The organism is Cypionkella sp., from assembly GCF_034376685.1.
In the GTDB taxonomy this organism is placed as follows: domain Bacteria; phylum Pseudomonadota; class Alphaproteobacteria; order Rhodobacterales; family Rhodobacteraceae; genus Cypionkella.
In genome coordinates this window covers 1-45298 of record NZ_JAXMJJ010000046.1, presented here as the reverse complement: position 1 = coordinate 45298, position 45298 = coordinate 1, and the positions used below count along the sequence as shown (strand labels likewise).

Here is a 45298-nt window from a genome sequence, read left to right as displayed (position 1 = left end):
TTCGTCTTTGCAAATCTCCCCGGTGGAGCAGGTCGCGTTCCTGACGCGGATGATTGAAGGCAAGTTGCCAGTGTCCGTCTCGGCTGTCGAACAGACGAAAATCTTGATGGACAACGGGGAACAGTCACGCGGCTGGCACATCTACGGAAAGACGGGTGCCGGAATGCCATTCGGCGCAGATGGTAAGCTGCTGAAAGGCCAGCCTTTCGGCTGGTATGTCGGCTGGGCGGAGAATAAAGGCCGCAAGATCGTCTTTGCCCGGCTGATCCGCTTTTCAGAACGCCCTGAAGGTGCGCCAGGGCAGATCGCACATGCAGGCGTGATCAAGATTCTGTTTGCGCCAGGTGGCATTCTGAACTGAAGTCCCCTTGACGGGGCATCCCTCGTGGATGCCCCTGCGTTGGGTTAATGAACGGCGGGTTAATGAACATCGAGCAGTTGCGGGACTTCCTGCGTATCGCGGAGTCGCTTAACCTGACGCTGGCTGCGGAGCAGCGGAACACAAGTCAATCGAACCTGAGCAAACGGCTGCGGGCGCTGGAAGATTACCTTGGCCGCATCCTGATCGACCGGCGCAGCCGTCCGATCTCCCTGACTTCGGCGGGAGAGGATTTCGTGCCGAAGGCACGGCAAATCCTTTCTGAGATCGACATGTTCAAGGGTGTATCGGTGCCCTGGAGTCTGAGTGAAGGTGGAATATCCATCGTCATGCCACATAGCGTGCTGATGGCCGTATTTCCACAGTTCAAGGAATGGCTTTCGCGTGAAATTCCTGGCATTTACTTTGCCCCCCGGATTGCCAATCACGATATGGCGGCGCGGATGCTGGCCCGATCTGAAACAGATCTCGCCATTGTCACACGCCATTCACGGGTGCCAATTGATGAAGATTTCGCGGTGTTCCTACCTGCCGACATTGCGACCGACAGGTTGGTTATCGTGGAGCCGCCCGAGGCAAGGGACGCAGTTCTGCCGCTGCATGTCTCGCACCCCCTGACTTACATCGGCCAAATATGGCAAACCTGTCGCCTCGATCTGCCCGTGACCGAGGAGGTGCCTCATGGCATGGCGGCTGATATCCGGGCACATTGCCTCGCAGGGCGGGGGCGCGGCGTTCTGCCTCAGTCGCTGGTCGAGGCGGATGTTGAGGCGGGACGGCTGGCGATGAGGCCGACAACCGGAGGGTTGGATTATACCATTTCCCTGTTCTGCGCTCCGCACGCGTCCCGCCGGGCGAAGCGGGTCTGGTCGCTCGCGGCAGAAAGGATATCCAGAAGAAACGAAGCCTGAATCCTGCGCATGCTGTCCCAAATGAATGTGGCAAGCGGTCTCAATTCGGCATATTAGAACGCTACTCTGTCATCACCCTCAGCTATGATGTCCAATGGCAGTCAAGGCCTCAAAGCAACGCTCTAGCTTGCCGCGTGAAGGCAATTTCTGCCACTGATGAGTCAGCCCCCTCCCGCAAACTCCGAGCGAGTGCCAGCACGCCGGTGATCTATCCCTGCAAAGGCGCGGAACCCGGCCGGCATAGGTGAAGGCAGTCAATGCAGTGACACCGTCACGATCAAACAACACCCATCCCGAAAAGCCCCGCGCTTCATTCGCTGAATAGCGCTTCCGACAGGCCGTAGGCGTCAAGCCAGCCAAGCCAGTAGACATCCGTCGGCCCCATGATGTGGTCGACCACCTGCCACCCTGCAGAGGTGTTTTGCAACAGAACCATGACGACGTCGCTCATCACACCCTTTTCCATTTCCGCAGCGAAGCGGGTCTTGGACCATCTGATGGGGCTGCCGTCAGGGTTTCGCGGTTTGGCTTGTAGATAGGCCCAAGCGCCATCGGTTCTCAGCACCGAGACGACGAAGATCACCTCCATGCCCAGATCGGCCTCGATCGGAATGCGCGCCGCGTCCATCAAGGCCGCCCGCAGGTCGGTATTGCGCGCGGGGGTGGTGATCTTTGCGGGTTGCGGATTTGGCACCAAAGGCGGCGCAAGCTTAGCCGCGGCCAGAGGGCCAAAGGTTTGCGCCATATGGGTCACGACCGCATCAAAGGCGGATTTTTGCGCGGCAGGATAGTGGATTTCAAACGCGTGGATGATGCCGTCGGGGGCCAGAATCACCTTGCGGTAAAAGATGGTGTCCCCGGTAAGACCCGACAGCACATACCAGTTTTTGCCCGATTTTTCATAGCTGACGCCTTGATAGGCTTGCTGAGTTTTGTCCTGTTGCATCATTTCGTCTTGCGGCAGGCCAAAGGCATCGTGCTGACCGAAAACCAGGAAATATGACTGACCATCGGCCGATGAAAACCGCCGACCGTCCCCGTTTTCCGGCGATTGCTCGGTGTTGAAATACGCGCTGGGGTAAGAGATCGTGGTCCCGAAACGGGCGTTCTGGTATAGCGCATAGCCACCGCCCTGATCGGTAAAACTGTCGGGTTCAATCTCGGCGGCCGGGGGCGGCGGCGGGGCTGCTGGCGGCTTTGGCGCAGGGGCCGTCGCGCGCTTGGGGTCAACTGTCGTTGGGTCGGGGGAATATGTGGGCGTCTCGGCAACGCCACTCCCCGCCAAACCACCCGTTGCAGGGTTTCCGACCCCGGCATTTTCCAGACTGCACGCCTCGATGTCTGCGGGCCAGTTGAACACCAGATTGTTCTTGATCTGTGTCAGGGCATTGCCGCCGGTGAACCGGCTGATACCGCCGAACATCATGGCCACCGGGATTTGCCCGGCCAGGCAACTGCGGGCGAAGTGAACCATATGCCACCCACCCACCGGCGCACCGTTGTCCAGAAACTCTGGCTGCGTGGTGGGCCAGCCATAGGCCGACCACTCCATCGAAAATCCCGCCTCAAAACTGCCAAGGCGGCCTGCCGGAACAAGTGCTGCAAAGCCGTCGGGTGCCAATACCGCAGCACCTTTGGCGATGGTCAGATAGCCACGGCCATCTTCGGCCAGATAGGTCAGACTGTCTGGCGTTGTCATGGTGACAAATCCTTCAGCCGGCAGATAGCCGATCAATCCGTCCAGTGCGGCAAGCGGCCCGGAGTCTGCTGTGGCTGCGTCTGCTGTGTGTGGGGGTGCGGCTTCGGCACCGCCGATGCCCTGGCTTTGCCAAGTATCTGGCGCCGCAACATGATCCAGATGGGTGGTAAGACCGCTGTTCACGCGGGGTTCGGCCAAGCTGGCCCCCGCTGGCATGCCAACAGGCAAGGCGCTGGCTGGGCAAGGGGCGGCATCTGGGCCAAGGCGCAGCTCCACCCGGTCCAAAAGGCCGGTAACCTGCGGGTCCGTGTAAAATGACGGCAGGCCGGTCAGTTCAACCGAGGCCACGTCGCCATTGGCCAGACAGGTTTCAAAGATGTAAAGCCGCGTCGTCTCGTCGCTGTCCGCAGCATCATGGTATTTCTTCGACCGCTTGGACCATTCGTAGACCACTGCGTTCTGGCCAAGAAAGCTGACGGGCTGGCCGAGGGTTCCGTCTGGCATATACCAATCACTGCGCATTCCGGGGTCATAGGCGGCGGTGTGGCGCATCAACTTGAACGCGCCTTGAACGGCGCGGTTTTCAAAGATCAGCACTTCGTTGTCCATGTAGCTGCCGGTTTCCCAACCCTCTGGGACCGGTGCTGCAAAAGCCCCGGCTAGGGCAGGTTCCAGGGGCAACACCCCCGGTGCGGGCAGATCGAGGGTGGACAGGATCTGGTCCAACACGGCGCGGTGGGGGGGCAATGGCTGCCCATAGACGGTTTGCAGGATGATCAGATGATCCTCGCCCAGCACGGGATCGACCGAGATCAGGAATCCGCCTTCGACGGTAATCCCCCCATCGGGCGTTTCAGTGGACTTCAGCACCTCAAAGCGCAGGCCGCCCGCAAACACGGCTTCGCCCAGCGAAACGGTGGTCTCGGGGTTGAACACCTGCGTCGGATTGCGTGCCAGCATCAGCCCAAAGGCCGGGCCGGTTTTGGTCTCCATGTCGCCGCCAAACAGCGTCACCCCGTCGTCTGACCGAGCCACCTCTTGCCAGTTGGGGGGCGTGGCAAAGGCATAGCCCCGAAAATTGCCCTCCACCCAGTCTTGGGGCGGCGCTGAAAAGGCGATCTGCCGCGCCTCTTCGGCCCATAGCGGGTTGATGACAGCACCAATTCCAAGGATCAGCAGAACGGCATTCAGAAAGCGGCTCATGGCTTGGTTCCTTCGGGTTTTGCGGTGGATTTGGCTGCACGTTCAGCCATGGCCGACAAGATGGATTGCGCGGGGTCTTCGGCTCCGCCGACCGCACAGCCCTTCCACAAGGCAGGATCAGACGGTAGCGGATAGCGCATGCAGCCATAGCCCGACACGATGCAAGGATCGCCGGGGGTTTGGCAGCTGTAGCGTTCGTCGTAGGTGCCGACGGTGTCGGGATGATAGTATTGCTGAGTGCCGGACGAGCCGTAATTGCCCGCTTTGCACAGGCAGTTGTAAAATTCGTCGGACGGCGCCACGCCCAAGGTATTCAGCGTGATCAACAGCTTGTCGTGCGGCAAGGCCAGTATTTCACCCAGTATCCCCTCTTGCGGTGTGCGGGCAGCCGGTGCGGTTTCACTTGACGCCAGCAGGCCCTGCTTTTCGATGCCGTCGCATTTTCCCTGCGCAATCGGGCGGGCATATTTGCCAAGCGCTGCATATTGCACCTGTGCTTTTGCGGCGCGCAGCTCTTCGGCGAGAACCGCCGATTCATAGCTTTCCAGCATGGCAAACAGCGCCTTTTCACGCTTTTTCAAAAGCGCGAGCGTTCCCGCGGTGAAGACCAATTCGGCATTGGCCTTCTTTTCCGCGTTGGCCTGCCCGCTGGACGTGCTGTCAGCATCGCGAAACGCCATGTCGCGCTCGGATTCCAGCAGGCTCATCTGGGTTCTGTGATTGTCTTCAACCTCTTGCTCGCGCGCCTCCATCTGGGTGGCAAGGGCGGCAAGTTTGGTGGCAGAGTCATTGGCATAGCCCAGCAGCGTCACCTGGTTGGCCTTGATCTTGGCCTCATCCCATGCCGCGGCCTGACTGGCCTCAAAAATCTCTTGCGTCCAGATCGCCTCGCGCGCAGCGATCGAGCCAATGTTGTGATCATTGATGATGGGCAGGGTTTCGTGAACCTTCAAGAAGCCGTCGACAATGCTCATCCCCGGCACCTTTTGGGCGATAAAACCGGTCGCGCCATCGCCCAGCCCATCTGCGATATAGATCTTGCGCAGCGACTTCTTGAAAAGCTCGGCGGGATTATCAATGGCGTTCAGGGTTTCCAGCCAACTTGTCTCAGCGCGATGCGCATCCAAGAAAAGCGCCATATCGACAGCGGCAGCGCAGCCACTGGCCGATGCCTTTGAACGGCTCAGAGCGGCTGACAGCGTGGCCTCGGAGTAGGACGCCAGATCAAGACTTTCGGGCAATGCGTAACCCGCGCTGCGGAAGGTTTCCAACTGAACGGTCAAGGCGACCATGGTTTTCGCCGATGGGGCGGCACCAAGGCTGGGCGTTTGGCCCGATACCTGCGGCGCGGGCGCGTCGCCCAAACCCCAAAGGTCCGGGCCGGTTTGCGCCAGCGCGGGCAAAGGCAGCAGCAAGGCCGCGATAAGCAGGGGGTGCAGGGTCATGGCAATGCCTCGGTGACTTCAGCGTTCAAAAGATCAAGAAAAGCGTCTGCGTCGAAATCTGCGGTGTCTTGCAGCGTCATGCGCTGCCGCGCCGTCATGCCGGCAGGGGTGACCCAGCCCGCAGTGATGCTGCTAAGTGCCATACGCGTTGGCCCATAGCGGATTGCCGAGGCCGAATGCACAGTCAGGTAGAGTGCCGCGCCTTTGGCCAGCCCGTTAAAGGTGGCACCGCGATGGGACACCACGCCGGGCAAGGTCAGGGTCGCGGTGGACGGGGCCAGATCAAGCCACAGCCTGCCATCCCAAGCCGCCATGTCTTGCGCCGTCAGCCTGCGGGTCCATGTGTACCAATAGCGCTGCGTCAGGGTCAGAACCCAGTCATCGGGGCGCATCCCCTGCTGATTTCGCAACAGGCTTAGATGCAGCACGCTGCTGTCGCCCCACATGTCGGCTTGCTTGTGGTTGGACAACAGCGCCTCAAAGCCATCGGTCTGGCCGGGATCAAAGGTCAGGGCCAAACGGTAGGGCGTGGACGCCAGCCGGTCATCCAGCCGTGCAACCGGCTTGGCCGACAGTATCCCTGCGCGGGGGCGTTCATATTTTCCGGGTTTTTCAACGATCAAACCGCCCTGTGCATCGAAATGCGCGGTTTCGGCAAAATTCATGCCTGACAGGTCGTAGGGTTCCCAGACGCCGGGAGCAGCGGGGAAAATCTGTGCGACCGGCAACGGCTCCACCCCGATTTGCGGTTCTGGCGGTGCGGCTGGCGCGCCGGGGGTGCGGATCAGGCTGATCCTGCGCAAGGCCAGTGTAACCGGCTGACCGGCCGCATCGCCCTTGGCCGTCACCAAAAGCCGCAAGCCCTGACCATCAACCAACAGCGGCCACGGCAGCAAGTCATCGGGAAACCCCGCTGCCAACACCCGAATGCCCGCCGGGGTCAGGTCCAGTTCAACAACCTTTGGCATGGCAGCAGGCGTGACCTCAACCAGACCAACCTCGGCGTCGATCATATGGCTGGCCCGCAGCGTGCCCTCTTTGGTCTGACGCCAATGCAGCAGATAGCGCGGCTTGCCCGCCTCGGCATCCGGTGCAGCCAAGCCGCCTGACAAGGCAATCTGAAACCCGGTTGTTTGCGCCGGATCGATCTCGACCCGCAAGCGAACCTGAGCCCCATCGGTAAACCGATCCAGCCACACCAAGGCTTCGGGCGCGAATAGGCCGATTTCGCCGGTGTGCTGATCCTTGGGCAAGGACAAAACCAACGCCCCAACGTCAAACCGTGCCATGTCGGCAAAGGTCAGCCGTGTTGAGTTGTAAGGCTCCAGATGCGGCGCCATCGAAGCACCGTCAAACAGCACCACCTGTTGCGGCACATCGCCCAACACTGCCGCCGGATCGCCGCCCCCCACAAAAGGCACCGTGTCAAAGCGCAGAAGGTTCAGAACCAACCCGGTCGCCACGCCTTGGGTCGCCGAGGCCGAGATTTGCACATGAAAGGCGTCGGATTTTGGCACCTCGGCCCGGCGGCCCTCCAACAACACGCGCCCCTGATCGCCCGCCACCAAGATCACCCCATCCGGCCGGACCTGCATTTCCAGGGCGGCCAGATCGGCGGCGGGTGGCAGCGGGATGCGAGCCTGCACCTTTTGCTGAACCGCCAAGGTCAACTCAAACATGCCGACCTGCCGCTCTTCCAACGCCAGCCAGATTTCGTGAACGCCCCAGTCATGCGCCCCCAGATCATGTGGGGCCACCAGCGCGAACACCACGTTTGACGATCGAGCCGGGTCCAACCCGATCCGGATGCGCAGGCTTTCCGCAGCCCCCGGCCGGGGCAAGTGCACAAAGGCGCTGGCCGAACGCAACCCGGTGGTGCGGGTGTTGCGGCCCTCGGGCACGGCAACCACCAAAGCCCCAGCATCGTAGCGCGCCCAAGCGTCGAAATTGCCGCCCTGAACGGCGTAGGGCAGCCATTCCGGGCCCTCCGTCCCGATGAAATCAACGGGCGACGTGGCGGGAACCGCTATTGCGTTGGCCGCCTTCAGGTCATGCAAAGCAACGCTGAACCCCGCAGCGCCATCAGGGGCCAAGGCGATCAGAACGCCATGGGCAAGGTCTATAAGGCCCACGGGTTTGCGACCCGCCGCCAGAAAGGCGCGCACATAGGCCATGCCCGCAAGGCCGCTCTGTCCCGTGGCAGGGTCTTGCGCCAGACGGATCGCCACAAGCGGAACCGCCTGCCCCGGACAAAACGCCGCCGCCTCGACCGCAACACCCAAGGCCGAAAGCGCGGCTGTGGCAGGCTGGCTGGCCGCGTCAACTGTGGCACAATCACCGCCGAAATGCAGCGAAGCCGCAGCAAGGGCTTTGGCAAAATCAAGCGCTGGCTGCTCGGTGGCCGATGTAGCCTTGGCTGTGGTGGGGGCTGCCAACGGCACGCCGACAAAGCGCAGATCCCGCAACAATGGCGTCAAAGTGGTTTCCAGCTCTGCCAGATCCTGGCTTTCGCTTTCCAACAGGAAGATCAGTCGCTCTCCGTCAGCATTCAGCCACTCGAACACCGAACTGACCGTCGCACGCGTCCCTGCCATTTCACGGCGTAGCAAGGCCTGACCCATCGGGAAATCGACAGTTTCACTGGGAGGCGCCCCGTCATAGCCGGTCAGCGGCTCGTCCGGGAACCACCAGTAGATCATCAGGGATTCGCCATGCGGGCCGACCAGATCAACCTCGGCATCGCCGCGCTGATCGGTGATTTCCCAATCCTCCGGCAAGGTAACCAGTGCCTCGCCCAACGGGTAAGGCTCTGGTCCGGCTGCGAAACCTGGCAACGGCAGCATCAGCATCACCGCGATGCCCATGCCTGCCAGCTGGCGCAACAAGAGGATTGATAGCTGTTTCATGCCGCTGTCCCCGCTGTTCAGGAGGTATCTACCCAGTCGGGTTTGTCCGCTGCCGCGCCGCGACAAGGCAATTGGCGCGGCCACTGCAAAGTATGGTCTGATCGGTCGGGTGTTGCGATGACATGGATCATGGCCATGATGCTTCCAATGTGGCAAAATCCGCTGCACGAAACCGAAGGGCGATCAAAGTGGTGGGGATGAATCCCAAGCGCTGCCTGATCTTGCAAAGCCAGACCTTGCGGTGCCCCGATACAGGCCCTCCTCTTTTTTAACTTCCCAAGCGACAGCCACCGTCGCCCGTGCGACTGCGCGTTTGCCCTGCCGTTTCACCAGGCAAATGGCCCAACCCCATTTCAGATCCCGCCTGCGAGGGCTGGACCAAACACAAGACCAGCCCACTCGCATACCGCGATTTAGTGGCTTTTGACGGTGCAGCCGCCAAGCAGCCCCTGCAACACAGGCCCACATACGAGTGCCGATCATTTGCCAACCGTCCCGGATCAAGATGACGTGCGACACGAATGTCGGCACCGCCGCGCTGGGGGCTTTCTGCAGACAGGACGTCCGTTTTGGGTCGCCCGGCGCAGTTCGCGCAGAACCGCAAATCTTCGAGATCGATGCTCTCTGAAAGAGTCAGCGCATCGTCGAGGTCTACCCCAAGCTATCTGACCGTTCTGTCGATCTTGGTATGGCCCAAGCGCAACTGCATCGCCCGCAGATTTCCGGTCTTCTTATAGATTTGGGCCACGTTGGTCCGCCGCCGCATTGAACGCCTCCCCTACAGGAGCCTGCCGCGCATGCGGTGTTGGGTCAGCAATTCTCCGATATGGGCGCGAAACAGGTCTTTGACGGCCCGAGCCGAAAGCGAAAGCTCGGAAAACTCGTGCCAGACAAAGGAAAGCGTGCGCTCGATCACCGGGTTCACGATGCGCGTGGCACTGAGCAGGCCGGCTTCAATCTCGACGGCGAAGGCCGAATAGGGCACCACCGTAAAGGCCGGACCATTCATCACAATGCTGCGGAAAACCGAAAGGGAATCCTGCTCGATCGCTATGTTGATGCGGCTGCCGGTGCGAAGGGCGGTGTTTTCCAACTCGATCCGCAGCTGATTGCGCCGTCCTCCCATCACGAGGGGGAAATTTTTCAGATCAGCAAAATCGATCTCGCTGCCAATGGAATCTGGCCAATGGCGCCCGACAAGATGCAAATCCTGGGCTAGGACCGGTTCAGATGTTGCGCCGACAAGGGTGGAAACATTGGGAAGTAGCCCGAAATCAACCTGCCGCGAGGTGACGAGCGTATCGCTTTCCATCCGCAGAAGGTCAAGAATCGTCAGGCGAATCTGCGGATGCTGTTGAGCGGTTCGCCAATAGAGTTGCCCCGCCAGCATGGCCGCGGCCGAGGCTGCCAGCACAACGCGGACCTCGCCTGTCAGGCTGGTGGCGGCATTGATGGTTTCGTCGCGCACCTGATCGACGTGACGGAACAGCGAAAGCGCGCCGTCATAAAGCCGCTGCCCGGCCTCTGTCAGCAGCACCCCTTTGCGGGATCGTTCAAACAGCTGCACGCCAAGCTCTTGTTCTAAAGTGCGAATATGGGCCGAGAAGGCGGGCTGGGCCAGATTCACCACCCGCGCCGCTGCCGAGATAGAGCCATTTTGGGTGGCGGCGATGAAGTATTTCAGCTGATCAAAGCGCATGGGTTTTCTATCGTAATTTGCGATAGTATGTATCGTGAAGTAATATTTTTCAGATAACAAGCCCGCCGATACAACGAAGTCACAGCCCTGTTACACGAGCGAAAGACTTCGGATGCCTTATAGCGACGCGATCAAAACCGTCTTTGTCGATCGGCTTGGAAAGGGCCCTCTGTTTTCGGTCTGGAGCCACTTTCCCGAGGTGGATATGGAGGCCGAACGACTGGCCGAAGCGAGTGTCGCCTTTCAGCGCGATTTCGATCTGGATTTTCTGAAGACCGCCCCCAATGGCATGTATGCGGTCGAGGATATGGGCGTGCAGGTTGATTTCTCGGAGGTCGCCAGAGGCGGCGTTGCCCGCATCGTCGACACCCCGTTTGAACGCCCTGAAGACTGGGCGCGGCTGCCCCTGGTTGACCCCGAGACTGGGGCGCTGGGGCGCGAGTTGCACGCCTTGCGGCTGATGCGGGCGGCCTTGCCGAAGGTGCCGATCATCTTCACCATCTTCAGCCCGATGACGATTGCATCGAAGCTGAGCCGGGGTTTGGTGCATCGCCAGATTGCCGAAAAGCAGGGACTCGCCGGGCTGCACGAGGCGCTGGAACGGATCGCGGCGAATGTGCGTCTCTATGCCAAGGCGGCGATTGCGGCCGGGGCGGATGGGGTGTTCTTTGCGCATCAGGACAGCGGCCGGAATGTGCTGGGCTATGACGATTTTTGCGAATTTGTAGCGCCCTACGATCTGGAGGCGCTGGTCGGCGCGCAGCAGGGCAAGTTCAACATCCTGCACGCCCACGGTGCGCAGATCCGCTTTCGCGACATCCGCGACTATCCGGTGCATGCGCTGAACTGGCACAATTGGGAGACCCGCCCCAGTGCCGCGGCCGCGATGATCAGCAGCGACAAATGCATCGTCGGTGGGATCGACCGCCGCGCCATGACCGGCAACGACGTAGAGCTGGTCAAGGCGCAGATCATGCAGACTTTGCAGGAAGTGCAGGGGCTTGGCGGCGATCTGATCATCGCGCCGAGCTGTTCGATCCGCGCCGGTTTTTCCCGCGACACCCTGCATGCGGTGCGCGATTTTGTCCGCGCTCTGCCAGAGTTCGCGCCAGATGCCGCCGAGGCGGCGGCTTGAATGGGCAGGGGGATTTCAGGGCAGGTTTTTGCGGGTCGGTGCTGCATGGCACGCCGTGACCCCCCTCACAATGTCCGATACCGTGACAGCAAAGATCACGGAAGGCAGCCTCGGCTGTCTGGCCAAGAGATGATGACGCAAACAACAGAACGAGGATGACATGAAGCTTCCGAAATTTTTGCTGGGTGCTGCGATGGCAGCACTTCTGGGCCAGCCAGCACTGGCCGAATATCCCGATAAACCCATCGAGCTGATCGTGGCCTTTGCGCCCGGCGGTGGCACTGATGTGGCGGCGCGCTCTGTCGCGCTGTTCATGGAGAAACACCTGGGCGATGGCGCCTCGATCGCCGTGATCAACAAGCCGGGCGCTGGGGGTGAGTTGGGCTGGACGGCGCTGTCGCAGGGCAAGCCGGATGGCTATACCATCGGCATGATCAACCCGCCCTCCTTTGTGGCGCTGACCGTCGAAGGCAAGGCCAAGTATAAGCTGCAAGACTTTCAGATGATTGGCAATATCGTGCTGGATCCCGGTATTCTCGTTGTGGGCAAGGACAGCCCCTACAAGACGCTGGACGATCTGATGGCGGCCTCCAAGGCTGCACCGGGGGCGATTGTTGTCGGCACTTCGGGTGCGGCGGGGTCGTCCGAGCATATCGGCATTCTCAACCTGAACCGCTCGGCCGGGTCAAGCTTTACACCAGCGTTCTTTGGCTCGACCGCGCCGGTGCGTCAGGCGCTTTTGGGCGGGCATATTCCGGCGGCGACGATGAACCTTTCAGAGGCGCTGCCTTTGATCCGCAGCGGCGATATCCGGCTGTTGGGCGTGATGTCGCTGGAGCGTTCGACCTATCTGCCCGACGCGCCGACCTTCAAAGAGCAAGGCTATGATCTGGTCGTGACCGCCTCGCGCGGGTTGGCGGCTCCGGCTGGCACCCCGCCCGAGATGGTGGAAAAACTGCAAACCGCGCTGAAGGCGGCGATGGCAGATCCTGAATACCTCAAGACCGCAGAGGCTGCCGAGATTCCGCTGGCCTATCTGGATGCCACCGACTACCGCGCCCTGCTTGAGCGCATGGAAAGCGAATTGGCCGAGACGTGGAAGGTGACGCCGTGGCGGTAAACTCCTCTCTCACGCACAAGCAGGGAGAGATCGGCTTCGCGGCGGTGCTTTTGATCGCCGCGGGCCTCGCTTTCCTCAAGGCTGGCGACTATCCCGGCGCAAGCGGCGTTTATCCAAGGGTAATGGCCCTCGGTCTGGGCATCGGCGCGGTTCTGGTGCTGCTGCGCAGTTGGCTGCAAACCAGACCCGGCGACGATGCCGCCTTCTTCGGCCACCTCGGACGCTTTCTGCTCGGTTTTGCGATGCTGGGACTTTATATTCTGGCAATCGACGCAATCGGCTATGTGATCCCCAGCTTGATCCTTGGCATCGCCCTCCCGGTGGCGCTGCGCTTTGCTGACCTGCGCATGACGGTTCTGGCCAGTCTTGGCACTTTGATCTTCATCCTTGTGGTCTTTGTCGTGATCCTGAAGCGGCCGCTGCCCGCAGATATTCTGGATCCTTTGCTGGGGGTGCTGCGATGATCGATGCTTTGCTGGGCGCCTTGCCGCATGCTTTCGCGCCTTCGAGCCTGCTTGCGGTGCTGATCGGCACGATTGCGGGGCTTTTGGTTGGGGCGTTGCCGGGGCTGACCGTTACGACTGGCCTTGCGGTGCTGATCCCGCTGACCTTTGGCATGGACCCGCTGTTTGCACTGGGCATGATGGCGGGAATGTACAACGGCGGAAGCTATGGGGGGGCCATTCCGGCGATCCTGTTGCGCGTGCCGGGCACGCCGGCTTCGGTTGCCACGCTGATGGATGGTTACGAGATGACCAAGCAGGGCAAGGCCGCTTATGCCTTGCAGGTCGCGGTGGTGTCGGGCGTGATCGGCTCTGTGTTGTCGGCGCTGGCGCTGATCGGTCTTGCGCCGCTGCTTGTCAAACTGAGCCTAATGTTCGGCCCAGCGGAATATTTCTGGGTCGCGGTGCTCGGGCTGGCCACGGTGGCTTCGCTGCTGGGCGATGATCTGCTCAAGGGGGTGATGGCGGCTTTTATCGGCCTGCTGATCGGCACCATGGGCACTGATCTGGCGACGGGCACCGAGCGCTATACTTTCGGGCGGCTGGAATTTGCCGAAGGCATGGATATCGTCGTGCTGCTGACGGCGCTTTTCGCGATCCCTCCGGTGATCCAGATGATCGAGACCGCAGGGCACAAGGGCATGTCGAAAGAGCTGCTCAATCTGCGCAAGCAAGGCTCTGTGCTGAAGGATTGGCGGCGCTTTTTGCCGATCTGGATGCGATCGTCGGTCATCGGCATCATCATCGGCATCCTTCCGGGCGCGGGTGGCTCGATGAGCTGCTATCTGGCCTATAACGACGCCAAGCAACGCTCGAAAGATCCCGACAGCTTCGGCAAGGGCAATCCGGATGGCGTTGCGGCTTCGGAATGCGGCAATGGTGCGGATAACGCAGCCTCGCTCATTCCGGCGCTCTCGCTAGGCATCCCCGGATCAGGCGTGGCGGCGGTGATCCTGGGCGGTCTGCTGGTGCATGGCCTGCGCCCCGGTCCGCAGTTGTTCAGCGAGCACCCCGACATCGTCTATGGGTTCATGCTGCAGATGCTGATCTCGGCGGTCCTGCTGTACTTTGTCGGTGGTCTTGCCGCGACGCGAATATTTGGTCAAGTGCTGCGCTTGCCGCATGTGGTGCTTGCGCCGCTGATCCTGATGTTCGTGGCAATCGGCGTCTATGCGGTCAACAACTCGACCTTCGATCTGTACATGTTGCTTGGCATCGGTCTGATCGCCTATGTGATGGAGCGTCTGGACTATCCCAGCCCGCCGGTCATTCTGGGCGTGATACTGGGGCCGATTGCCGAGGGGCAGCTGTCGCTGGCGCTGACCATCTCGGGGGGGCATCCGCTGGCGCTGATCGCCTCGCCGATGTCGATGATCGTGGTGACGCTGACGCTGCTGATTCTGGCTTTGCCGATCTGGGGCAGGTGGAAGAAGCGCGCCATCGCCTGATCCGGCCCATCTGTGCGGCCTTTGCAGGAGCCTTCGGGCTCCTGCAGTTTCACCTGACTGAAAGAACATGCCATGACACCGATTTCCACCACTGCCGCCCCCGCAGCCATTGGCCCCTATTCGCAGGCGATCGCGACAGGCGGGCTGCTGTTTATCTCAGGGCAATTGCCGATTGATCCCGCGACTGGCGAATTTCCCTCGCAAGATCCCGTGGAACAGATGCGCCAGTGCCTGCGCAACATCGCGGCCATTGCCGAAGCGGCGGGCAGTTCGCTGGCCGAGGTGGTGAAGACGACGATCTATGTCACCGACCTGTCGCGCTTTACCGAGATCAATGCGGCCTATGCTGAGGCTTTCGTGGCACCGTTTCCGGCGCGGGCGACCATCGAAGTCTCGGCCCTGCCGAAAGGTGCAGCGGTTGAGGTTGAGGCGATCTTGGCTTTGAAGGGGGCAGTCTGATGCGCTTTGACGACTGCCTGCAGCAAAAGCTGCCGCTGGGCGATCATCCAGCCCGCGACTGGCGACACCGGGCGATTGATCTGTTGATGGGCGACGCCCGCCGCTCGGCCGATACGCATCTGATCAAGCCGATGTTCAAGGGGCTGTCGGGCATCTCGCTGTACCTGAAGGACGAAAGCACCCATCCTACCGGCAGTTTGAAACACCGTTTGGCGCGCTCGCTTTTCCTGTATGGCATCTGCAATGGCTGGATCGGGTCGCAAACCACGCTGATCGAGGCCTCCTCCGGTTCTACCGCCGTCTCTGAGGCTTACTTTGCCCAGCTCCTCGGGTTAAAGTTCATCGCGGTGATGCCGCGCTCGACCAGCCCGCAGAAGGTGCAGGCGATTGCGCAGTTCGGCGGCTCTTGCCATTTTGTCGATCACTCAGGTGCGATTTATGCTGTGGCCGAGCAGTTGGCAGCCGAAACCGGCGGGCATTATCTGGACCAGTTCACCTTTGCCGAACGTGCAACCGACTGGCGCGGTAACAACAACATCGCGCAGAGCATTTTTGACCAGATGCAGGCCGAAGCCGAACCCGTGCCCGACTGGGTGGTGATGAGTGCAGGCACCGGCGGCACCTCTGCCACCATCGGTCGTTATATTCGCTATCGCAATCTGGCGACGCGGCTTTGCGTTGTCGATGTCGAGGGCTCGGCTTTCTATGACGCTTGGGCGACCGGACGGCGCGACATCACCGCCGAGGGCAGCCGGATAGAGGGTATCGGGCGGCCAAGGGTGGAGCCTTCCTTTGTGCCCGAGGTGATCGACCATATGATCCGAGTGCCTGATGCCGCCTCAATCGCAGCCGCCAGGGTGCTGTCGGATCGGTTGTTCCGTCGGGTCGGTGGCTCTACCGGCACGAACTTCTTCGGCATGCTGATGATCACGGCCCAGATGGCGCGCGAGGGGCAGCGGGGGGCTTTGGTGACCCTGATCTGCGACAGCGGCGAGCGCTATGCCGACAGCTATTACAATGATGCCTGGCTGGCCGAGCGCAAGATCGACATCGCGCCTTGGCGTGCACGGATCGAGGCTTTTCTGGATAGCGAACAGGATCTGTGACGCGATGGCAAAGCGGGTCTTGATCCTTGGGGCCGGGGGCGTGGCGCGGGGTATGGCGGCGTTGTTGACCAAGGCGGGGCATGTGCCGATGCTGTGGTCGCCTTCGGGGCGGAGCACACAAGCGCTGCGAAGCCTGCCTTTGCAGGTGTCGGGGGCGCTTGATGGTGCGCTGCGCATCGCCATAGCGCAGGATCTGCAGACGGCACTGCATTGGGCCGAGGTGGTGGTGCTGGCGATGCCCGCCAATGGCCACCGCGCCACCCTTGATGCGGCTTTGCCGCATCTGCGCGCAGATCATGGCATCATCATCTCGGCGCAGCTGTCGCTGGGCGGACTTTATCTGCATCAGGCGCTGGCTGCGCGCGGGGTGGCGGCTTTGGTGATGGCCTGGGGCACGACAGTGGTGCTGGGGCGGTGTCTGGGCGAGGATGGGGTTCAGATCGGCGGTCTGCGGGCGCGCGTTGAAGTGGCGGCCCTGCCGGATACGCGAAGTGACGAAGCCCTGGCGCTCTGTCATGCGCTTTTTGGCGACCGGTTTGCGAAAGCCGAGTCGATTGTGGCGATTGCCTTGGGCAACCTCAATCCGCCAGTTCATATGGCCAATGCGCTGTGCAACCTGACGCGCATCGAACGCGGTGAGGTTTGGGCGAATTACGATGGCATCACCCCCACAGTGGCGCGGCTGATCGAGGGGCTGGACGGCGAGAGACTGGCGCTTGCGACCGCCTATGGGGTGAGGGTCCGCAGTGTCGAGCGCCATTTCCGCGATACTTTCGCGCTGCCCGAGCATCTGAGCCTTGCCGAGATGGCCGCCCAGATCCACGCCCGGCGCGGCGGACCGCCCGGTCCGACCGATCTTTCGACGCGGTTCATCACCGAGGATCTGCCCTTTGGCATCGTCGAGATCATCACCTTGGCGCAACATATCCAGCACCCGACGCCGCTGCATGAGGCGGGTCTGACACTGTTTCAGTGTCTCTGCGGAAGGGATTTCCGGGCTGAAAACACACTTCTACCGGCATTAGATTTCGCAGCCATATCTGGGTGTTGACTGGAACTGGACAAGAGTTCTGGGTGAGATTCCAGAGGTCCGAACTTGTGTTTTCCGAATGATCTAAACAGCTTTTTGCGCATGTTACGCAGTTTGCTTGCGCAACGAGATCACTGCGTGTTGACCGTATCCGAAAGGGCATCCGAGCAGATCACGGCGCCGGTGGTGCCGATTTATTGCTATCAGTAGCGGCAGGCGGCTTAGAGGTGAGGCCATCTGTCTCAGCTTGCGCATCCTGCAATACGGCTAAGGTGCTTGCAAAGCGAGGTTTCCACCATGCAGCTTCCCAACCACGCGCAACTGATCGCCCCACGGGCCGAGTTGGCCTATCTGGACAGCCAGAGCGTTGAGCTGCCCGCGCCGATCACGGCGTTGCAGGCTTGGCGGTTGGTGATGGCGAAGCCTTTGCCGGGGTTGGGGCTGGCGTTCAAGTTGCGGGATGCGATTTCGGCGCGGTTTGGGGTGGCGCGGATTGGTGGGTTTTCCGGGGCTGTGGTGGAAGCGCCGCAGGTGGGGGACCATCTGGATTTCTTTTTGATCGAGCATATCGACGATCAGACCCTGTCGCTGACCGCGCGGGATCGGCATCTGGATGTGATGACCTGCATCACGGTGGAGGGCGCGCGGTTGGCGATTACGGCCTCGGTGGTCACGCATAATTGGTTTGGGCGGCTGTATATGCTGCCGGTGGCCCCGGCGCATCGGCTGATCGTTTGGGCGATGTTGCGCCGGTTGCGGCGGGGGTAAGCGCTCTGCGCTGGCTGCATTTCGCAGTTGCAGCATTGCACACTTTGCTATTGCAGCAATTTGCCCTATATTCTTTGCGGGAGGACAAAAGGAGCACGCTATGAGCCGCAATCCGTCTGTCACCGCCTACCCTGCCAAACTGGCTATCCAACCCATCGCCGCGATCCGCGCCGCGCAAGAGGCGGATGCCTATTTCAAAGCCAGTCCGCTGTCGCGCCCCACTGCCACGCCCAGCCTCAATGCGCTGGAATTGATGTACGCCTACTACAGCGACTGAGCCTACACGCGACACCCTGTCGCAGCGCCGTGCGCGCCGGACTTGATTCATGTCAACGTCCGGGCGGCCCAAGGGGCAGAGGATGATCCCGCAACCAATTTGCGGAATGAAATCATGAAAATAACTCTGCTCGCCCTTCTTGCCACTGCGGCCCTTGCCGCCCCTGCTGCCGCGCAATCGGCGGGTGATATGACGCTTGGCCTTGGCCTTGGGATCGTCTCGCCGAAAAGCGACAACGGCACCCTGGCTGGCGCTGATGCCACGGTGAACGACAGCACCCGGCCCACGATCACTTTCGAATATTTCCTGCGCGACAATCTGGGGCTTGAGGTTCTGGGCGCGCTGCCCTTCAAACACTCGGTCTATCTGAACGGCGGTTATGCGGGTGAGACCAAGCAACTGCCGCCGACGATCTCGCTGAATTATCACTTCGCGAACGCCAGCAAGTTCACGCCTTTCGTCGGGCTTGGGGTGAACTACACCAAGTTTTTCGAGACCAGCTCGCCGCTTGGGGATCTGAAGATCGACGACAGCTTTGGCGTCGCCGTGCATCTGGGGGCGGATTATGCGCTGAGCGACAAGGCGGCGCTGCGGTTAGACCTGCGCTATGCGAAGATCGAAAGCGATGTCAGCCTGAACGGCGCCGACATTGGCAAGGTTGAGATTGATCCGCTGGTGACCGGCATCTCTTACATCATCAAGTTCTGACGGCTGACTGACCGCGCTGCCGCTTTCAGGGGGACAGTGGTAGCCAGACTAGGGCGCGGGGGAAACTCTGCGCCCTTTTTCTGGTATTCAGAGTGATTTAGAACGGTTCCAAACTTGACTTCTGGGTGCCAAGGGCGCATATCCGAGTGGAATAGTCGGAGAAAAGACCATGTTCATCCAGACCGAATCCACCCCGAACCCGGCGACGCTGAAGTTTCTGCCGGGGCAAGCCGTGTTGGAAATGGGCACTGCCGATTTCCCGAGCCTTGAATCGGCTGTGAAGTCGCCACTGGCGAAGCGGATTTTTGCCACCGGGCAAGTGACAGGTGTGTTCTTTGGCACCGATTTCGTCACCGTGACCAAGGCGGAAGCTGCCGATTGGCAGCATATCAAGCCGGCGATTTTGGGCGCGATCATGGAGCATTTCCAATCCGGCGCTGCTGTGATGGAAGGCGAATCTCAGGCCGCCCATGCCGCGCATGAGGGTGAGGATTCAGATATCGTCAACCAGATCAAAGAGTTGCTGGATACCCGCGTACGCCCTGCCGTGGCGCAGGATGGTGGCGACATCACCTTCCACGGCTTTGATCGCGGCGTGGTCTATCTGCATATGAAGGGCGCTTGCGCGGGCTGCCCGTCTTCGACCCTGACTTTGAAGATGGGGATTGAGAACCTGCTGCGGCATTACATCCCGGAAGTGCTTGAGGTGCGTCCGGTTGCGGCCTGATATCATTTTGGCATTCGACACATCGGCGGCGCATTGCGCCGCCGCTTTGCTATGCGGTGATCAGCTTTGGTTGAAGACCGAGGCGATGGAGAAGGGGCAGGCCGAACGGCTGATGCCTTTGATCTCGGACCTGCTGGCTGAGGCCGGGGTGGTTTTGGCCGATGTCACCGCGATTGGCGTGGGCACCGGGCCGGGAAACTTTACCGGCGTGCGGATCTCGGTTGCGGCGGCGCGGGGGTTGGCCTTGGGGCTTGGGGTTCCGGCGATTGGGGTGACTCGGTTGGAAGCTTTGGCTTTCGGGCTGCCGCGTCCGGTGACGGTGGTTGAGGACGCGCGGCGCGGCGAGGTCTATGTGCAGCGGTTTGATATAGTCGGGCCGGGGGAAGCGCGGATTGTTGCGGCTGAGGCTTTGGGCGCGATTGAGGGCGCTGTCGCGGGGCGCGATGACTTACACAGCCTGCCGATTGCCGAGGCGATTGCGCGGATTGCTTCGACGCGGGTGGGGTCGGTGCAGCCGCGCCCTGCCCCGTTCTATCTGCGTGGGGCGGATGCCGCACCGCCGAGCGATCCGCCGCCAGTTATTCTTGATCTGGCAGCATCGTGACCTTTGACGACATGGCGGCGGTGCATGCGGCGTGTTTCACCACACCGCGGCCGTGGTCGGCGGCAGAGATTGCCAGCACTCTGGACAGCGCTTTCGCGTTTGTGCTGACCGAGCCGAGCGGGTTTCTGATTGGCCGGGTGGTGGCGGGGGAAGCCGAATTGATCACGCTCGCCGTCGATCCCAGCGCACGCAAGCGCGGCACGGGCGGGCGGTTGGTGGATGGGTTTCTGGCCGAGGCCAAGCTGCGTGGGGCCGAATCAGTTTTCCTTGAAGTCGCGGCCAATAACCTGCCCGCGCAGAGCCTTTACGCCCGCAAAGGCTTTGAGCCGAAAGGCAAACGTCGCGGGTATTACCAATCTCCGACAGGCGAACGGATAGACGCCTTGGTGCTGGCGCGGGCGATTTAGCGCGCTGGTGCCGCCAAATTACTGACCAAATGGTATATTTTTCACCGTCGCAGCGCGGCAGTGCAGTTCGGTCACGCAAGCGTGCCACAGATTCCTGTTGACCCTCCCGCAAAGCGCTGTCCTAAATCCAGCACGACCCGCTCTGGCGCTGGCGCTTGCCGCCGCGCAGCGATGGGAAAACAAAAACGCTAACAACACGTAAACCGGGAGAAAATTATGACCCTGATGAAACACCTGCTGGGTGCAGCAGCGACTTTGGCGCTGACGGGCGGCGCTGCGCTGGCTGAACCTGCGATCATCTTCGATCTGGGCGGCAAGTTCGACAAATCGTTCAACGAAGCGGCGTTCAACGGCGCGGAGAAATGGGCGAAGGAAACCGGCGGCACCTATAAAGAGCTGGAAATGCAGTCGGAAGCCCAGCGCGAGCAGGCTCTGCGCAGCTTGGCCGAAGATGGCGCGAACCCGATCATCATGACCGGCTTTGCTTTCGGTGACGTGCTGAACACCGTGGCGCCGGACTTCCCGGACACCAAGTTTGGCATCATCGACATGGTGGTCGAGCAGCCGAACGTGAAATCGGTGGTGTTTACCGAGGATCAGGGCTCGTATCTGGTTGGGATGATGGCGGGCTTGGCGTCTAAAACCAACACGGTTGGTTTCATCGGCGGCATGGATATTCCGCTGATCCGCCGCTTTGGCTGCGGTTATGCGCAGGGCGTCAAGGCCGTGAAGCCGGATGCGACGGTTATTCTGAACATGACCGGCACGACCCCGGCGGCTTGGAATGACCCGGTGAAGGGTGCGGAACTGGCGAAAGCGCAGAAATCCCAGGGCGCGGACGTGATCTACGCGGCGGCGGGTGGCACCGGCGTTGGCGTGCTGCAGACGGCGGCGGATGAGGGGATTCTGTCGATCGGCGTCGACAGCAACCAGAACTACATGCATCCGGGCAAAGTGCTGACCTCGATGCTGAAGCGCGTCGATAACGCGGTTTATGAGGCGTTCAAAGAAGGTGAAAACTTGACCCCCGGCATCAATGTGATGGACCTGAAAGCGGGCGGCGTGGGCTATGCGATGGACGAAAACAACGCAAGTCTGGTGACGCCGGAAATGCAGGCGACGGTTGATGCAGCCGCTGAGAAGATCAAATCGGGCGAGTTGGTGGTGCATGACTACATGTCCGACAACACCTGCCCGGCTGGATCGTTCTGATGGGGACTACGACCAATGGGGGGCGGCAGGCAACTGCCGCCCTCTCTCCCTATGCGATTGAACTTAAGGGCATATCCAAGGCCTTTGGTTCGGTTCAGGCCAATAAGGATATCAATATCGCGGTGCCGCGCGGCACGATTCACGGCATTATTGGCGAGAACGGCGCGGGCAAATCGACGCTGATGTCGATCCTGTATGGGTTTTACCGCGCGGATGCGGGCGAGATTTTCATCAACGGCAAGCTGACCCCGATCCCCGACAGCCAGAGCGCCATTCGCGCCGGTATCGGCATGGTGTTCCAGCACTTCAAACTGGTGCAGAATTTCACGGTGCTGGAGAATGTGATCCTTGGGGCCGAGGATGGCCCGATGTTGAACACCTCGCTGGCGAAGGCGCGCAAGGTTCTTGGCGATCTGAGCCGCGAATATGAGATGGATGTGGACCCGGATGCGCTGATTGAGGACCTGTCGGTTGGGCATCAGCAGCGGGTGGAGATTTTGAAGGCTTTGTATCGGCAGGCCGATATTTTGATCTTGGACGAGCCCACAGGGGTGTTGACCCCGGATGAGGCGGACCATTTGTTCAGGATTCTGAACGGCTTGAAGGAGCAGGGCAAGACCATCATCTTGATCACCCACAAGCTGCGCGAGATCATGGAGGCGACGGATAACGTCAGCGTCATGCGGCGCGGCACGATGGTGGGGACGGTGAAGACGGCTGAATCGTCGCCCGAGTCGCTGGCTGAGCTGATGGTCGGGCGCAAGGTTTTGCTGGAGGTCGAGAAGGTGAAGGCCACACCGGGGGCGGTGGTTTTGGCGGTGGAAAATCTGCGCGTGAAGGATGATGACGGGATCGAGCGGCTGAAAGGCGTCAGCTTTGAGATCCGCGCCGGGGAGATTTTGGGCATTGCAGGGGTGGCGGGCAATGGCCAGTCGGAACTGCTGGAGGCTTTGGGCGGCATTGCGCGGGCGACTGGGCGGATCACGCTGAAAGGGGTGGATTTGCCGCTGGTTGGGTTGTCGGCGAATGGGCAGACGCGGCGTGAGGCCGGGATTGCGCATGTGCCGGAGGATCGTCAACATCTGGGGCTGATCATGGATTTCAGCGCTTGGGAAAACGTGGCGTTTGGCTATCACAACGATCCGAAATATCAGAAAAACGCCATGTTCATGGATAATGACGCTTTGCGGGCGGATACTGAGGCGAAGATGGCGCGCTATGATGTGCGCCCGCCGATTGCAACTTTGGCTGCGAAGAATTTCAGTGGCGGCAATCAGCAAAAGATCGTGGTGGCGCGCGAGATGGAGCAGAACCCGGACCTGCTGCTGATCGGCCAGCCGACGCGCGGGGTGGATATTGGTGCGATTGAGTTCATCCACAAGCAGATCATTGCGTTGCGGGATGCGGGTAAGGCTATTCTGCTGGTCTCGGTGGAACTGGATGAAATCATGAGCCTTTCCGACCGGATCGCAGTGATGTTTGACGGCCATATCATGGGCACGGCGGACCCCGAGACCACGAATGAACGCGAGTTGGGGCTGTTGATGGCGGGTGTGTTGGGCAAGTCAGGCGCAGACAAATCGGGCGCGGGCGGGAAGGTTTAAGATGAGAAAACTACCGCAATGGGCCGATGTCGTGTTGGTGCCGCTGATCAGCCTTGTGCTTGCGGCTTTGGTCGCGGCGATTGTGCTGCTGGCGATTGGGCAAAGCCCGACGCGGGCGCTGGGGATCATGATTGAGGGGGCGTTTGGCTCGGCGAATGGCTGGGGCTATACGCTGTATTATACCACCTCGTTTATTTTTACCGGGCTGTCGGTGATCGTGGCGTTTCATGCCGGGCTGTTCAACATCGGCGGTGAGGGGCAGGCGCAACTGGGCGGGCTTGGTGTGGCGCTGGTGTGCCTTGCGCTGCCGTGGCCGCATTGGACGGTTGCGCTGCTGGCGGCAACCTTGGGAGCGGCGCTGTTTGGCGCGGCTTGGGCGGCGGTTCCGGCATATCTACAGGCCAAGCGCGGCAGCCATATCGTGATCACCACGATCATGTTCAACTATATCGCGAGCGCGCTGATCGTTTACATGCTGGTCGATGTGCTGCGGCCCGCGGGGCAGATGGACCCGGCCTCGGCGCGGTTCCCGGCGGGGGCGAGCCTGCCCGCGCTGAGCGATATGCCGTTTTTGCGGGAGTTTTTCGCGCGGCTGAACCCGGATGGTACGCCACGGCTGACCAAGGCCGGGGTGGCGATGTATTCCAACGTGCCGGCCAATGTGACGCTGTTTATCGCACTCGCGGCTTGCGTGGTGGTGTGGCTTTTGCTGTGGCGCACGCGGCTGGGCTATCAGATCCGAGCGTTTGGCAAATCGGAAGCAGCGTCGAAATATGCCGGGATCAATCCGGTGAAGATCACCATGATTGCGATGCTGATTTCCGGCGGTTTGGCCGGGATGATGGCGATCAACAATGTGATGGGTTCGGCGGAGCGGTTGTTGCAGAACTCGGCAGAAGGCGCGGGGTTTATTGGCATCGCGGTGGCGCTGATGGGACGGAACCATCCGTTCGGGGTGCTGTTGGCGGCGCTGTTGTTCGGGTTTCTCTATCAGGGCGGGGCGGCTTTGGGGCTGAATACGACGATCCCGATTGAGATGCGGATCGTGGTGCAGGGGCTGGTGATCCTGTTCACCGGGGCGCTGGATCAGATGGTGCGGATGCTGCTGGTGTGGCTGTTCAGCTTTGGGCGAAAGGCGGCCGTCTGATGGATTACGAAACGCTGATGCAGATTTTGGGCTCGACGGTGCGGCTGGGAACGCCGTTGCTGCTCGCGTGTTTGGCGGGGCTTTTCTCGGAACGCGCGGGGATTTTCGACATCGGGCTTGAGGGCAAGATGCTGGCGGCGGCGATGGCGGCGGGGTCAGTGGCGGCGATGTCCGGCTCGGCTTGGGTCGGGCTTGGGGCGGGGATTTGCGCCTCGATGATCTTCGCGATGCTGCATGGGGTGGCCTCGATCACCTTCCGGGGCAATCAATTGATCTCGGGCGTGGCGCTGAATTTCCTGTCGTCGGGCATCACAGTGCTGGTGGCGCAGGCGCTGTTTGGCCAAGGCGGGCGAACGCCGCCCTTGGCCGGGGCTGCGCGGTTCAACCCGATCACCCTGCCCTTCGCGGAAAGCGTGCGCGACGTGCCGCTGATCGGGCCTTTGTATTATCAGGTGATCTCGGGCCATTCGATTCTGGTCTATGCGGCGGTGGCGTTTGTGCCTTTGACATGGTGGGTGCTGTATCGCACCCGCTTTGGGTTGCGGCTGCGCGCGGTGGGCGAGAACCCGGCGGCGGTGGATACGGCAGGCGTGTCGGTGGTGGGCCTGCGCTATGCGGCCTTGGCGATTACCGGGGTTTTGTGTGGTATTGCGGGGGCTTACATGGCGACCGCCCTGCAAGCGGGCTTTGGGCGTGAGATGACGGCGGGACGGGGCTATATCGCCCTCGCCGCGTTGATCTTCGCGAAATGGCGGCCGTGGCAGGCACTGGGGGCGACGATGCTGTTTGGGTTTTTCCAAGCCTTGGCGCTGCGCCCGGATGTGGTCGAAAGCATCGCGCGGTTCAAAGTCCCGGTCTCGATGCTGGATGCGCTGCCCTATATCCTGACCGTGCTGGTGCTGTGGGGCTTTATCGGCAAAGCCATCCCACCCCGTGCGGGCGGCGAGCCCTATGAGAAAGAACGCTGATCTTCTGGCTTTCATACTGGCTTAAATATCCCACGGGGGTCCGGGGGTGTGAAACCCCCGGCGTTTGCAGAGAGGACGCCCTATGACCGATCAAACTGCCGCTCTTGTCACCCAGATCCAAGCCCGTGCGGGCAGTGCTCCGGTCAAACTGGGTCTGATCCTCGGCTCGGGTCTTGGGCATCTGGCGCAAGCGGTGCAAGGTGTCGCGATCCCTTACGGCGATCTGCCGGGATTTCCGCATGTCGGAGTTTCTGGCCACAATCCCAATCTGGTGATCGGTGATCTGGAGGGCGTGCGCGTCGCGGTGTTCGGTGCGCGTGAGCATTACTATGAGAACGGCAATCCAGGCGCGATGCGGTTGCCGCTGACGGTGCTGAAAGGTTTGGGAGCCGAGGCGCTGATTGCCACCAATGCGGCGGGGTCGTTGCGTCCCGATATTCGCCCCGGCGATCTGATGCTGTTGAATGACCATATCAACTTCTCAGGGCTGAACCCGCTGATCGGTGAGAAAACCGATGCGCGGTTTGTGCCGATGACCACGGCGCATGACCCTGACCTGCGCGCGGGTCTGAAAGCTTCGGCGCAGGCGGTCAATGTGGCGCTGCCGGAGGGGGTTTATGCGTGGTATTCCGGCCCTTCGTTTGAAACCCCCGCCGAAATCCGCGCGATTAAAATCCTCGGCGGCGATGCGGTGGGGATGTCGACGGTGCCCGAAGTGATCCTCGCCCGTTTCCTTGGCCTGCGGGTCGCGGCGATCTCCACCATCACCAACATGGCTGCGGGCATGAGCGACGAGCAGATCAGCCACGAGCACACCAAGGCGATGGCGCCCTTGGGTGCGGCGAAACTGGAACAGGTGCTGCGTCATTTCCTGCGCACGCAACTGTGACGGCCACAAGGGTTTGACAAGCCCGGCAAAGCCGCGCAAGGCTTAGAAAATCCTTCCATTCCTTGGGCCTCGGCCAATGCAAATCTACCTCCCCATCGCCGAGGTTTCGATCAACGCCTTCCTGCTGTTGGGATTGGGCGGCATGGTCGGCTTTCTGTCGGGCATGTTCGGGGTGGGTGGCGGATTTCTGATCACACCGCTGTTGCTGTTCGTCGGCGTGCCGCCCGGCGTGGCGGTGGCGACCGGGGCGAACCAGGTGGTTGCCTCGTCGATTTCCGGCATGCTGGTGCAGATGAAGCGCAAGGGCGTGGATTTCCGCATGGGGCTGGTGCTGCTGATGGGCGGCTTTGCCGGATCGTTCCTGGGGGTGCAGGTGTTTGCCTGGATGACGGCGCTGGGGCAGATCGACCTGTTCGTGCAGTTAAGCTATGTGCTGTTTCTGGGCCTGATCGGCGGGCTGATGTTTGTCGAAAGCGCGCGCGCGCTGCTGCGGTCCCGTCGCGCTGGGGCTGCGGCCCCGATCCGGCGCGCGCATATCCACACTTGGGTGCACGGGCTGCCGCTGAAGATGAAGTTCCGGGCGTCAGGTCTGTATATCTCGGTGCTGCCGCCGCTGGCGATTGGCGCGAGTGTGGGCTTTCTGTCGGCGATCATGGGGGTCGGCGGCGGCTTCATTCTGGTGCCCGCGATGATCTACCTCTTGGGGATGCCGACGCGGGTGGTGGTGGGCACCTCGCTGTTCCAGATCATTTTCGTTACCGGCTTCACCACGATCATGCATGCGATCAACAGCCAGACTGTGGATATGTTGCTGGCCTTCCTGCTGATCATGGGCGGGGTGATCGGGGCGCAGATCGGGGCAACCCTGTCCAACCGTCTGAAAGCCGAGCAGTTGCGCATCCTGCTGGCGATCATGGTACTGACGGTCAGCTTCAAGATCGCGCTGGATTTGCTGTTGCGGCCGTCCGAACTGTTCTCGATCACGCCGGGGTTGCTGCCATGATCCGGGCTGTGCTGCTGATGCTGGCGCTGGCCAGCCCTGCTGTGGCGAATGAGGCGCTGGTCAGCGGTCTCAGCCAGAACCGGGTGCAGATCACCGCCAATTTCGATGGCTCGGACATCCTGATCTATGGCGCGGTGAAACGCGACGCCCCGCCCCCACAAGGCGCGCGGCTGGAAGTGATTGTCACCGTCGAAGGCCCCAGCACCGGGCTGATCATCCGCCGCAAGGAACGGGTTGCCGGGATCTGGGCGAATCTGTCTTCGGTGACGGTGGATGCCGCCCCAAGCTTTTACGCCATCGCCACCACCGACAAGCTCGACCAGATCCTGTCAGACACCGAGGATCTGCGCCACAGCATCACTCTGCCGCAAGTGATCCGCGCGGTGGGCATCAGTGACGAAGCAGAAAACGCCCCGGATTTCATCGAAGCCCTGCAGCGGATCCGGTTGGACGAAAGCCGCTACCGCATCGCCGAACGCACGGTGCAACTGGCGGATGAGACGCTGTTTCGCACCGATGTCGCGCTGCCCGCCAACCTGACCGAAGGCAATTACAAGGTGCGGCTGTTCATCCTGCGCGGCGGCGTGGTTCTGGATACCCAGGAACGCCTGATCGCGGTGCGCAAGGCCGGGTTGGAGCGCTTCCTGTTCAACCTCGCGCATGATCAACCGCTGCTTTACGGCGTGCTGTCGCTGGTGATGGCCGCCGTTGCGGGCTGGGGCGCGTCTGCGGCGTTCCGGTTTATCCGCTCGTAACCCACAGGCTGAAACGCTTCCCGCATTGCTCTTTTTGAAATACTCCCCCCGGAGGGTCCGCGCACGCAACCCGCGCACCGCATCCGATCCGCGCCCGGCAGCGCCGCCGAGCGGTGCCTCGATGGCACCCGAGGCGGCACCGCTTTCAGGTTACGCGCCCAGTTCAGGCATCAGGCAATGCACCGAGCCCAGCGCGAAGGGACGCGCGCGGTTGTCTTGCCAGGCCTCGACCTGCACCGAGGCAAAGCGGCGGCCCGAGCGGTTGACTGTCGCGCGCGCATAGCAATCGCGCGGCAGACCGGCGCGCAGGTAATCGACGGTGAAATCAATGGTTTTCGGCAGCGGCGGCAGTTGCCCCGCAGCCGCAAGCGCCGGGTCGATCCGCCCCGCCTCCAGATCATCCCACAGGCTGGACCATGCCAGCCCGATCAGCGCGGTGACCTCCAGAAACGACGCCGTCACCCCGCCATGCAGCGCGGGCAAACTGGGGTTGCCGATCAGCATCTCGGAATAGGGCAGCCACGCAGTCAGCTCATCGCCGCGGCGATCAAAGCGGATGCCGAGGAATTGGATATAGGGCACCGCATCCACCAGCGCGGCCAATGCACTGTCGCGGCGGGATTTGATCACCTGCACGGGTTCGGGCCGTTTCATGCTGTCGGTCCCTTCGGGCGCTCAAGGGTAAAGGCCCCGGTGCCCATCGCCACCGGGCGCGCAGTGTCCTCATCGCAGGCGGTCACGCGCACGAAGGCGACAGATCGGGTGACATGGTGACATTCGGCCCGCGCGGTGATGCTTTGGCCCGGCGTGGCGGGGCGCATGTAGTCGATGCGCAGATCCAGCGTGGCGGTCGAGCTCGGAGCGGCGGGATGGCTCATCACCGAGGCCCCCGATGCGGTGTCCATCAGCGCCGAGATTGCCCCGCCATGCAAAACACCCGTCGCAGGATCACCGACCAACCGCGCATCCCACGGCATGGTGATGGTGGCGCTGCCGGGGCCAAGTTCGGTCAGCTCCATCGCCAGCGCGCGGGAAAACGGCAAGGCCTGGATGAATTGGCGGGCGATGGTCAGGATATCTGTCATACCGCCATAATCCTTTGCGCGGCGGCAAGTGCAAGGGGCTGCTCACAATTCTTGCGCCTTGCGGTTGCGGCGACTAGTCTGAGGCTGGGAGGCCCCTATGACCGAAACTCGTCTAAGCTTCAAAGAAATGTGCGCGAAGTTCGAGGTCACGCCGCGCACTCTGCGTTATTACGAATATATCGAGCTGCTTTCCCCGGAAAAGGATGGCCGTGCGCGGTTCTATGGCGCGCGGGAGGTGGCGCGGCTGACGCTGATCCTGCGCGGGCGGCGGTTTGGCTTTTCTCTGGAGGAAATCCGGCAGTGGCTGCTGATCTATCGCCAGAAGGGCACGCAAACTCAGCTGGAGCAGTGGTTGGGGCTGGCAGATCGACAACTGGCCGATCTGACCCGACAACAAGCCGAGTTGGAGACCAGCATCAGCGATCTGCGGGCGTTGCGTGACACGGCGGCGGCGGAAATCCGCAAATTGACCGAGATTTGACATCACGTCACGCCAAACTCTGACGTGACGTTACATTTACGTTAACGTCAAGCACTCTACTATGATGGGCAGAACATCCCCATCTACCCGGCAGTCTTTGCCGAGGAAGTGCCATGACCCAAAGTGAAACCGAAACCCTGTCGATCCGCGAGATGTGCGACACCTATCAGGTGACCGCGCGCACCTTGCGGTTTTATGAGGCGAAAGAACTGCTGTCGCCGATCCGGGCGGGCAGCAAGCGGCTTTATACCAAACAGGATCGCGCAAGGTTGCAGCTGATCCTGCGCGGCAAGCGCTTTGGCTTCAGTCTGGAAGACATTCGCCAGTTGCTTGATATGTATAACAGAAATGGCAGCAATCTCGCACAGCTGGCGCGGTCATTTGATCTGGGCCAAGACCGTCTGGCGCAGATGAAGGCGCAGCGCGACGAGCTGAGCATCGCCATCGCCGAGTTGGAAACCGAATTACAAAGTGCCGGGGCGGCTTTGGCCGCCTTCCGCGCAGCGGCGGAATAACGCCGCACACCGCCAATCACAGACAGCCGAATTGAGGAGTAAGGCCGATGACCACCTACACAGCCCCGGTGAAAGACATGCAGTTCCTGTTGCATGATGTGCTGGCGGTCAGCGCCTCGGATATTCCGGGTTATGCTGATCTGGATGCGGGTTTTACGGCAGCGGTGCTGGAAGAGGCGGGCAAGCTGGCCTCGGACGTGCTGGAGCCGCTGAATGCGGTGGGCGACCGGGAAGGCTGCGTGCTGGAAAACGGCGTGGTGCGCACGCCCAAGGGCTTCAAGGCGGCGTTTGATGCGGTGAAAGCCGGTGGCTGGACCGCGCTGGATTGTGACCCCGACTATGGTGGTCAGGGCCTGCCCTATGTGATGGGCACCGCCGTGGGCGAAATGTTCGTCTCGGCCAATATGGCGTTCAACATGTATCAGGGTCTGACGCATGGTGCCTATTCGGCAATCCGCGCGCATGGCACGGCAGAGCAGAAAGCCACCTATCTGCCGAAGATGGTGTCCTGCGACTGGACCGGCACGATGAACCTGACCGAACCGCATTGCGGCACCGATCTGGGGCTGATGCGGACCAAGGCGGAACCGCAGGCGGATGGCAGCTACAAGATCAGCGGCACCAAGATTTTCATCTCGGCGGGCGAGCATGATCTGGCCGACAACATCATTCATCTGGTGCTGGCGAAGGCACCGGGCGGTGGTGACGGCACCAAGGGTATCTCGCTGTTCATCGTGCCGAAGTTCATGGTGAATGCCGACGGGTCTTTGGGCGCGCGTAATGGCGTGACCGTTGGCAAGGTCGAAGAAAAGATGGGCATTCACGGCAATGCCACCTGCGTGATGAACTATGATGGCGCTGTGGGCTACCTTTTGGGCGATCTGCACAAGGGCATGCGCGCGATGTTCACCATGATGAACGAGGCGCGGTTGGGCGTGGGTCTGCAAGGCTATGCGGTGGCGGAAGCCGCCTATCAGAACTCGCTGGCCTATGCCAAGGACCGCTTGCAGGGCCGTGATGTCACCGGGGTGAAGAACCCAAGCGGTGCGGCGGATCCGCTGATCGTGCATCCCGATATTCGCCGCAACCTGATGGATCAGAAAAGCTTTGTCGAAGGCGCGCGGGCGTTCACGTTCTGGGCGGCCTCGATGATCGACCAATCGGTGCGGAGCGGCGATGAAGCGGCGGAGGGGCTGGTGTCACTGTTGATCCCGGTGCTGAAGGGCTTCCAGACCGACCGCGGTTTTGAGATGGCGGTTCAGGCGCAGCAGATCTGGGGCGGGCATGGTTATATCGAGGATAACGGCGTCAGCCAATTTGTCCGCGATGCGCGGATCGCGCAGATCTATGAAGGCGCCAATGGCGTGCAGGCGCTGGATCTGGTGGGCCGCAAATTGGCAACCGATGGCGGCAAGCATGTGATGGCGTTCTTTGCCTTGGTGAAGGGATTCATCAAGGAAAATGAAGGCGATGCCCGAATGGCGGTGTATCTCGATCCGCTGAAAGCTGCGTCGAAAGATGTGCAGGCAGCGGCGATGTTTTTCATGAACAATGCGATGAAAAACCCGAATGCGGCGCTGGCGGGGTCTTATGATTTCATGACCATGATGGGGCATACCTGTCTGGGGCTGATGTGGGCGAAGATGGCGAAAGCCGCCTTTGCGGGTCTGGATGCGGGCGGCGATGCCGATTTCCTGAACACAAAGCTGGCGACCGGGCGCTATTACATGGCGCGGCAACTGCCTGCGACTGCGCTGCATCTGGCGCGGATTGAAAGCGGGGCTGATCCGGTGATGGCGCTGGCGGCTGAGGCGTTCTAAGCTGACGTATAGGTCAACGGAGATAGCCATGCCGAAACGCTTCCGCCTTACCCGCCGCTTTCCGGTCGCCATGACCGAAGATGGCTATCGTCGCCTGAAAACCTTCGCCAAAGAGGCGGGTCTGGATGAGGGCGAGGCACTGTCGTTTCTGTTTGAGAACTATTCATCGGTGATCAATCACGACAACCTGACGCATCGGCTGCGGCTGTTCAACTCTGAGGTGGACGCGCGCAAGTCCTGATGGCTTTCACATTGGCTTAAATATCCCACGGGGGCGTGGGGGTTTGAAACCCCCACTCCGCCCTTCCCGGAAAGGGAGCAAGATGACCGCAAAACTCTACTGCTTTGGTGAATCTGGCAATGCTTACAAGGTCGCGCTGGCGCTGACTTTCGCCGATATCGAATGGGAGCCGGTGTTTGTTGATTTCTTCAACGGTGGCACCCGCACCCCGGAATTCCGCGCGATCAATGAGATGGGCGAAGTGCCGGTGTTGGTGGATGGCGAGACCACGCTGACGCAATCGGGGGTGATCCTTGATTATACCAGCTCCAAATCCGGCAAGCTGGGTGGGCGGTCTGCGGCAGAGCGGCGCGAGGTGTTGCGCTGGCTGTTCTGGGACAATCACAAGCTGTCGACCCAGATCGGCACCGCGCGGTTTCTGGCGAATTTCATCCCCGAAGAAAAGCGCCCTGCCGGGGTGATCCCGTTTCTGCACAGCCGTTTGAAGACGTCTTACACCGTGCTGAACGGCCATCTTGAGGCGCGCAAATGGGTGGCCGGAGAGGCGATGACCATCGCGGATCTGTCGCTCTGCGGCTATCTTTACTACCCCGAGCCCTTCGGTTTTGACCGGGCGGATTGGCCCCATATCGACGCCTGGCTGGACCGCATCGCGGCGGTGCCGGGCTGGAAACATCCCTATGATCTAATGCCCGGCAAACCGTCTGACCGGGTATAAGGAGGCACTATGACCGACGCTTTTATCTATGACGCCGTACGTTCGCCGCGTGGCAAGGGTCGCCCGGATGGGGCTTTGCACGAGCTGACATCGGTGGCGCTTTCGGCGAAAATTCTGGATGCGATCCGCGAGCGCAATGGGCTGGTGGGCCATGCGGTTGAAGACGTGATCTGGGGCAATGTCACCCAAGTGGGTGAACAGGGCGGGTGTCTGGCACGCTCGGCTGTGCTGGCATCGGGGTTGGATCAGTCGATCCCCGGTTTGGCAATCAACCGGTTCTGTGCCAGCGGGATGGAGGCGGTGAATTTGGCCGCAAACCAAGTCAAAGCGGGCGCTGGGGCGGCTTATATCGCGGGCGGGGTTGAGATGATGGGCCGCGTCGCGATGGGTTCGGACGGGGCGGCGATTGCGGTGGATCCGGGTCTGGCGATGAAGACCTATTTCGTGCCGCAAGGGATATCGGCGGATATTATCGCGACGGAATATGGCTTTACCCGTGAGATGGCCGATGCTTTGGCGGTGGAATCGCAGAACCGGGCGGCGCTCGCTTGGGCAGAGGATCGGTTTGGGCGCTCGGTGGTGGCGATCAAGGATCAGAATGGGCTGACCATTCTGGACCGCGACGAATACATGCGCCCCGGCACCGATATGCAGACCCTTGGCGCGCTGAAACCAGCGTTCAAAGATATGGGCGAGAGCATGCCCGGCTTTGATAAGATCGCGCTGATGAAATATCCGCATCTGGAGCGGATCAGCCATATTCACCACGCAGGCAATTCCAGCGGTATCGTCGATGGCGCTGCGGCCTTGCTGATTGGCAATGCGGAATTTGGCCATGCGTATGGGCTGAAGCCGCGCGCGCGCATTCGGGCAACGGCGAAAATCGGCACCGATCCTACGATCATGCTGACCGGGCCGGTGCCGGTGACCGAGAAAATCCTGCGCGATGCCGGGATGGCGATTGGCGATATTGATCTGTTCGAGGTCAACGAGGCTTTCGCAAGTGTGGTTCTGCGCTTTCAGCAGGCGTTTGATGTCGACCCAAGCTTGGTCAACGTCAACGGCGGCTCGATTGCGATGGGGCATCCGCTGGGGGCCACCGGCGCGATCATCATCGGCACCCTGTTGGATGAGTTGGAGCGCAGCGGCAAAACCGTGGGTCTGGCCACTTTGTGCATCGCCTCGGGCATGGGGGCTGCGACCATTATCGAGCGGCTCTGATCATGCCGGGGCGGGTCTTCGCAGCTTTGGGGGAAACACTGACGCAGGCGTTGCTGGGCGGCGATTTCGCGGCCTACGCCAGCGTGATTTTGTTGCCCCTGCGGGTCACTCCGCGCGGCGATCCTGCCTATGTGCTGCACACTGAAGACGAGCTGCGAGCGGATTTTCAGCTGTATCACGACCGCCTGAAAGGTCGGGGGGTGACGGATATCTTCCGTCATGTTGTGGAAATTATGGTGGTGGATCAGACACATCTGCGGGTGCGGTGCAGAACTCACATCATGGTGCAAGCCCAGCGCATCGTCGATCCGTTCGAGACCCGGTTTCTGCTGGTTGAGCAGCCTGATGGCTGGTTGATTTCAGAGATTGAAAGCGCGCGCGGGCATATCCGCTTCAGCCTTGGGCTGTCAGAAATCAAGGGCGGCGCATTCACGTCGCAGCCGGATGATGCAGGGGGAGACGATGGCGAAACTTGATCTGAGCAAAGTGCCGGTGAAAACTGGCTCGATCTACCCCTCACCCTATGCCGAGATGATGGCGGGGCGCAGCAGTCTGCGTTTGGGTGAAGCTGGGGGGCTGACACAGTTTGGCGTCAATCTGGTGATCTTGCAGCCGGGAGCTTTGTCGTCGTTGCGGCATTGGCACATGGCCGAGGATGAGTTCGTGATGGTGACGCAAGGCGAATGTGTGCTGGTGCAGGATGCAGGCGAGACGCTGATGGTTGCGGGGGATTGCGTGGCGTTTCCGGCAAATGTGCCGGATGGGCACCACTTCATCAACCGATCGAGTGCGGTGGCGCAGTTTCTGGTGGTGGGTTCCAAGGCCAAGCGCGAGGTCGCGACCTATTCCGATGTCGATCTGGTGCTGACGGTGGAGGCCGGGCAGGCCAGTTTCGCCTATAAAGATGGCAGCCCTTGGGAGGGACCGCGATGATCGTTGATGTAAATCTTGCACCCGTTGATGACCGCGAGGGGGTCAGCACGTTGCGGCTATCCGTGGCGGGTGGGCTGACGCAATTTGGCGCTTATATCGAGACTTTGGCACCGGGGGCATGGTCTTCGGATCGGCATTGGCACTCGAACGAAGATGAGTTTCTGTTTGTGCTGGAGGGGCTTGGCACCCTGCATGACGAGGCTGGCATGCAGGAGTTGCAGCCCGGTGATGCGGTTTGCTGGCGGCATGGTGCGCCAAATGGGCACCGGGTTGGCAACCTTTCGGATGCGCCGCTGCGCTATCTGATCGTGGGAACCAGGGTGTTGGGCGATGTGTGTTCCTACCCGGAGTCGGGGCGCAAGCAGGTGAATACCGCGACGGAGTGGCGGGTCGAGGATGCGGATGGTGTGCGGCTGCGTGGCGGCGATTTGCCCGCGGAATTGCTGGGATTGCCCCCGGTTTGGGGGCAGGATTATGACGGCTCTGCCCGTCCAAATCTGCTGCGGGCCGCTGATCGGGCTTGGGTGTTGGAGCATGGGTATCAGCATCCGATCCTCGGCGGCGATCTCGGCGATTACTGGCACTCTGAGCTGGGCGATCTCGGTGGGCTATCGCAGTTCGGCGTGCATCTGGAGCGTTTGCCGCCCGGCGCGCGGTCCAGCTTCCGGCATTGGCATGAAGCCGAGGATGAGTTGGTGCTGGTGCTGTCTGGCAGCCCGACCCTGATTGAAGACAGCGAAACCCTGTTGGCCGCCTGTGATATGGTGTGTTGGCCTGCGGGGCAGCCCATCGGGCATCAGTTGGAAAACCGCAGCGCGGAGGACGTGGTCTATCTGACCCTCGGCACCCGTCTGCCCCGCGATACCATTCACTATCCCGATCACGATCTGATCACCCATAAAGACGGCGCGGCCCGGCAGTATACTTACGCCGATGGCTCGCCCCGCAACGCAGGAGACCGCAAATGACCGATTTCACAATGGCCGTAGATGCAGACGGCGTGGCCACGATCACCTGGGATGTGGCGGGCAAGTCGATGAACGTGATGTCAACGGCGGCATTCGGCAGCTTGAGTGGGCTGGTGGATCAGGCGTTGGCGGATGCAGCCGTGAAGGGGATCATCATCACGAGCGGCAAGAAGGATTTCGCCGGCGGGATGGATCTGAATGTCATTGCCGAGATGCGCGCGGGCGGTGCACAGGCGATTTTCGACGGCGTCATGACGATGCACAAAGTATTGCGGAAAATCGAACTGGCGGGGATGGACCCGAAGACCAAGAAGGGCGGCAAGCCGATTGTGGCGGCTTTGCCGGGCACCGCCTTGGGCATCGGGCTGGAACTGCCGCTGTCGTGCCACCGGATCATTGCGGCGGATAACCCGAAAGCGAAGATCGGTCTGCCCGAGATCATGGTGGGGATTTTTCCGGGCGCTGGAGGCACGACCCGGCTGGTGCGCAAGATGGGCGCGATGATGGCGGCACCTTTCTTGCTGGAGGGGAAACTGTCTGACCCGAAGGCTGCAAAGGCGGCTGGGTTGATTGATGAGGTGGTGGCCCCTGATCAGCTTTTGGCGCGGGCCAAGCAGTGGGTTCTCGCCACGGCTGGAGTCATTCCGAACGAGAAAATCGAGGTCTATCCGCCTCAACTGACAGACCCAAAGAACCCCGAATCCAACCCAGTAACGATGCCAATGGGGAACGACACACTCGTCAAGCCCTGGGACGACAAGGGCTACAAGATGCCCGGTGGCGCGCCCTATCATCCGGCGGGGTTCATGACGTTCGTTGGCGCCAATGCGATGGTTCTGGGCAAGACGATGGGGGTGTATCCTGCCGCCAAGGCCTTGCTTGGCGCGGTCTATGAGGGGGCTTTGGTGCCGTTCGACGTGGCTTTGCGGATCGAGGCGCGGCAGTTCACCTCGGTGCTGCTGAACCCGTCATCCTCAGCGATGATCCGCAGTCTGTTCATCAACAAAGAGGCTTTGGAGAAGGGCGCCAACCGTCCTGCGGTTGCCGATCAGACGGTGAAGAAGCTGGGCGTGATCGGCGCGGGGATGATGGGGGCCGGGATCGCTTATGTCGCGGCGCTGGCGGGGATTGAGGTGGTTTTGATCGACGCCGCTCAGGAAAGCGCGGATCGCGGCAAGGCGCATTCGGCGGACCTTTTGGACAAGGGCATTCAGCGCCGCAAGGTGACGGCGGAGAAGAAGGCAGAGGTGCTGGGGCGGATTACGGCGACCACGGATTACGCCGCGCTTGCGGGCTGCGATCTGGTGGTCGAGGCAGTGTTTGAAGACCCGAAGGTGAAGGCCGAGGTGACGGCCAAGGTTGAGGCTGCGGTGGGGGCGGAGTGCATCTATGCCTCCAACACCTCAACCCTGCCGATCTCAGCGCTGGCGAAGGCGTCGTCTCGGCCGGATCAGTTTATCGGCATCCATTTCTTCTCGCCCGTCGACAAAATGAATCTGGTCGAGATCATCCGGGGCAAGCAGACCGGGGATCGTGCGGTCGCCAAAGCACTGGATTTCGTGCGTGCTATTCGCAAGACGCCGATCGTGGTGAACGATGCGCGGTTCTTCTATGCCAACCGTTGCATCATTCCCTATATCAACGAAGGCATTCGGATGGTGGCCGAAGGCGTGGAACCTGCGCTGATCGAGAATGCGGCCAAACTGGTGGGGATGCCTTTGGGGCCGCTGCAATTGGTCGATGAAACCTCGATTGATCTGGGCGTCAAGATCGCGAAGGCAACCCGCGCGGCGATGGGCGATGCCTACCCGGATGGCGCGGTGGATGCGGTGCTGTTCTGGATGGCCGATCAGGGCCGGATGGGCAAGAAGGCCAATGCGGGGTTCTATGCCTATGATGCGGCAGGGAAACGTGAGGGGCTGTGGGATGGCTTGGCGGCTGAATATCCGCACAAAGCCGACCCGGAATTGACCACAGTGCAGCATCGCTTGCTGATGGCGCAGGTGCTGGAAGCCGTGCGGGCGCTGGAGGAAGGCGTGTTGACCGACATCCGTGAAGGCGATGTGGGGGCGATCCTTGGCTGGGGCTTTGCGCCGTGGTCGGGTGGTCCGTTCTCGTGGTTGGACATCATCGGCGCTGCACGCGCGGTGGAGATTTGCGAGCGGTTGGTGGCAGAGTTCGGGCCGCGGTTTGAAGCCCCTGCCCTGCTGCGCGAAATGGCAGCGCAGGACGAGAGCTTTTACGGGCGGTTTGGCGCAAAGCAGGCGGCTTAATCGAGATCGAAGCGATAGCCAAAGCGAATGATATCCTCGGCGCTGATCTGGGCGACCAGATCGGCGTCGGCATCCGAGTAAAACCCACGCCAATCGCGGGCACGGTCCGAGGTATTGGCTTGTGGCAAGGGCGTCAGGCGGAAGCCCAGATGCGTCTCGAACTTTGCCAAATCAGTGTCGAGATGCTCCAGCCGCGCATAGAGGCTGGCGCGCTCAAACCCCAGACGGTCGCGCATATAGGCGGTGTAGGGCCAGAGACTGAAGGCGGTGCGGGTCTGGGCGTGGTTGAGGAAGCCACTGAAATCATGTGATTTTGCCAGACCCACGGCGGGATGCGCGAAGTTCTGTGTCCGCAGCCAGTGGTAATAGCTGACCGCGCGGTCCCACGGATTGCGCACCAGCGTCAGGGTGAAGAAATCGGCAATCTCATCATCCGAGGCCAGCCCTGCGATGTCGGACAGCGTGGAATGCTTCCACAACCGCCCCGCCGATTTCACCCCTTTCAGCCGCCCTTTGCGGGCACGGGCCTTGGGGGTGTCGCCGATCAGGATATCATCCTTCATCGCGCGATCTTCCAAAGCAAGGCTGAGGGCTGTGCCCCCCGTCTTGGGGATATGCACGAAGATAAACCGCCGCCCGCGTGAAATGATCATGGCGTGACCTGCACAATAGTGCCGTTTTCGCGGGCATCCATTCGGCAGGAAAACGCGCCCCCAGCGCGTTTTCTAATCTGCCTCAAACCGCTCCCCCGGCTTTGGCGCTTGGATTTGCTCTTTTGAAAAATACTCCCGCCGGAGGCTTCTGAGCTTGGCCTGAGAGCCTCCGGCGGGGATATTTGAACGCAGAGGATAACCATGGCTAGACCTGATTGGGCAGGGGTTGCCCATCCAGATGTGCAATCAGGTTGGCGACGGCCATCATGCCCATCGCGGTGCGGGTTTCCAGAACGGCAGTGCCAAGATGGGGCAGCAGGGTGACGTTTTCCATATTGAGCAAGGCGGGGGTGATCTGCGGCTCGTTTTCATAGACATCGAGGCCCGCTCCAGCAATTTTCCCCGTTTGCAGCGCGGCGGCAAGGGCTGTTTCATCCACCACATCGCCGCGCGCGATGTTGATCAGGATGCCATGCGGAGCCATTTGTGCCAAGGCCTCGGCGTTGATCAGATGGCGGGTGGCGGGACCGCCGGGGACGGCGATCACCACGAAATCGGCTTGCAGGACTTCGGGCATGGAGACCTGTTGTGCGGGGACGCCCGCGTCTGTGGCGGAACGGTTGTGATAGATCACCCGCATGTTGAAACCGAAATGGCAGCGCCGTGCAATGGCGCGGCCGATACGGCCCATGCCGATGATGCCGACGGTTTTGCCCGAGACCGCAGCACCCAGCATTTGCGTCGGGTGCCAGCCTTGCCATGCGCCTTGGCGCAGCATCCGCTCGCCTTCGCCCGCGCGCCGCGCGGTCATCAACAGCAAGGTCAGCGCCACATCGGCGGTGGCATCGGTGACAGCCCCCGGCGTGTTGGTGACAGCGATGCCAAGCGTCGCGGCGGCTTTGGTATCGATGTGGTTGAAGCCCACCCCGAAATTGGCGAGCAATTTCGCCCTGAGGGCGGGCACATCAGCGAAGACCTCGGCTTTGAACAGATCGCCCAAAGTTGGCAGCACCACATCATAATCGGTGAGGGCAGCGCGCAGTTCGACCGCATCCAGCGGCAATGTGCTGTCGCGTGCTGTCACCTCAAAGCGCGCGCGGGCGGCTTGCATGACCGGATCGGGCAAGGGGCGGGTGATCAGCAGTTTCATCAGAACATCTTTCCGCCCAAGGGCACGTCATGGCCGGGGCCAATCAGCACAACCTCGCCCGTCGCATCGGGCAGGCCAAGCACCAGCACTTCCGAGATCATTTTGCCGATCTGACGCGCGGGGAAATTGACCACGGCCAGCACCTGACGCCCGATAAGCTCTTCTGGTGCATAGTGTTTGGTGATCTGGGCCGAAGAACGTTTCTCGCCAATCTCGGGGCCGAAATCGAGCCAAAGCTTGATCGCGGGCTTGCGCGCCTCGGGGTAAGGTTCGGCGCGGGTGATGCAGCCGACGCGGATATCGACCTTTTCAAAGTCGGCGTAGGTGATTTGGGGGGCAGCCTCGGTCATTTTCCCAGCTCCCTGCCCCGGTCGGCGGCGGCTTTGACGGCGCGTTGAAGCAAATCGGGAAAGCCCGTATCGGGATCCATCAGCACCGCCAAAGCTGCCGCCGTGGTGCCGCCCGGAGAGGTTACGTTGATGCGCAGCTGGCTGGCGGGTTCTGTCGACTGATAGGCGAGTTCGCCCGCGCCGCAGACGGTTGCCCGCGCCAGTTTCATCGCAATCTCGGCCGACAGCCCTTCGGCCTCACCCGCTGCCGCCATCGCCTCGATCAGATGAAAGACATAGGCCGGGCCCGAGCCGGAGACGCCCGTTACGGCATCAATCTGGTGCTCACCGTCGAGTTCCACCACCTGCCCCACCGCCAGCATCAACTGATGCGCCAGGGCGAGGCCAGCCGCCCCCGCATAAGTGTTGCCGCAAATGCCGGTAATGCCCCGCCCGACCATCGCCGGGGTGTTCGGCATGGTGCGCACGATCGGGGTGTGATCCCCCAAGGCGGCCTCAAAGGTGGCAATCGAGGTGCCTGCGGCAATCGACACGAACAGGGTCCTGCCATTGCCCAAGGCTTGCAGCGCAGGCAAGGCCGCCCCCATCATCTGCGGCTTGACCGCCAGCAAGGCAACGGCGGGCGCAGGCGGCATGCCTTTGTTGAGATGCACTCCGGTGGCTTTCAGCCAATCGCTGGGATGCGGTTCGATCACCCAGACCGAGGATGCAGGCACTCCCGCCGCCAACCATCCGGTCAGCAGGGCGGTACCCATCTTGCCACACCCAAGCAGAACCAACCCATCACGGGCGACCACATCCAGCACCATCGAAAACTCCCCTTTTGCAGAGAGGTTAGTGCGGTTTGGCCTGACATTGAATCGAAAATCGTGGCGATTTGAGATTAAGCGCCGACCGCAAGATTGGCGCCGCCGAAACGCTCCGCGCTTCAGGCCCGTCCGTAAGCCTCGGCTATCGCGACTTTCATCGCCTCGGCCGGGGATTTGTCGGCCCAGGACACCAGTTGGAACGCTGGATAAAACCGTTCAGAGGCGGTGATCGCGCCGGAAATCAATCGGTCAATCTGCTCGGGTGCCACCATCTGCCCGCCCGCGAGGCACAGCCCATAGCGGAAAACCATCAGCTTTTGCTCGGCCCAATAGGTGAAAGCCCCGGTCCAGACCATGTCATTGCAGCGGTTCAGCACATCGTAGAGCGCAGCCATCTTTTCCGTCGGCGGCTCCATCTCGAAGGTGCAGATCAGGCGGAGGGTTTCGTCCTGCGCCGACCATGCGAGGGTCAGCGCATAGGTGCGCCATTGGCCCTCAACCGCCATTGCGATCTGGTCATCGGTGACGCGATCAAACTCCCAATCATGGTGGGCGGCAAGATTTTCCACGATATCGATCGGGTGAAGATCATCACTCAGCAGGTAATCTTCGGAAAAAGACATGGGCCGGCCTCACAATAAAGCCCCAGCGACGATACCGTCCCCTATGGGCTGGGCGCCTGGCAACCAACAGCATAACCCGGCATCGCCCTTACTAGATATAGTGCGGGCATGGGGGAAGCCTGTAAAGCAGATTTTGGAGAAATCTTCTGTGGACAAGATTGTTTGTGTGTGGCGTGACAGCAAAAGCTGCAGAGTTTGACACCAGAGTCTGCAGCAACGCGAATTTGGTTTGCGAGGTCAGATGATCAGACGCAACAGCCAGTAGATCAGACCACCTACCACGGCAATGCCTCCACTTACGCCGTCGACCAGTACCAAGGCATCAACGATGTCTCGTCCGCCACGCGCAATCATCACTGACAGGCGAGTTGTTAATCGGTAGAGAGCGGGCACCTTTGCAGCTTCCGATAATGTCACGTCGGTCGCGATCTGGGCATCCTCATGGAATTCGGATGCAAGATCCTCGTCTGACAGAGAAGCGGCCGCGTCCGAAATGTAAATTAAATCTTGACGTGCGGCTTCATCTGCCTCCGCAAACCGCGCCCCTATCCGAGCAGTCACAACTTCGTTCACGGATGGGCAAGCGTTGCGTAAGTCGAGCGCAGACGTCTGCAAAACAGAACTCAGATCTCCGGTAATGGCATCATCAGGCAATTCCCCACTTTCGATATCCCTTGAAATGTGGGCAGCCGTCCTAAGAAAAGTGTCATGTAATCGAAGTGGGCGATCCGGATAGCGGGCAATTCGCTCCTCCAGCAGTTCTAGGTCCGCAGCCAGCGCTGAGTACATGTTGCTCTTTGGACCGAAAAAATACTCACGTGTCCGTTCAATTTCGTCCGAAACTGCCTCGACCGCATCTCTCAGAATATCGCGATCGATACTTGACCGACCCGTTCTATGCCAAAAACCATCAGTACCAATATCGATCGAATCTTCGCCGAGAGGTCTGGTCTGAACAATGTGCGTCAGACGGATATCCGAGATCATGGCGTTGATATGTTCCACACCCTTGTGCCAATCCTCCCGGCCAATCAAAGCTATTTTCGTCAACAAACCCCAATCCTGGAGTCTGCCGAAGACTGCATTTTCGTACCAGTTGAGCCAAAAACGATCACCTTCGGTAGGCGGAAGGATACCGTGGAGTGGATCTGCGTGAGACGTAGCCAGAGGATTACCAGGTTCCCAAAGTGGCCGCGAATCCAAGTTTTCGCCACGTACAAACGCACCACAGTCGCTACGGATCATTTCCCAGTATGCCCGTAAGACATTTTCGTCAGAAATCCGTTCTCTATTTGCAGATATACCACCGCCAGTTATCCCGACTTCGCCGGATTCGGCGGTCGACGCGGCAAATTTGGCTGTGATTTTAAAATCAGAGTTGTGGCCCGCCTTTGCTGCGTCAATGGCAGCGTGCTCAGCCGCCATCCCGGCCTTTCGCGCTTCTGTTCCGAACGATTCAAGGTCTAGGGCACCGGAATAGCGCTCATCTAAGCCAGCCATCATCGCCGCAAAGGTAGTTTCGGCGCTTGGCCGAACAGTTGCGACCCCTGCAGTCAAGTTGCGGCGCAAGATTGGTAGGGCATCAACCGTAAATGGTGATGAATTTGGAAATAACGCCAGGAGCCAAACACTGGGCAAAACTCGCATAGCCACTCGATGCGCAATCTCGCGAGCAACGCGATTGGCTGCCCGCCGCTCCCTATCTGTTGTTTGTGGCAAGCTTTCAAGCCACTCTCTCAAGCTCTCCGCATCATTGATTTGCGAAAGTTCCATCGCGTCCACACCTCAATGCTGCTCAGTTTGACACTGGCGATGTTTCATAGCCCATGCAATCACCGTGTCTGGCAAAGCGCTATCTTTAGAAGCCAGCCACCCGTAGCTCGAGGTCAACGCCTCGCCCCGCTTAGGTACCGTCCCTTTGCTCGCGACGATATAGGCGGTTTCCCGACGATATCGGATCGGCCGACCATATGGTCGTCTTTATTCGGACCTTAGGGCGGTGGCCTCTTCGATCATGCGCGCCAGATAGTCTCGTGCAAGGCGGGCAACGTTCAAAGGCGACTTATCCTCCAGCGCAACTCCTAAATGGTGGGTGGGAGGCGCAATGCTCTTACTGTTCCGGGCTACGATAGGGGCAAGCTGCGCGCTAGGAGCAAATTCGCGCACTAGCACCGGTAAGCCATCGATGCTTTCAAACCTCATCCCGCCATCGGCAGTGGAATTTACCATGACACCTTTGCTGAAACCCTCACCTCTAACACCAATCCCTACAAACCCCGGATGATACTCGGTTGGCACTTCTAGTCCGTGCTCGTCGGCGTTTCTGGCCTCATAAAGATACTTAAGCAGGGGATCGGAGAGCCGCTCCGCCTTCTTGGCGGCGAACCATTCAGTTGAGGGCCCCGATATTTTCGAGCCTTTCTCGAAAATCGTATATGCGCTCTTCCAACTCGTCAGAAATATGTTCCAGAGCGCCTGAAATTTCTTGTAAGGCATGTCGCCGCTGAGTTGTTCGAGGGCAATATCGACCCCAGCTAGCCGAGTCCCAGCTTTCTCAATCGATCGTGTGTCCATCCCGGCGCAGCTCCGTCCATAAATTGCAACAATTGTGGTCCGAACTATGAGAACCAGAACTCTGGATGTCGCACGCAGCATCATTTAAGGGCACGTTAAAGCAAGCCTTAAATTGGCGCTTCGAGCAGATGTAGCTCTCCATCTGGCAACGACCGCTGAAGCTGTGCCGCCATCTCAAACGGCGCACCCAGCCACGTTTCCCACTCGGCTGATTTGGTCAAAATCACCGGCATCGCCTTGGGGTGGATCGCTCCGACTTCAGCGCTGGGCGCGCAGGTCAGAAAGGCGAACAGGTCATCGACGGTCTCGCCATCTTTAACTTTGCGCAGTGACTTCCAGCCGCGGACTTCAATTCCGGCAAAGAACATCGGTGTGCCTTCTTGGGCTGGCCCGAACCACTGATTGCCGCCCGGCTTAGGCTCGGCAAACGATGTCACAGGAACAAGGCAACGATGGGCTGGGCCCAGCCAGCGCCGCCAATGGGGCGAACCGAGATTGCGCACGTTGGTCACACCGGGGTCACGTGCGGTTTTCAGCACCGAAGGCGGTGACGGCATACCCCAGCGCGCCCGCACCAGCTCCAGACCTTCAGGCCTGTGACGGATGATCGGTGCCAGTCGATCCGGGTAGATGTCGCCCGGCTCAAGATTGCCGGTGCTGTTTTCAAGCCCCGCGAACAACTGGCGCATCGCGTCGACTGCCATCGTCTGATTGTAGAGATTACACACTTCGATCTCCTCAACTGCGCCATTTCCGCGTGGCGCATTGGGTG

At 60.7% G+C, this 45298-nt stretch carries 46 protein-coding genes and 1 pseudogene; 32 read left to right on the top strand and 15 right to left on the bottom strand.

Annotated elements, in window-relative coordinates; translation table 11 throughout:
• Both U1A24_RS10540 and U1A24_RS10535 read left to right on the top strand, forming a co-directional pair.
• Positions 1-361: penicillin-binding transpeptidase domain-containing protein (locus tag U1A24_RS10540; protein ID WP_322321939.1), on the top strand; the 361-nt coding region annotated here is incomplete at its 5' end.
• A gap of 62 nt (positions 362-423) precedes the next feature.
• A complete protein-coding gene (locus tag U1A24_RS10535; RefSeq protein ID WP_322321938.1) occupies positions 424-1290 on the top strand; it encodes a LysR family transcriptional regulator in 867 nt (288 codons plus the stop codon).
• 310 nt (positions 1291-1600) lie between these two features.
• On the opposite strand, the gene U1A24_RS10530 is transcribed toward U1A24_RS10535, so the two are convergent.
• The 5 genes and pseudogenes from U1A24_RS10530 to U1A24_RS10510 all read right to left on the bottom strand — a co-directional run bounded on the left by U1A24_RS10530 (position 1601) and on the right by U1A24_RS10510 (position 10242).
• Positions 1601-4192: a hypothetical protein gene (locus U1A24_RS10530; protein ID WP_322321937.1), complete on the bottom strand. Its 2592-nt coding sequence runs from the start codon at positions 4190-4192 to the stop codon at positions 1601-1603.
• A complete protein-coding gene (locus U1A24_RS10525; protein ID WP_322321936.1) occupies positions 4189-5637 on the bottom strand; it encodes a hypothetical protein in 1449 nt (482 codons plus the stop codon). Before U1A24_RS10525 ends, U1A24_RS10530 begins: the two co-directional genes overlap by 4 nt.
• Positions 5634-8543, bottom strand: coding sequence for a hypothetical protein (locus U1A24_RS10520; protein WP_322321935.1), 2910 nt, complete (start codon positions 8541-8543; stop codon positions 5634-5636). Before U1A24_RS10520 ends, U1A24_RS10525 begins: the two co-directional genes overlap by 4 nt.
• A gap of 661 nt (positions 8544-9204) precedes the next feature.
• A pseudogene (locus tag U1A24_RS10515) lies at positions 9205-9321 on the bottom strand (integrase); the annotation flags it as partial.
• On the bottom strand, positions 9322-10242 hold the full coding sequence (locus tag U1A24_RS10510; protein WP_322321934.1) for a LysR family transcriptional regulator: 921 nt from the start codon (positions 10240-10242) through the stop codon (positions 9322-9324). It lies immediately after the preceding pseudogene.
• Positions 10243-10354: 112 nt separating this feature from the next.
• Between U1A24_RS10510 and U1A24_RS10505 the strand changes: the two genes are divergently transcribed.
• The 20 genes from U1A24_RS10505 to U1A24_RS10410 all read left to right on the top strand — a co-directional run bounded on the left by U1A24_RS10505 (position 10355) and on the right by U1A24_RS10410 (position 28112).
• Positions 10355-11377 carry a uroporphyrinogen decarboxylase family protein gene (locus U1A24_RS10505; RefSeq protein ID WP_322321933.1) on the top strand — a complete coding sequence of 341 codons (1023 nt, stop codon included), beginning with the start codon at positions 10355-10357 and terminating at the stop codon, positions 11375-11377.
• A 160-nt stretch (positions 11378-11537) separates the two neighbouring features.
• Positions 11538-12497 (top strand): tripartite tricarboxylate transporter substrate binding protein, encoded by a 960-nt coding sequence (locus U1A24_RS10500; RefSeq protein WP_322321932.1) that lies wholly within the window; start codon positions 11538-11540, stop codon positions 12495-12497.
• A complete protein-coding gene (locus U1A24_RS10495) occupies positions 12488-12961 on the top strand; it encodes a tripartite tricarboxylate transporter TctB family protein (protein WP_322321931.1) in 474 nt (157 codons plus the stop codon). Before U1A24_RS10500 ends, U1A24_RS10495 begins: the two co-directional genes overlap by 10 nt.
• Positions 12958-14448, top strand: a complete 1491-nt coding sequence (locus tag U1A24_RS10490) for a tripartite tricarboxylate transporter permease (protein ID WP_322321930.1) — start codon at positions 12958-12960, stop codon at positions 14446-14448. The genes U1A24_RS10495 and U1A24_RS10490 overlap by 4 nt, the downstream gene beginning before the upstream one ends.
• Before the next feature lie 72 nt (positions 14449-14520).
• Positions 14521-14907, top strand: coding sequence for a Rid family detoxifying hydrolase (locus U1A24_RS10485; protein WP_322321929.1), 387 nt, complete (start codon positions 14521-14523; stop codon positions 14905-14907).
• The gene (locus U1A24_RS10480; protein ID WP_322321928.1) at positions 14907-16013 is read left to right on the top strand and encodes a PLP-dependent cysteine synthase family protein; all 1107 of its coding nucleotides are present in this window, start codon (positions 14907-14909) and stop codon (positions 16011-16013) included. Before U1A24_RS10485 ends, U1A24_RS10480 begins: the two co-directional genes overlap by 1 nt.
• 4 nt (positions 16014-16017) lie before the next feature.
• Entirely contained in the window at positions 16018-17064 is a 1047-nt protein-coding gene (locus tag U1A24_RS10475; RefSeq protein WP_322321927.1) for an NAD/NADP octopine/nopaline dehydrogenase family protein, read from the top strand.
• A gap of 276 nt (positions 17065-17340) precedes the next feature.
• Positions 17341-17811 carry a DUF2867 domain-containing protein gene (locus tag U1A24_RS10470; RefSeq protein ID WP_322321926.1) on the top strand — a complete coding sequence of 157 codons (471 nt, stop codon included), beginning with the start codon at positions 17341-17343 and terminating at the stop codon, positions 17809-17811.
• Between the two features lie 100 nt (positions 17812-17911).
• Entirely contained in the window at positions 17912-18088 is a 177-nt protein-coding gene (locus tag U1A24_RS10465) for a hypothetical protein (RefSeq protein ID WP_322321925.1), read from the top strand.
• A 114-nt stretch (positions 18089-18202) separates the two neighbouring features.
• A complete protein-coding gene (locus tag U1A24_RS10460) occupies positions 18203-18796 on the top strand; it encodes an OmpW/AlkL family protein (protein WP_322321924.1) in 594 nt (197 codons plus the stop codon).
• A gap of 169 nt (positions 18797-18965) precedes the next feature.
• Positions 18966-19523, top strand: a complete 558-nt coding sequence (locus tag U1A24_RS10455) for a NifU family protein (RefSeq protein ID WP_322321923.1) — start codon at positions 18966-18968, stop codon at positions 19521-19523.
• Positions 19513-20127 carry a tRNA (adenosine(37)-N6)-threonylcarbamoyltransferase complex dimerization subunit type 1 TsaB gene (gene tsaB / locus U1A24_RS10450; RefSeq protein ID WP_322321922.1) on the top strand — a complete coding sequence of 205 codons (615 nt, stop codon included), beginning with the start codon at positions 19513-19515 and terminating at the stop codon, positions 20125-20127. The genes U1A24_RS10455 and tsaB overlap by 11 nt, the downstream gene beginning before the upstream one ends.
• The gene (locus tag U1A24_RS10445; RefSeq protein WP_322321921.1) at positions 20124-20534 is read left to right on the top strand and encodes a GNAT family N-acetyltransferase; all 411 of its coding nucleotides are present in this window, start codon (positions 20124-20126) and stop codon (positions 20532-20534) included. The genes tsaB and U1A24_RS10445 overlap by 4 nt, the downstream gene beginning before the upstream one ends.
• A gap of 216 nt (positions 20535-20750) precedes the next feature.
• Complete coding sequence (locus U1A24_RS10440) at positions 20751-21746, top strand: BMP family ABC transporter substrate-binding protein (RefSeq protein WP_322321920.1); 996 nt, start codon at positions 20751-20753, stop codon at positions 21744-21746.
• Positions 21746-23350 carry an ABC transporter ATP-binding protein gene (locus U1A24_RS10435; RefSeq protein WP_322321919.1) on the top strand — a complete coding sequence of 535 codons (1605 nt, stop codon included), beginning with the start codon at positions 21746-21748 and terminating at the stop codon, positions 23348-23350. Before U1A24_RS10440 ends, U1A24_RS10435 begins: the two co-directional genes overlap by 1 nt.
• Position 23351: 1 nt before the next feature.
• Positions 23352-24497 carry an ABC transporter permease gene (locus U1A24_RS10430; protein WP_322321918.1) on the top strand — a complete coding sequence of 382 codons (1146 nt, stop codon included), beginning with the start codon at positions 23352-23354 and terminating at the stop codon, positions 24495-24497.
• Positions 24497-25465: an ABC transporter permease gene (locus tag U1A24_RS10425; RefSeq protein ID WP_322321917.1), complete on the top strand. Its 969-nt coding sequence runs from the start codon at positions 24497-24499 to the stop codon at positions 25463-25465. The genes U1A24_RS10430 and U1A24_RS10425 overlap by 1 nt, the downstream gene beginning before the upstream one ends.
• 82 nt (positions 25466-25547) lie before the next feature.
• Positions 25548-26354 (top strand): purine-nucleoside phosphorylase, encoded by an 807-nt coding sequence (locus U1A24_RS10420; protein WP_322321916.1) that lies wholly within the window; start codon positions 25548-25550, stop codon positions 26352-26354.
• A 76-nt stretch (positions 26355-26430) separates the two neighbouring features.
• Positions 26431-27357, top strand: a complete 927-nt coding sequence (locus U1A24_RS10415; protein ID WP_322321915.1) for a sulfite exporter TauE/SafE family protein — start codon at positions 26431-26433, stop codon at positions 27355-27357.
• Positions 27354-28112 (top strand): TIGR02186 family protein, encoded by a 759-nt coding sequence (locus U1A24_RS10410; RefSeq protein WP_322321914.1) that lies wholly within the window; start codon positions 27354-27356, stop codon positions 28110-28112. The genes U1A24_RS10415 and U1A24_RS10410 overlap by 4 nt, the downstream gene beginning before the upstream one ends.
• A 150-nt stretch (positions 28113-28262) precedes the next feature.
• Here the strand turns inward: U1A24_RS10410 and U1A24_RS10405 are convergent, their stop codons facing one another.
• Positions 28263-28766, bottom strand: a complete 504-nt coding sequence (locus U1A24_RS10405; protein WP_322321913.1) for a PaaI family thioesterase — start codon at positions 28764-28766, stop codon at positions 28263-28265.
• Positions 28763-29197 (bottom strand): PaaI family thioesterase, encoded by a 435-nt coding sequence (locus U1A24_RS10400; RefSeq protein ID WP_322321912.1) that lies wholly within the window; start codon positions 29195-29197, stop codon positions 28763-28765. Before U1A24_RS10400 ends, U1A24_RS10405 begins: the two co-directional genes overlap by 4 nt.
• 97 nt (positions 29198-29294) lie before the next feature.
• Here U1A24_RS10400 and U1A24_RS10395 point away from each other — a divergent pair, with 97 nt between their 5' ends.
• The 10 genes from U1A24_RS10395 to U1A24_RS10350 all read left to right on the top strand — a co-directional run bounded on the left by U1A24_RS10395 (position 29295) and on the right by U1A24_RS10350 (position 38367).
• Complete coding sequence (locus U1A24_RS10395; protein ID WP_322321911.1) at positions 29295-29678, top strand: MerR family DNA-binding transcriptional regulator; 384 nt, start codon at positions 29295-29297, stop codon at positions 29676-29678.
• A gap of 113 nt (positions 29679-29791) precedes the next feature.
• Positions 29792-30193, top strand: a complete 402-nt coding sequence (locus tag U1A24_RS10390; RefSeq protein ID WP_322321910.1) for a MerR family DNA-binding transcriptional regulator — start codon at positions 29792-29794, stop codon at positions 30191-30193.
• 47 nt (positions 30194-30240) lie between these two features.
• Positions 30241-32013 (top strand): acyl-CoA dehydrogenase C-terminal domain-containing protein, encoded by a 1773-nt coding sequence (locus U1A24_RS10385; protein ID WP_322321909.1) that lies wholly within the window; start codon positions 30241-30243, stop codon positions 32011-32013.
• Between the two features lie 28 nt (positions 32014-32041).
• Positions 32042-32254, top strand: coding sequence for a hypothetical protein (locus tag U1A24_RS10380; protein WP_322321908.1), 213 nt, complete (start codon positions 32042-32044; stop codon positions 32252-32254).
• Between the two features lie 82 nt (positions 32255-32336).
• On the top strand, positions 32337-32972 hold the full coding sequence (locus tag U1A24_RS10375; protein ID WP_322321907.1) for a glutathione S-transferase: 636 nt from the start codon (positions 32337-32339) through the stop codon (positions 32970-32972).
• A 9-nt stretch (positions 32973-32981) separates the two neighbouring features.
• Positions 32982-34193, top strand: a complete 1212-nt coding sequence (locus U1A24_RS10370; protein ID WP_322321906.1) for an acetyl-CoA C-acetyltransferase — start codon at positions 32982-32984, stop codon at positions 34191-34193.
• Positions 34194-34195: 2 nt separating this feature from the next.
• Positions 34196-34669, top strand: coding sequence for a hypothetical protein (locus U1A24_RS10365; RefSeq protein ID WP_322321905.1), 474 nt, complete (start codon positions 34196-34198; stop codon positions 34667-34669).
• Complete coding sequence (locus U1A24_RS10360; protein ID WP_322321904.1) at positions 34656-35126, top strand: cupin domain-containing protein; 471 nt, start codon at positions 34656-34658, stop codon at positions 35124-35126. The genes U1A24_RS10365 and U1A24_RS10360 overlap by 14 nt, the downstream gene beginning before the upstream one ends.
• On the top strand, positions 35123-36094 hold the full coding sequence (locus tag U1A24_RS10355) for a cupin domain-containing protein (protein WP_322321903.1): 972 nt from the start codon (positions 35123-35125) through the stop codon (positions 36092-36094). The genes U1A24_RS10360 and U1A24_RS10355 overlap by 4 nt, the downstream gene beginning before the upstream one ends.
• Positions 36091-38367: a 3-hydroxyacyl-CoA dehydrogenase NAD-binding domain-containing protein gene (locus tag U1A24_RS10350; RefSeq protein WP_322321902.1), complete on the top strand. Its 2277-nt coding sequence runs from the start codon at positions 36091-36093 to the stop codon at positions 38365-38367. Before U1A24_RS10355 ends, U1A24_RS10350 begins: the two co-directional genes overlap by 4 nt.
• On the opposite strand, the gene U1A24_RS10345 is transcribed toward U1A24_RS10350, so the two are convergent.
• From U1A24_RS10345 to U1A24_RS10310, 8 genes are all read right to left on the bottom strand, one after another.
• The gene (locus U1A24_RS10345) at positions 38364-39020 is read right to left on the bottom strand and encodes a sulfotransferase family 2 domain-containing protein (protein ID WP_322321901.1); all 657 of its coding nucleotides are present in this window, start codon (positions 39018-39020) and stop codon (positions 38364-38366) included. The genes U1A24_RS10350 and U1A24_RS10345 overlap by 4 nt on opposite strands.
• A 205-nt stretch (positions 39021-39225) precedes the next feature.
• A complete protein-coding gene (locus U1A24_RS10340) occupies positions 39226-40170 on the bottom strand; it encodes a D-glycerate dehydrogenase (protein WP_322321900.1) in 945 nt (314 codons plus the stop codon).
• A complete protein-coding gene (locus U1A24_RS10335) occupies positions 40170-40520 on the bottom strand; it encodes a tRNA-binding protein (RefSeq protein WP_322321899.1) in 351 nt (116 codons plus the stop codon). Before U1A24_RS10335 ends, U1A24_RS10340 begins: the two co-directional genes overlap by 1 nt.
• A complete protein-coding gene (proC, locus tag U1A24_RS10330) occupies positions 40517-41329 on the bottom strand; it encodes a pyrroline-5-carboxylate reductase (protein ID WP_322321898.1) in 813 nt (270 codons plus the stop codon). Before proC ends, U1A24_RS10335 begins: the two co-directional genes overlap by 4 nt.
• A gap of 119 nt (positions 41330-41448) precedes the next feature.
• The gene (locus U1A24_RS10325; RefSeq protein ID WP_322321897.1) at positions 41449-41952 is read right to left on the bottom strand and encodes a YbjN domain-containing protein; all 504 of its coding nucleotides are present in this window, start codon (positions 41950-41952) and stop codon (positions 41449-41451) included.
• Positions 41953-42189: 237 nt separating this feature from the next.
• Complete coding sequence (locus tag U1A24_RS10320; RefSeq protein ID WP_322321896.1) at positions 42190-43725, bottom strand: hypothetical protein; 1536 nt, start codon at positions 43723-43725, stop codon at positions 42190-42192.
• A gap of 207 nt (positions 43726-43932) precedes the next feature.
• The gene (locus U1A24_RS10315) at positions 43933-44526 is read right to left on the bottom strand and encodes a hypothetical protein (protein WP_322321895.1); all 594 of its coding nucleotides are present in this window, start codon (positions 44524-44526) and stop codon (positions 43933-43935) included.
• 107 nt (positions 44527-44633) lie between these two features.
• Positions 44634-45298: SOS response-associated peptidase (locus U1A24_RS10310; protein WP_322321894.1), on the bottom strand; the 665-nt coding region annotated here is incomplete at its 5' end.

What these genes read in the sequence shown, in the direction of transcription:
- U1A24_RS10365 (WP_322321905.1), top strand. Translation starts at nt 34,196, where the DNA reads ATGCCGGGGCGGGTCTTCGCAGCTTTGGGGGAAACACTGACGCAGGCG.
- U1A24_RS10505 (WP_322321933.1), top strand. Translation starts at nt 10,355, where the DNA reads ATGCCTTATAGCGACGCGATCAAAACCGTCTTTGTCGATCGGCTTGGA.
- U1A24_RS10535 (WP_322321938.1), top strand. Translation starts at nt 424, where the DNA reads ATGAACATCGAGCAGTTGCGGGACTTCCTGCGTATCGCGGAGTCGCTT.
- U1A24_RS10510 (WP_322321934.1), bottom strand. Translation starts at nt 10,242, where the DNA reads ATGCGCTTTGATCAGCTGAAATACTTCATCGCCGCCACCCAAAATGGC.
- U1A24_RS10475 (WP_322321927.1), top strand. Translation starts at nt 16,018, where the DNA reads ATGGCAAAGCGGGTCTTGATCCTTGGGGCCGGGGGCGTGGCGCGGGGT.
- U1A24_RS10425 (WP_322321917.1), top strand. Translation starts at nt 24,497, where the DNA reads ATGGATTACGAAACGCTGATGCAGATTTTGGGCTCGACGGTGCGGCTG.
- U1A24_RS10375 (WP_322321907.1), top strand. Translation starts at nt 32,337, where the DNA reads ATGACCGCAAAACTCTACTGCTTTGGTGAATCTGGCAATGCTTACAAG.
- U1A24_RS10315 (WP_322321895.1), bottom strand. Translation starts at nt 44,526, where the DNA reads ATGGACACACGATCGATTGAGAAAGCTGGGACTCGGCTAGCTGGGGTC.
- U1A24_RS10460 (WP_322321924.1), top strand. Translation starts at nt 18,203, where the DNA reads ATGAAAATAACTCTGCTCGCCCTTCTTGCCACTGCGGCCCTTGCCGCC.
- U1A24_RS10440 (WP_322321920.1), top strand. Translation starts at nt 20,751, where the DNA reads ATGACCCTGATGAAACACCTGCTGGGTGCAGCAGCGACTTTGGCGCTG.
- U1A24_RS10410 (WP_322321914.1), top strand. Translation starts at nt 27,354, where the DNA reads ATGATCCGGGCTGTGCTGCTGATGCTGGCGCTGGCCAGCCCTGCTGTG.
- U1A24_RS10470 (WP_322321926.1), top strand. Translation starts at nt 17,341, where the DNA reads ATGCAGCTTCCCAACCACGCGCAACTGATCGCCCCACGGGCCGAGTTG.
- U1A24_RS10485 (WP_322321929.1), top strand. Translation starts at nt 14,521, where the DNA reads ATGACACCGATTTCCACCACTGCCGCCCCCGCAGCCATTGGCCCCTAT.
- U1A24_RS10370 (WP_322321906.1), top strand. Translation starts at nt 32,982, where the DNA reads ATGACCGACGCTTTTATCTATGACGCCGTACGTTCGCCGCGTGGCAAG.
- U1A24_RS10380 (WP_322321908.1), top strand. Translation starts at nt 32,042, where the DNA reads ATGCCGAAACGCTTCCGCCTTACCCGCCGCTTTCCGGTCGCCATGACC.
- U1A24_RS10345 (WP_322321901.1), bottom strand. Translation starts at nt 39,020, where the DNA reads ATGATCATTTCACGCGGGCGGCGGTTTATCTTCGTGCATATCCCCAAG.
- U1A24_RS10325 (WP_322321897.1), bottom strand. Translation starts at nt 41,952, where the DNA reads ATGTCTTTTTCCGAAGATTACCTGCTGAGTGATGATCTTCACCCGATC.
- U1A24_RS10420 (WP_322321916.1), top strand. Translation starts at nt 25,548, where the DNA reads ATGACCGATCAAACTGCCGCTCTTGTCACCCAGATCCAAGCCCGTGCG.
- U1A24_RS10490 (WP_322321930.1), top strand. Translation starts at nt 12,958, where the DNA reads ATGATCGATGCTTTGCTGGGCGCCTTGCCGCATGCTTTCGCGCCTTCG.
- U1A24_RS10415 (WP_322321915.1), top strand. Translation starts at nt 26,431, where the DNA reads ATGCAAATCTACCTCCCCATCGCCGAGGTTTCGATCAACGCCTTCCTG.
- U1A24_RS10465 (WP_322321925.1), top strand. Translation starts at nt 17,912, where the DNA reads ATGAGCCGCAATCCGTCTGTCACCGCCTACCCTGCCAAACTGGCTATC.
- U1A24_RS10500 (WP_322321932.1), top strand. Translation starts at nt 11,538, where the DNA reads ATGAAGCTTCCGAAATTTTTGCTGGGTGCTGCGATGGCAGCACTTCTG.
- U1A24_RS10525 (WP_322321936.1), bottom strand. Translation starts at nt 5,637, where the DNA reads ATGACCCTGCACCCCCTGCTTATCGCGGCCTTGCTGCTGCCTTTGCCC.
- U1A24_RS10435 (WP_322321919.1), top strand. Translation starts at nt 21,746, where the DNA reads ATGGGGACTACGACCAATGGGGGGCGGCAGGCAACTGCCGCCCTCTCT.
- U1A24_RS10430 (WP_322321918.1), top strand. Translation starts at nt 23,352, where the DNA reads ATGAGAAAACTACCGCAATGGGCCGATGTCGTGTTGGTGCCGCTGATC.
- U1A24_RS10405 (WP_322321913.1), bottom strand. Translation starts at nt 28,766, where the DNA reads ATGAAACGGCCCGAACCCGTGCAGGTGATCAAATCCCGCCGCGACAGT.
- U1A24_RS10390 (WP_322321910.1), top strand. Translation starts at nt 29,792, where the DNA reads ATGACCCAAAGTGAAACCGAAACCCTGTCGATCCGCGAGATGTGCGAC.
- U1A24_RS10400 (WP_322321912.1), bottom strand. Translation starts at nt 29,197, where the DNA reads ATGACAGATATCCTGACCATCGCCCGCCAATTCATCCAGGCCTTGCCG.
- U1A24_RS10480 (WP_322321928.1), top strand. Translation starts at nt 14,907, where the DNA reads ATGCGCTTTGACGACTGCCTGCAGCAAAAGCTGCCGCTGGGCGATCAT.
- U1A24_RS10335 (WP_322321899.1), bottom strand. Translation starts at nt 40,520, where the DNA reads ATGACCGAGGCTGCCCCCCAAATCACCTACGCCGACTTTGAAAAGGTC.
- U1A24_RS10355 (WP_322321903.1), top strand. Translation starts at nt 35,123, where the DNA reads ATGATCGTTGATGTAAATCTTGCACCCGTTGATGACCGCGAGGGGGTC.
- U1A24_RS10395 (WP_322321911.1), top strand. Translation starts at nt 29,295, where the DNA reads ATGACCGAAACTCGTCTAAGCTTCAAAGAAATGTGCGCGAAGTTCGAG.
- U1A24_RS10385 (WP_322321909.1), top strand. Translation starts at nt 30,241, where the DNA reads ATGACCACCTACACAGCCCCGGTGAAAGACATGCAGTTCCTGTTGCAT.
- proC (WP_322321898.1), bottom strand. Translation starts at nt 41,329, where the DNA reads ATGGTGCTGGATGTGGTCGCCCGTGATGGGTTGGTTCTGCTTGGGTGT.
- U1A24_RS10320 (WP_322321896.1), bottom strand. Translation starts at nt 43,725, where the DNA reads ATGGAACTTTCGCAAATCAATGATGCGGAGAGCTTGAGAGAGTGGCTT.
- U1A24_RS10350 (WP_322321902.1), top strand. Translation starts at nt 36,091, where the DNA reads ATGACCGATTTCACAATGGCCGTAGATGCAGACGGCGTGGCCACGATC.
- U1A24_RS10520 (WP_322321935.1), bottom strand. Translation starts at nt 8,543, where the DNA reads ATGAAACAGCTATCAATCCTCTTGTTGCGCCAGCTGGCAGGCATGGGC.
- U1A24_RS10455 (WP_322321923.1), top strand. Translation starts at nt 18,966, where the DNA reads ATGTTCATCCAGACCGAATCCACCCCGAACCCGGCGACGCTGAAGTTT.
- U1A24_RS10340 (WP_322321900.1), bottom strand. Translation starts at nt 40,170, where the DNA reads ATGAAACTGCTGATCACCCGCCCCTTGCCCGATCCGGTCATGCAAGCC.
- U1A24_RS10530 (WP_322321937.1), bottom strand. Translation starts at nt 4,192, where the DNA reads ATGAGCCGCTTTCTGAATGCCGTTCTGCTGATCCTTGGAATTGGTGCT.
- U1A24_RS10360 (WP_322321904.1), top strand. Translation starts at nt 34,656, where the DNA reads ATGGCGAAACTTGATCTGAGCAAAGTGCCGGTGAAAACTGGCTCGATC.